This window comes from Pedobacter sp. GR22-6, assembly GCF_037402555.1.
Lineage (GTDB): Bacteria > Bacteroidota > Bacteroidia > Sphingobacteriales > Sphingobacteriaceae > Pedobacter.
Map to the genome: position 1 here is coordinate 1 of NZ_JBBEUC010000004.1, position 57,671 is coordinate 57,671.

General features: G+C 45.2%; 36 protein-coding genes, 1 tRNA gene and 1 pseudogene (1 of these 38 running past the window's edge). 19 read left to right on the plus strand and 19 right to left on the minus strand.

The features are described from left to right. Nucleotides 1-183 precede the first annotated feature (183 nt). Nucleotides 184-1,023: an Rpn family recombination-promoting nuclease/putative transposase gene (locus tag WAE59_RS18330; protein WP_337857431.1), complete on the plus strand. Its 840-nt coding sequence runs from the start codon at nucleotides 184-186 to the stop codon at nucleotides 1,021-1,023. Between the two features lie 255 nt (nucleotides 1,024-1,278). On the opposite strand, the gene WAE59_RS18335 is transcribed toward WAE59_RS18330, so the two are convergent. After that, nucleotides 1,279-1,653, minus strand: a complete 375-nt coding sequence (locus tag WAE59_RS18335; RefSeq protein WP_337857432.1) for a MerR family DNA-binding protein — start codon at nucleotides 1,651-1,653, stop codon at nucleotides 1,279-1,281. 111 nt (nucleotides 1,654-1,764) lie between these two features. Between WAE59_RS18335 and WAE59_RS18340 the strand changes: the two genes are divergently transcribed. After that, a complete protein-coding gene (locus tag WAE59_RS18340; protein ID WP_337857433.1) occupies nucleotides 1,765-2,646 on the plus strand; it encodes an alpha/beta fold hydrolase in 882 nt (293 codons plus the stop codon). A gap of 243 nt (nucleotides 2,647-2,889) precedes the next feature. After that, nucleotides 2,890-4,080 carry an ATP-binding protein gene (locus WAE59_RS18345; RefSeq protein ID WP_337857434.1) on the plus strand — a complete coding sequence of 397 codons (1,191 nt, stop codon included), beginning with the start codon at nucleotides 2,890-2,892 and terminating at the stop codon, nucleotides 4,078-4,080. 303 nt (nucleotides 4,081-4,383) lie between these two features. Here WAE59_RS18345 and WAE59_RS18350 read toward each other — a convergent pair whose 3' ends face one another. The 5 genes and pseudogenes from WAE59_RS18350 to WAE59_RS18365 all read right to left on the minus strand — a co-directional run bounded on the left by WAE59_RS18350 (nucleotide 4,384) and on the right by WAE59_RS18365 (nucleotide 7,503). Beyond that, complete coding sequence (locus WAE59_RS18350; RefSeq protein WP_337857435.1) at nucleotides 4,384-4,566, minus strand: hypothetical protein; 183 nt, start codon at nucleotides 4,564-4,566, stop codon at nucleotides 4,384-4,386. 41 nt (nucleotides 4,567-4,607) lie between these two features. Continuing rightward, nucleotides 4,608-5,093, minus strand: a pseudogene (locus tag WAE59_RS25890) (DUF6934 family protein); the annotation flags it as partial. A gap of 259 nt (nucleotides 5,094-5,352) precedes the next feature. Beyond that, the gene (locus tag WAE59_RS18355) at nucleotides 5,353-5,505 is read right to left on the minus strand and encodes a hypothetical protein (protein WP_337857436.1); all 153 of its coding nucleotides are present in this window, start codon (nucleotides 5,503-5,505) and stop codon (nucleotides 5,353-5,355) included. 577 nt (nucleotides 5,506-6,082) lie between these two features. Beyond that, nucleotides 6,083-6,874 carry an SDR family NAD(P)-dependent oxidoreductase gene (locus tag WAE59_RS18360; RefSeq protein ID WP_337857437.1) on the minus strand — a complete coding sequence of 264 codons (792 nt, stop codon included), beginning with the start codon at nucleotides 6,872-6,874 and terminating at the stop codon, nucleotides 6,083-6,085. Between the two features lie 47 nt (nucleotides 6,875-6,921). Continuing rightward, nucleotides 6,922-7,503, minus strand: a complete 582-nt coding sequence (locus tag WAE59_RS18365) for a TetR/AcrR family transcriptional regulator (RefSeq protein ID WP_337857438.1) — start codon at nucleotides 7,501-7,503, stop codon at nucleotides 6,922-6,924. Nucleotides 7,504-7,787: 284 nt separating this feature from the next. Between WAE59_RS18365 and WAE59_RS18370 the strand changes: the two genes are divergently transcribed. Then, nucleotides 7,788-8,084 carry a GIY-YIG nuclease family protein gene (locus tag WAE59_RS18370; RefSeq protein WP_337857439.1) on the plus strand — a complete coding sequence of 99 codons (297 nt, stop codon included), beginning with the start codon at nucleotides 7,788-7,790 and terminating at the stop codon, nucleotides 8,082-8,084. 265 nt (nucleotides 8,085-8,349) lie between these two features. Beyond that, complete coding sequence (locus tag WAE59_RS18375; RefSeq protein ID WP_337857440.1) at nucleotides 8,350-9,441, plus strand: acyltransferase family protein; 1,092 nt, start codon at nucleotides 8,350-8,352, stop codon at nucleotides 9,439-9,441. 2 nt (nucleotides 9,442-9,443) lie between these two features. On the opposite strand, the gene WAE59_RS18380 is transcribed toward WAE59_RS18375, so the two are convergent. After that, entirely contained in the window at nucleotides 9,444-9,770 is a 327-nt protein-coding gene (locus WAE59_RS18380; RefSeq protein ID WP_337857441.1) for a DUF6686 family protein, read from the minus strand. Nucleotides 9,771-10,055: 285 nt separating this feature from the next. On the opposite strand from WAE59_RS18380, the gene WAE59_RS18385 reads away from it, so the two are divergent. Next, nucleotides 10,056-10,523, plus strand: a complete 468-nt coding sequence (locus WAE59_RS18385) for a hypothetical protein (protein WP_337857442.1) — start codon at nucleotides 10,056-10,058, stop codon at nucleotides 10,521-10,523. A gap of 82 nt (nucleotides 10,524-10,605) precedes the next feature. On the opposite strand, the gene WAE59_RS18390 is transcribed toward WAE59_RS18385, so the two are convergent. After that, nucleotides 10,606-12,393 (minus strand): M61 family metallopeptidase, encoded by a 1,788-nt coding sequence (locus tag WAE59_RS18390; protein WP_337857443.1) that lies wholly within the window; start codon nucleotides 12,391-12,393, stop codon nucleotides 10,606-10,608. A gap of 163 nt (nucleotides 12,394-12,556) precedes the next feature. On the opposite strand from WAE59_RS18390, the gene WAE59_RS18395 reads away from it, so the two are divergent. Genes WAE59_RS18395 through WAE59_RS18410 form a run of 4 tightly spaced genes read left to right on the plus strand, consistent with a single transcriptional unit; the run spans nucleotide 12,557 to nucleotide 18,952 of the window. Then, nucleotides 12,557-13,651, plus strand: coding sequence for an efflux RND transporter periplasmic adaptor subunit (locus tag WAE59_RS18395; RefSeq protein WP_337857444.1), 1,095 nt, complete (start codon nucleotides 12,557-12,559; stop codon nucleotides 13,649-13,651). Then, nucleotides 13,648-16,761, plus strand: a complete 3,114-nt coding sequence (locus WAE59_RS18400; RefSeq protein ID WP_337857445.1) for an efflux RND transporter permease subunit — start codon at nucleotides 13,648-13,650, stop codon at nucleotides 16,759-16,761. Before WAE59_RS18395 ends, WAE59_RS18400 begins: the two co-directional genes overlap by 4 nt. Next, entirely contained in the window at nucleotides 16,745-18,079 is a 1,335-nt protein-coding gene (locus tag WAE59_RS18405; RefSeq protein ID WP_337857446.1) for a TolC family protein, read from the plus strand. Before WAE59_RS18400 ends, WAE59_RS18405 begins: the two co-directional genes overlap by 17 nt. A gap of 18 nt (nucleotides 18,080-18,097) precedes the next feature. Then, a complete protein-coding gene (locus tag WAE59_RS18410) occupies nucleotides 18,098-18,952 on the plus strand; it encodes an N-acetylglucosamine kinase (RefSeq protein WP_337857447.1) in 855 nt (284 codons plus the stop codon). On the opposite strand, the gene WAE59_RS18415 is transcribed toward WAE59_RS18410, so the two are convergent. After that, nucleotides 18,949-19,101 (minus strand): hypothetical protein, encoded by a 153-nt coding sequence (locus tag WAE59_RS18415; protein WP_337857448.1) that lies wholly within the window; start codon nucleotides 19,099-19,101, stop codon nucleotides 18,949-18,951. The two genes, WAE59_RS18410 and WAE59_RS18415, sit on opposite strands and share 4 nt — an antisense overlap. A 137-nt stretch (nucleotides 19,102-19,238) precedes the next feature. Here WAE59_RS18415 and WAE59_RS18420 point away from each other — a divergent pair, with 137 nt between their 5' ends. Then, on the plus strand, nucleotides 19,239-22,445 hold the full coding sequence (locus WAE59_RS18420; protein WP_337857449.1) for a LamG-like jellyroll fold domain-containing protein: 3,207 nt from the start codon (nucleotides 19,239-19,241) through the stop codon (nucleotides 22,443-22,445). A gap of 3 nt (nucleotides 22,446-22,448) precedes the next feature. Here WAE59_RS18420 and WAE59_RS18425 read toward each other — a convergent pair whose 3' ends face one another. The 5 genes from WAE59_RS18425 to WAE59_RS18445 form a co-directional block, all read right to left on the minus strand. Next, a complete protein-coding gene (locus WAE59_RS18425) occupies nucleotides 22,449-22,802 on the minus strand; it encodes a hypothetical protein (protein ID WP_337857450.1) in 354 nt (117 codons plus the stop codon). A 57-nt stretch (nucleotides 22,803-22,859) separates the two neighbouring features. Continuing rightward, entirely contained in the window at nucleotides 22,860-23,360 is a 501-nt protein-coding gene (locus tag WAE59_RS18430; RefSeq protein ID WP_337857451.1) for a GAF domain-containing protein, read from the minus strand. A gap of 378 nt (nucleotides 23,361-23,738) precedes the next feature. Beyond that, nucleotides 23,739-25,736, minus strand: a complete 1,998-nt coding sequence (locus WAE59_RS18435) for an OmpA family protein (protein WP_337857452.1) — start codon at nucleotides 25,734-25,736, stop codon at nucleotides 23,739-23,741. A gap of 31 nt (nucleotides 25,737-25,767) precedes the next feature. Next, entirely contained in the window at nucleotides 25,768-26,763 is a 996-nt protein-coding gene (locus WAE59_RS18440) for a PorP/SprF family type IX secretion system membrane protein (protein ID WP_337857453.1), read from the minus strand. Nucleotides 26,764-26,790: 27 nt separating this feature from the next. Next, the gene (locus WAE59_RS18445) at nucleotides 26,791-38,925 is read right to left on the minus strand and encodes an Ig-like domain-containing protein (RefSeq protein WP_337857454.1); all 12,135 of its coding nucleotides are present in this window, start codon (nucleotides 38,923-38,925) and stop codon (nucleotides 26,791-26,793) included. 302 nt (nucleotides 38,926-39,227) lie between these two features. On the opposite strand from WAE59_RS18445, the gene WAE59_RS18450 reads away from it, so the two are divergent. Beyond that, nucleotides 39,228-41,753, plus strand: a complete 2,526-nt coding sequence (locus WAE59_RS18450) for a hypothetical protein (protein ID WP_337857455.1) — start codon at nucleotides 39,228-39,230, stop codon at nucleotides 41,751-41,753. A 67-nt stretch (nucleotides 41,754-41,820) separates the two neighbouring features. Here the strand turns inward: WAE59_RS18450 and WAE59_RS18455 are convergent, their stop codons facing one another. The 3 genes from WAE59_RS18455 to WAE59_RS18465 are packed head-to-tail and all read right to left on the minus strand — an operon-like array spanning nucleotide 41,821 to nucleotide 44,404. Continuing rightward, nucleotides 41,821-43,365 carry a S8 family peptidase gene (locus tag WAE59_RS18455; protein ID WP_337857456.1) on the minus strand — a complete coding sequence of 515 codons (1,545 nt, stop codon included), beginning with the start codon at nucleotides 43,363-43,365 and terminating at the stop codon, nucleotides 41,821-41,823. Nucleotides 43,366-43,402: 37 nt separating this feature from the next. Further along, on the minus strand, nucleotides 43,403-43,840 hold the full coding sequence (locus tag WAE59_RS18460) for an RrF2 family transcriptional regulator (protein WP_337857457.1): 438 nt from the start codon (nucleotides 43,838-43,840) through the stop codon (nucleotides 43,403-43,405). 57 nt (nucleotides 43,841-43,897) lie between these two features. Further along, on the minus strand, nucleotides 43,898-44,404 hold the full coding sequence (locus WAE59_RS18465) for a GbsR/MarR family transcriptional regulator (protein WP_337857458.1): 507 nt from the start codon (nucleotides 44,402-44,404) through the stop codon (nucleotides 43,898-43,900). A gap of 133 nt (nucleotides 44,405-44,537) precedes the next feature. Here WAE59_RS18465 and WAE59_RS18470 point away from each other — a divergent pair, with 133 nt between their 5' ends. After that, nucleotides 44,538-45,869 carry a sigma-54-dependent transcriptional regulator gene (locus tag WAE59_RS18470; RefSeq protein WP_337857459.1) on the plus strand — a complete coding sequence of 444 codons (1,332 nt, stop codon included), beginning with the start codon at nucleotides 44,538-44,540 and terminating at the stop codon, nucleotides 45,867-45,869. Here the strand turns inward: WAE59_RS18470 and WAE59_RS18475 are convergent. Continuing rightward, on the minus strand, nucleotides 45,854-48,340 hold the full coding sequence (locus WAE59_RS18475) for an ATP-binding response regulator (RefSeq protein WP_337857460.1): 2,487 nt from the start codon (nucleotides 48,338-48,340) through the stop codon (nucleotides 45,854-45,856). The two genes, WAE59_RS18470 and WAE59_RS18475, sit on opposite strands and share 16 nt — an antisense overlap. Nucleotides 48,341-48,486: 146 nt before the next feature. Between WAE59_RS18475 and WAE59_RS18480 the strand changes: the two genes are divergently transcribed. Further along, nucleotides 48,487-48,559: transfer RNA gene (locus tag WAE59_RS18480), tRNA-Thr, on the plus strand. 17 nt (nucleotides 48,560-48,576) lie between these two features. On the opposite strand, the gene WAE59_RS18485 is transcribed toward WAE59_RS18480, so the two are convergent. Beyond that, nucleotides 48,577-49,062, minus strand: a complete 486-nt coding sequence (locus tag WAE59_RS18485) for a hypothetical protein (protein ID WP_337857461.1) — start codon at nucleotides 49,060-49,062, stop codon at nucleotides 48,577-48,579. Nucleotides 49,063-49,269: 207 nt separating this feature from the next. Here WAE59_RS18485 and WAE59_RS18490 point away from each other — a divergent pair, with 207 nt between their 5' ends. The 5 genes from WAE59_RS18490 to WAE59_RS18510 all read left to right on the plus strand — a co-directional run. Then, nucleotides 49,270-51,723 (plus strand): glutaminase family protein, encoded by a 2,454-nt coding sequence (locus WAE59_RS18490; protein ID WP_337857462.1) that lies wholly within the window; start codon nucleotides 49,270-49,272, stop codon nucleotides 51,721-51,723. A gap of 169 nt (nucleotides 51,724-51,892) precedes the next feature. Next, complete coding sequence (locus WAE59_RS18495) at nucleotides 51,893-52,297, plus strand: hypothetical protein (protein WP_337857463.1); 405 nt, start codon at nucleotides 51,893-51,895, stop codon at nucleotides 52,295-52,297. Nucleotides 52,298-52,464: 167 nt separating this feature from the next. Further along, on the plus strand, nucleotides 52,465-53,547 hold the full coding sequence (locus WAE59_RS18500) for an efflux RND transporter periplasmic adaptor subunit (protein ID WP_337857464.1): 1,083 nt from the start codon (nucleotides 52,465-52,467) through the stop codon (nucleotides 53,545-53,547). Nucleotides 53,548-53,578: 31 nt separating this feature from the next. Next, nucleotides 53,579-56,755: an efflux RND transporter permease subunit gene (locus tag WAE59_RS18505; protein WP_337857465.1), complete on the plus strand. Its 3,177-nt coding sequence runs from the start codon at nucleotides 53,579-53,581 to the stop codon at nucleotides 56,753-56,755. After that, nucleotides 56,736-57,671: the 5' portion of a TolC family protein gene (locus WAE59_RS18510; protein WP_337857466.1), read on the plus strand. The gene runs 495 nt beyond the window's last position; only the first 936 of its 1,431 coding nucleotides appear in the window; its start codon is at nucleotides 56,736-56,738; the stop codon falls past the right edge of the window. The genes WAE59_RS18505 and WAE59_RS18510 overlap by 20 nt, the downstream gene beginning before the upstream one ends.

Genomic DNA, 57,671 nt, shown 5'->3' on the forward strand with positions numbered 1-57,671 from the left:
TTGAGGGTATTGGTAATTATAAATATACGTTAAATTGAAGTTTATAATACTAGCGACAATACACTCTTACTTGGTATTGACCTCCAAGTTAAACTTAGTCGTCGAATCAACGGCTAAGTATATCTCATATTTAGTCAGTTTCCCCAAATCTGGCTCTATTCGCTATAACCAATTCAATTCTTTATGGAAATCAAACGTTACATCGACCCGCTCAATGACATCGCATTCAAAAAAATCTTCGGCTCAGACCCTAATAAAGACCTCCTTATCGACTTTCTCAACCAGGTACTACGAGGCAGAAAAAATATTGTCGACCTGATATACAACAAAAACGAACATCACGGCATGGCCAAAGATGAGGGGTCTGTAAGTTTCGACCTGCTCTGCACCGGAGACAAGGGCGAGCGCTTTCTTATCGAAGTGCAACGGGAACGGCATGCTAATTTTAAAGAGAGAAGTATCTACTACAGTTCCAGGCTTGTAACAGAACAGGCACCCAGAGGCAAAATGAAACAATGGAATTACGATCTCAAAGAAGTATATCTCATCGCCATACTGGAGGACTTCGATATCGACATATCAGATAAGGAATACCTTTTCGATGTCTGCTTTTACAGACCGGATACCGGGAAAATTTTCTATGACAAGCTAAGGCACACTTACATCCAATTGCGTAACTTTGTAAAGACAGGAAAAGATCTGGATTCGGATCTCGACAAATGGCTGCATGTCCTGAAATACATCACCCAAATGGATAAGATGCCAGCCTATTTGAGAAAACCGATATTCAAAAAAATGTTTGACATCGCTGAATACAGCAACCTAACAAAGGAGGAGCGCATGAAATATGATGCAAGTGTAAAACAAAAATGGGACAATTACTCGGCTTTGGAAACCGCAAAGCAGGACGGAAAAATTGAGGGAAAATTGGAAATTGCCCGCAAAATGAAACTTAAAGGTTTTCCTGTAGAAGAAATTATAGAGCTTAGTGGCCTAACTGCAGAAGAAATAGAAAAGCTTTAATCACAATATCTCAGCTTTCTGAGCGTATAATATGTTGAGAGCGTTAATTTAGATGGCGGTCAATGGTCGGAAGGACTGTTGACCGCTTTTTGTTTAACAAACTGTTCCTTATTATCATACTCTTTCACCTCCTCCCATGATAGCGGCTGGCTAATCGCCAAAGGGAGCTGACTGAAACCCATCAATGCCATATCATCAATCTCATTGAAGCCCTGTTAAACATAGCGATAACACGTGTCAAAATGCCTTTATTGTTTAACCCGGATTACCCCTTCGATTTGCAATATTGACTTTGCAAAGCTCAATTTGTTTCTTCATCGCCTTAAGCTCCGCCATCTTTTCATCGATCTGTTTCAAACGGCGATCCAGCACATTGATTTGTGCCTGTTGCGTGATTTCTTTTTTATACCAGAGATCAACCACATCCTTGATTTCTACCAGGGTGAAACCAACGGCTTTCGCCATTTGAATAAACCGGAGTTTCTCCATGACCTCCTCATCATAGTACACATAATTATTGGAGGTTACTTCTGTTTTTCGTTTGCCGCTGAAAAGTCCGCTTTTCTCGTAAAACCGCAAGGTGCCTATCGGTATTCCGGTTTCTTTGGACAATTGGTTGATGAGTTTCATAAGATCAAAAATAATTTAAAGTATGTAGTATACTGCATACTTGCAGGTTACAAAAGTAGTCTCTACTTTCGCCTTATACAAAGGAAAATCTTCAAAAAATAGCATTCAACTATGGAAAATCTGCATACCACACCTGAACTTTTAAAACGGCTGCCGGACTTTAAGAGCCATTTTGCCGAACTGAACGGAGTCCGTATCCACTATGTGGAAGGTGGCCATGGCCAGCCTTTAATCCTGATACCTGGTTATCCGCAAACCTGGTGGGCATACGAGAAAATAATGCCTGCGCTTGCTGCCCGGTTCCGGGTGATCGTTGTGGAGCTTAGGGGAATGGGAGATTCAGCTAAACCTGAAGCTGGTTATGACAAAAAGACGATGGCGAAAGATATTTATGAACTGACCCGGAAACTGGGACTGGATCAGGTGTCTATCGCGGGTCACGATATTGGTGCTCATGTCGCCTATAGCTTTGCCGCCAACTTTCCGGAGGCCACAGCAAAATTGATCATCCTGGATACACCCCATCCGGATGCCGGGATGTACCAGCTGCCCATGCTGCCCATCCCGGGTGCGGACTATGTTTATCCCTGGTGGCTCGCCCTGAACCAGGTGAAAGATTTGCCGGAACAATTGCTGGAAGGAAAAATGCACCTGGTGATCAACTGGATGTTTGAAAAATTGCTGGAGCAAACTGATGCCGTAAGCGAATTTGACAAGTCCGTTTTCAGTCTTGCGTACAGTAGTGTCGATGCCATCAGGGCGGCGGGTGGCTGGTACCGGGCTTTTGGCCAAGATATTGAGGATATGAAAACCTATCAAAAGCTATCCATGCCTGTTTTGGCTATCGGTGGAAGCGGGTATGAAATGCTGAAAAATGCCATCCCCCTGAGCGCAACAAATGCCCAGCTGGTTAAAATTGAACACTGTGGCCATTTTTTGTTGTCAGAAAAACCGGAGGAAACCGCAAAGCACATCATTGATTTTTTAGCATAGCAATCACTTAGTACATAATTGCGGAAAAAAGAGTCTCATTGGCCGAAATACCCACCTAATACAACAAGCCAAAAAAAGTACGCTACTTCTTGAAAGCAATTTTTAAATGGTGTAGAGAAGAGATTTTAATACCGTACCGTTAATCCTAATGACCAAAATTGCTCTTTACAAAAAGCAAAATCTCTAAATATTGCTTTTTACAAACAGCAATTTTTCGTATTTTTGCTTTATACAGAAAGCAAAATGGAAGATCTTTTTCAGAAGTCGTATCTCAAAATATCCAGAACACCCGTAAAATTCCAGCGTTACCTCGGCGAGCTCATAGATTGGAGTAGTCGACTCATCGGCATAAAAGGTGCCAGGGGCGCGGGAAAAACCACACTCATGCTGCAATATGCCAAACAAAACCTTCCTTTAAATCACGAAACCTTATATACCAGCCTCGACAGCTTATACTTCACCGCCAACACCTTGGTTGGGCTGGCAGAAAGATTTGCAGTTCAAGGGGGTAAATATCTACTGCTAGATGAAGTACATCGCTACCCAAACTGGTCTCAGGAGATCAAAAATATCTACGACGACCTTCCTGAACTCCAGATCATATTTACAGGCTCTTCTATCGTACACATCAATCAGGCTAAGGGAGATTTAAGCAGACGGGCGGTAATGTATGAACTCAATGGGCTTTCCTTCAGGGAGTACCTGAATTTTTCACAGGGGAGCAATTTCCAAAAAATTGGCTTTGAGGAATTACTCCACAACCATAGTCAGTTGGCCTTAGCATGGATTTCGGAAATGAAACCTATCCCTCATTTCTACAAGTACATGGAATTTGGGCACTATCCTTATTTTATAGAAAACGAGCAACTGTATCCTCAAAAGCTCGCCGAAACCATCGCATTGGCCATCACTGTAGATCTGCCTTCCTTTCACGAAATTAGTTACAGCAGTGTAGAGAAAATTCGCCTTTTGCTACACATCATTGCAGAATCTGTACCTTTTAAACCAAATATTTCCAAGTTGAGCGAAAGGATAGGGATCAGCAGGAACAGTCTTGTCCTGTTTTTAAGGTATCTGGAAGACATGAAGATCATCAGGGGCCTGTATCCTGATACCAAAGGAATTGGGATTTTACAAAAACCAGAGAAAATATACCTTCACCATCCGAATCTCCAATACGCTCTATCTAGCGAAAACAGCAATATAGGCAATGCCAGGGAAAGCTTTTTCATCAATCAATTGAGCACCCTATCGCCAGTCGCTTATGCAGCGGAGGGAGACTTTCTATTTAAAGGCTACACATTTGAAGTGGGAGGCAAAAATAAGTCCAGCAAACAGGTAAAACATCTCGAAAAATATTTCGTTGCTGCAGATGAGATTGAAGTGGGACATGCACATAAAATCCCATTGTGGATGTTTGGTATGCTGTACTAAAGCTCTAATCACAATATCTAAGCTTTCTGAGCGTATAATATATTGAGAGCGTTAATTTAGATGGCGGTCAATGGTCGGAAGGACTGTTGACCGCTTTTTTATGAGCCGGTATAATTCCGAAAGCTGTACTCAGTGACGCTTCGCTTAACACTGAGCCGAATTATGGCCGAATTATGGGACGCTTGATATGCATTAATTTCCATCGATCTCTTCACGACCACTTCAATCCTGACAATTAAGCTGACAACAAATAGAAAAGCCTCCTTGCGGTCACAAGAAGGCTCTAAAATATTATTATTTGGCTTACTTACTCAATTTTTCAAAAATCAAGCGCTTATTTTCTTGACCCCCTAATGCTGTATTGATCAGTTCTAGTTTATCTTTGCCAAAATTCTCATCAAATTTCCTGTTGAATTTCTTCGTCTCATTCGAAACATCGGTACGTTTACCGGATTTCTCTAAGAGGTTTTTAATCGTCTCTTTCATGATTTCAGATTTTAGTTATTACAAATATACTCACTTAGTATTCATTTATTCAAAGTGAAGGTCATAAAATTATACTTATTACAATTGTGTGGATCAAATTGTTCGTAATAGATATCACTCGGAATAATTTCTTGAGTAAGTTCTTTGAACCCTCTTTCGTCAAGTTGAACTTTGAAATTAGGAATAATTGCACCTTTAACAGTTATATATTCCTTGAGAGAATCCAAACATCCACACATACGCATACGATATAGCCGATGTTTTAACGGCGTGTTTCCGAAAAACACTACTGTGGCATCATCTATATTTGTAAGAAAGTCCATTGCGCATAAGAATGCAGTGCTAAGTATTTTATTTCCATCTGTTATATTGGCATTACGATTTTTGTCATCAACAAATTCCTCCCCATTATCATTTATTGTAATGTCACCAAAACCTAGATTATAATACTTAGGATAATCTAAGGAGATCTGTCCAATGTTTACCCTCTTCAGTACTTCCCTATCACCTTTACTGATAAAATCATATTTAAAACTCTTTGGCCTTTATCTACAAGTTTGTATTCGTAGGAGGTATTGATCAGTTCTTGCATTCAAAAATAAATTGGTATTTATCCGCATTTTATGATGCCAAAAATATATATTAAAATTCTATTCATCACCATGCGTCTGCCCAGTATTAAAGTACCTTCGGTGATGAAGCATTTGCTGCATACCATCATAATCATTCACTACCCACCCGTTACCCGTTCTATGAATCCTCCAGTGCACCGGCTATGTATGGGCTTTAAAACAGCCCCAACTGATCCGGTTCTGTCGGTGGCAAAGTTTTCTTAGGCTCTTCATCCGTATTGAGCGGGAGGGTTAGGTCTATCCCCTTGTTAGGGTTCTTCTTGGTCGAGACCTTATTCACTTTCTTGCCCACCCTATACCGGTGCATCTTTTCCTTCGGAAAAGGTACGCAAAGTGCAAGCAGTTTATCAACCGAACGCTTTTTATCCAGCCATAATATTCATCAGATTTGTGCAGGATTGGAGGATATTTCAAAATTGACCACAGATTACCTAGGTTGACCACCAAAAAAGCCTGATGTTGACCACTTGATTACGGATCAAAATGACCAATTGGCTTTGGAAGGTCAATTTGATCAATGGCTTCAATCCAAGCTGGAAAGATCTGTTAAAAGAAATAACGGAATAACTAGTGCAAGATTCTGAGATAAACTCAGAATGACGGCGCAAAATACAGCGAAAGCTATGAAGGCCGACAACTTTCCAATAGAGACAATCATTAAATACACCAAGCTAACCACCCAGGAAATAGAAAAGCTCTAAAAAAGCTCCTCTGTCACAATATCTCAGCTTTCTGAGCGTATAATATATTGAGAGCGTTAATTTAGATGGCGGTCAATGGTCGGAAGGACTGTTGACCGCTTTTTTTTGAGCCGGTTGTATCTTTCAACACAACCGTTAGACAGATGTGATGAAGAGATTTGATAACAACCAGCTGATGGTACCTTAAAGGTTTTTTAACACCCCTCCGTCCGCTCTTAAGCAAGAGCCATTTGTAGCTATAGAAAGTTCACTTGAAAGATAGGCCGCTAAATTTGCAATCTCTGTTGGATCTATAAAACGGCCTAACAAGGAATGCGGATTCGTTTGTTGCATAATTCCTTGCTTCAGTTGCTCCACAGTCAAATTCTGTTGCTCAGCAATATGTTCAATAGTTCTCGCTACACCCGCCGAATAGGTTGGTCCGCCCAAAATGGTATTCACCGTTACTTCAGTACCTTTGGTTAATTTGGACAAACCATTACTTACCGCCATCATTGCCGCCTTTGTCATTCCGTAATGGATCATGTTATCTGGGATATTAACCCCTGACTCACTACTAATGAAGATAATTCTGCCCGAATTCCTGGCCAGCATTTGCGGAAGTAGCCTCCTTGAAAGCCTTACGCCGCTCATCACATTCACTTCAAACATACTGTACCAGTCTTCATCTTTCGTAGCTTCAAGATCTTTAAGCTCGTAGATACCGACATTGTTGACCAGGATATCTACATCATGCAACTGTTCCAGTAATACATCAACCTCTTCTTTAACTGAAAAATCAGCGGGTATGCCGGTTACGGCAGCATTTGGAAATTGTTTTTTCAAAGCCCTAACAGCCCTGTTGGTTTTTCCCTCTTCCCGGCCATTTATAATAACTTCAGCCCCTTCGTCCAATAATTGCTGTGCGATCGCAAATCCGATCCCTTGTGTAGAACCGCTTATAAATGCGCGTCTTCCTTTCAATTTTAAATCCATTTTTATTTGTATTTTGTACTGATCGATACATAAATGTTCAAAAAAATTTAACCGATTACAGCAAGCTGCATTTCTATCTGCTCGGCCAGTATTTTTTGTTCAGGATACATTCTTCTAAGCGTATTTAAGCCACACCAGAAAGTAAGCAGATATTTGCCCAAAACCTTTGCAGGCATTGGATTTAGGAGACCTCCGCTATCTTTTTCCTTTTCAATGGCAGCTACGAACATCTGCTCCACGTCTTTCAGTATGCGGATCGCCTCTGCTTCCAGTTCTTCATCGACATAAGTCATCTCTACAACTGTATTGGCAATAATACATCCCCTAAGATGGTCTGCCCGCTCCGATTTTGCGATACTTCTAAAAAAATCTTTGATCAGTTCTAATGGAGATTCACTCCTTTCCAGTTCTTTTTTGAAATCCTCAAATGCTGTTCTTCGCTGTAAAATGGCGGCTCTAAAAATCTCCTTTTTTCCGCCCTTAAAAGTGTTGTAAAAACTTCCGGAACCTATCCCTGTAGCCGCCAGCAGGTCGCTAAGAGAAGTTGCAGTATATCCTTTTTCCCAAAAGAGGCCCTGGGCCTTGTTCACAAGCTCACTATTTTCAAATAATGTAGGTCTGCCTTTCATTTGATTTATTTTGTATCGATCAATACAAAAATAGAAAAGTTTAGTCACTATTCAAAAAATCACTGAAAAGATCAAATAAATGGTTATTAGCCTATCAGCTGAAGGCAGTTCAAAAACTATATTTTTCTACCTGCATTTAGTCAGTTTCCCCAAATCTGGCTCTATTCGCCATAACCAATTCAATTCTTTATGGAAATCAAACGTTACATCGACCCGCTCAATGACATCGCATTCAACGTCATTGCGAGGTACGAAGCAATCTCCGTTTCAATATCTAGATGGTAATGGAAAAAGGAGGATGGGTCTACTTAATGACCAACAAGTACAATACAGTAATATATGTTGGTGTCACCTCAGATTTGAGGCAGCGGGTCTTTGACCATCAAAACAGCCGATATCCTGGAAGTTTCACTTCCCGTTATCGGATAAATAAGCTTGTATATTTTCATTTCTTTGACTCGATTCAAGAAGCAATAGACGAAGAAAAACGAATTAAGGGAGGAACCAGACAAAGCAAGCTGAATATGATTAATCAAATGAATCCGGAATGGAAAGACTTAAGTAACGGTGTCGAAATTTGAGATTGCTTCGTGCCTCGCAATGACGGACTTGACAGGAAACAACCGAAATATCCGGTATGATTATGCAAAATTATACTCAGTGACGGGCAAATTCCACTCATCACCACAGCATCTTCGCTGCATTCCCACTCCATCCGCGCTAAAAGTACTTTTTAGCGAAGATCCTGCGAAGATGGTATGCAAAAGGAAATACCCGGACCTTAAGTGTAATGCAGGTAAGATTTTAAAAAAATAACTTTAGATTTATCCGAGAGCAACGAATTCAATGGATACCAGCAAAACCACCACTACAGTTTTACAAACAAAGCAGCATTTTGAAATCCTGGATGGACTGAGGGGTATTGCCGCCCTGGCGGTGGTCGTTTTTCATTTTATGGAATGGGCATATACCGACTTCAGCACCAATTTTATTGCACATGGCTTTTTGGCTGTAGATTTCTTCTTCTGCCTTTCGGGCTTTGTAATCGGCTATGCCTACGACGACAGGATCGCCAAAATAGGCATTCTCGAATTTTTAAAATCGAGGATCATCAGGCTACATCCCCTGGTCATCGCAGGATCGGTATTGGGACTGCTGGCATTTCTGTTCGATCCGTTTGGCGGCCATCCTGAACTGTACAGTGCAGCCAGGATCTTTCTCACCTTCATCTGTTCGGTATTGCTGATCCCTTTCCCTGTCATAGAAGATCGTGGCTTTAACCTGTTCAGTTTCAACGCGCCTTCATGGTCCTTGTTCTGGGAATACATCGCCAATATCGCTTATGCATTTGTGCTGTACAGGATCCGCCGCAGCATCCTGATCCTGCTCACGTTCATCGCTGCGCTGGCCCTTTGTTTCGTGGCTTATCGCTCCGGCAATTTACTGGGCGGCTGGAGCGGACCTACTTTTTGGGATGGCTGCGCACGCATTTCGTATTCTTTTTTAGCAGGTTTGCTCGTGTACCGCTCCAACTGGATCATCAAAAACAAACTCGGTTTCCCGGGCATAAGCATTTTACTGTTCCTGGCCTTCCTGATGCCTTTCGGGAAATGGAACTGGATATCTGAACCCATTCTGGTACTGTTCTATTTTCCATTACTGATCGCTTTGGGTGCTGGAGCAACCCTAACCCCTGGCTTAAAAAAGAGCTGTACATTTTCAGGAAAAATATCTTACCCATTGTACATGACGCATTATGCAGTCCTCTGGATGTTTGGCAATTATTACACCAGCCATAAACCCGGCAGCATGCAACTCAGCTTCATCATCATTGCCGGGCTCGTCCTGCTGGTCGGGGCTGCGTATTTGGTCATGGTGCTTTACGACATTCCTGTAAGGAAATACTTCAATGACAAAAGGAAGGCCAGGCTCTCTTAAAGTTAGCGTTCCTTGCTCATCAGGGTATACACTTCATTCATGTAAATGGCTTCATCAATAGCTGCGCGGAAAGCTTCAAATTCATCTTCGTCAAAAGCAAAACTGATGTCATCATTCGGTGTATGCAGGATCAGCCGTTCATTGCCATCAGGAAAGGGCAGACTATTGCTTTCAAAGCAGATGGAATTGACCACATCCCTAAAGGAATCAAAAGCAATAGTGGTAAAATTGAGCACCAGATTGTTGTGCCATATGTAGTACATCCCACATCCCATGCAGCTGCTGATTACCGTCTGCGCTCTTGTTGTTAATACCCTGGTCTGACACATACAAAATTCTTTATGGTTGTGCCTGTATTAGCCATATCCAGGATGATATGGCTAAACAGGGCTTATGTTAATTTAACCTTAAACTATTCAAAGGCACCCCTGTTGAAAGGAGATGAAGCAAATATACACTAACTAGAATCATTCTAAATAAAATAAATGTTAATGACATAAATATGACAAGGAGCTTTAATTTTGGGGACGCTACCTGCGAAAATCCACAAGTCTATTGACTACGGCACAATACTTGCTTAGTACATTTCATCTTGAAAAATTAAATTTTTACTTATGAAACGATTATTTTTTACTCTACTTGGATGTGCCGGACTACTGATCTTTACGACGAATATGGCGCAGGCTCAAAATTACAAAACTGCCCTGGGTATGCGTATTGAGCCAGGTGATGGATCTACCGGAGTAGGTTTTAACGCGAAACACTTTTTCACCAGCAACAGCGCAATTGACGCCAACCTGTTGTTCTATAACGGAGACGTGATTGGACTGGGTGCTGAATACCAGTGGAATGACCGCATTGCGGGTGCAAAAGGTCTGGACTGGTACCTGGGTTTAGGTCCTAACTTCCTTTTTGGTGACAACATCACTGTGGTACAGTTGAGACCAGTTGCTGGTTTGGATTACAAAATTCCTGCTGCACCAATTGACCTGGCCTTCGACTGGAGACCTGCATTCAATTTAAATCACGGCTCTGATTTTACCGCAGCACGCTTCGGTATTTCTTTGAGATATGCCTTTTAAAAACCCTACATCATCCCTATCTGAAAAACAAAAAATCCCGGCTTCCGCCGGGATTTTTTTTATGGAATCCATTTTTAAAAAACTACTGTAACCAGCCTTTTCGTACTGCCTTTTGTAATTCTGTTGCTTTTTCATCCAGCGTAACACTGAGCTTGATGTTTGGATTGGCCACAAGTTCAAAGCTGATGTCTTTTAAGATCCCATCCCTTCTTACAGTGAAAGTAATGGCGTCGCCAACTTTTTTACTGCTGAACACAGCCATCTTATCGATCACTGCCTCTGCCGGGTTTCCATCTACACTGATCACTTCGTCGTTTACATTCAAACCGGCAGTCCATGCACCCGAAATACGGGATACGGAAGTAACCATGACCCTTCCTTCCAGTTTCTTGGTCGCTACGCCCAGATAAGGGATCTTTTTGCCTTCGTTTTCATTGACCACTTTGATGCCTGCATATTTGAAATATTTTGCATAGTCAATGGGAGCAGTACTGTTTACATAGGTATTCCAGAAACTGGTAAAGCTCATGCCGCTGATCTTTTCTACCATCGACTTGAATTCGGCATCTGTATATCCCCTGCCCAGTTTTTTATAATATTGATCGTACATGGCCTTCATCACATCGTCCAGGTTTTTAGCTCCCTTGGTCGCATTGGAGATTTCTATGTCCATCAACATACCCAGCACTTCACCTTTACTGTAATAAGAGATGGTGGAATTGTTGGAGTTTTCGTTCGGACGGTAAGATTTGATCCAGGCATCGTAACTGGCTTCTGCCACGGTCTGTATTTTTGCTCCCGGTGTGTTGATGACATTCGCTGTTGCCGTAGCCAGGTTCTGCGCAGTTTCCTGCTCATCAAAGAAACCGGCGCGGTACATCAGTTTATTTTCGTAATAAGAGGTAAAGCCTTCTGCCACCCACAGACTGGTGGTATAATTTTCATTGTCGTAATCAAATGGACCCAATGCTGCCGGGCGCAGGCGCTTCACATTCCACAGGTGGTAATATTCGTGTGCCACCAGGTTCAGAAAGCCTTTATAGGTTTTGGGATCTGAATAACCATCGCGCGTAGCACCAAGTACGGTAGAATTCAGGTGCTCGAGTCCGCCGCCACCGGTAGAGAAGTTGTGTACAATGAAGGTATAGTGTTTATTGGGATTTTCGCCATAAATGGCAGTTGCCTGCTCTACTACTTTGGCCATATCGGTTTGCAGCCGCGCTTTGTCGTAATTACCTCCGCCAAACATGGCTACTTCGTGCTTTACCCCTGCCGCTGTAAATTCGAAGATGTCCTGGTTGCCCACTTCTATCGGGCTGTCAAACAGGATGTCGAAATTGGCGGCTGTAAAAGTATGGGCTTTGCCTACTATTGGCTCCAGGCCTGTAGACACTTTCTGCCAGTTTTTGAAAGGCTTGATGACTACTGTACTAGGCAGGTTGAGCATGCCATCGGGATACAGGAAAATCCCTGTACTGGAAAGGAATGCATGGGATTCGTCTACAAATGAGGTACGTACCGACACTTCAAAAGCGTAAACGCGGTATTTGATCTTCACATTGCCGGCTTTGGCATTGTGGATCCGCCAGGCATTTTTCCTGACTTTTTCGAACCGAACGGCTTTGCCGTTGGCAGTGGCACTGAAACCTTCGATGTTTTTTGCAAATTCCCTTACAAGGTAGGATCCCGGTGCCCATACCGGCATTTTTACATCGACAAACTCCTTGCTGAGCCCCGAAAGGTTCATTTCTACTTCTACATAATGTGCCTGAGGCTCTGTGAAACTGATTTCAAAGCCTACTTTTACCTGGGATTTGCTGGTCATGCTTATTGATAATAATACGATTAACGCGCTTAGTGTTGTCTTCATAAATATGGTGTGCTAAACTGTTTCAAACTTAGAGAAATTGTACGAAAAGCCAACCAAAGCATTTATAAGTAACGTAAAAAATAGCTGTAACATACTTAATACAAGCTTCATCGGGCATCATATTTGAATATTTTTGCACGTTAACATACAACACCGCCTGAATATGAAGCTGAAATACCTGATCTACGCCCTATTGGTTATGGGAATTGCCTACCTGGTTTATTACAGGATCTCTGCCAATAAAAAACTGGAAAACGAGGGCGGCGGAAGCGGCGGCCGGAATGCGAAAGGCGGAGCCGGTAAAGCCTTACAGGTGGAAGGGGTCGTGGTATCGGCATCTGCCTTCACCAATAACCTGGAGCTCAGCGGTACCCTGGAAGCCAACGAATCGGTCACCTTGCGCAGCGAAGTTTCCGGACTGGTTACCAGCATCAATTTCAAAGAGGGCGCTACGGTGAGCAAAGGCGCACTACTGGTCAAAATCAACGACAGGGACATACAGGCACAGCTGCAGGATGCCCTGACCAAACAGCAACTGGCGGCAAGCAATGAAAACCGCTCCAAACAACTGCTGGATAAAGGCGCGATCAGCCAGGAGGAATACGATACGGCTCTGGCCAACCTCCAATCGCTGAAAGCGCAGTCACAACTGATCCGGGCACAGCTTTCCAAAACGGCAATCTATGCCCCTTTTAGCGGCAAGATCGGACTGCGTTCCATCTCTGCCGGAGAATACCTGACCCCTGCTACCGTGATTGCCAACCTGGCTAGCATCAATCCGCTGAAGGTCAACTTTTCTGTTCCGGAACGCTACATGGCACAGATTAAAATGGGTTCCGAGATCGCTTTCAACACTGATGGCACCAATAAAACTTATACAGGCAAAATATTTGCCGTAGAACCGGGCATCAATGTGCAGACCAGAACTTTACAGATCAAGGCCCTGGTGCCCAATCCGGACAGCGAACTGCTCCCGGGCTCTTTTGCCAAAATCAAACTCTCCCTCGACATGGACAAGGATGCCCTGCTGATTCCCAATGAGGCCATTATCCCTGTGCTCGACGGGAAGACGGTGTTTGTGAGCAGGAACGGCAAAGCACAGCAAGTGAAAGTGGAAGCGGGCACGCGTACGGCAGAAAACATTGTGATCACTTCCGGACTGAAGGCAGGTGATACGGTATTGACGACCGGCGCCATGGCCCTGAAACCGGATGCCCCGGTAAAAGTGAGTGTGATCAAAATTAAGCAGCCGAAATGAGCATTTCAACCACCAGTATCAAACGCCCGGTTCTGGCGATTGTCATGAACCTGATGATCCTCCTCTTTGGAGTGATCGGATACAATTTCCTTGGTGTCAGGGAATTCCCGAATATAGACCCAACGGTTGTTTCAGTCCGCACTTCCTATCCGGGAGCAAATTCGGACATCATTGAATCACAGATCACTGAACCCCTGGAGAAATCTATCAACGGAATAGACGGGATCAGGAATATCTCTTCTTCCAGCAACCAGGGAACCAGCAACATCACCATCGAATTTAACCTGGATAAAAACATTGATGATGCAGCGAATGATGTGCGCGATAAGGTTTCTCAGGCAGCCAGAAGTTTACCTAAAGATATTGACGGCAATCCCGTCGTAAGCAAGGCTGATGCCAATTCCGATGCGGTGATCACCATGACGGTACAGAGTGATAAACGCAACGTCATGGAACTGAGCGATTATGCGGAAAATGTGATCGCAGAACGCCTGCAGACCATTTCGGGTGTGAGCAGCATCCAGATCCAGGGACAGCGTAAATATGCGATGCGCATCAGGATCTCCCCGGATAAACTGGCGGCCTATGGACTGACATCACAGGACATCGTAACTGCCCTCGACAAAGAAAACGTGGAACTGCCTTCGGGTAAAATCACGGGTGCAAATACTGAGCTGATTGTGAAAACACTGGGCAAACTGACCAACGAGGAACAGTTCAACAACCTGATCCTGAAAACGGATTCCAATAACCTTGTCCGGCTAAGGGATATCGGGTATGCGACCCTGGGCTCTGAAAATGAAGAAACGGTCCTGAGGGAATCTGGCAAGCCTATGGTGGCCGTTGGTCTGATCCCGCAACCGGGTGCGAATTACCTGGACATCTCCAGGGAGTTCGACAAGCGTTTTGAACAATTGCAGAAGGATATCCCCAAGGACATCAAGCTAAACATTTCCCTGGATACCACGAAATTCATCAAGTCATCGGTCACCGAAGTTGCGGAAACCATTATCCTCTCACTGATCCTGGTGATCCTGATCATCTACCTGTTCTTCCGGGACTGGGCCATTGCCATCCGGCCCCTGATAGACATTCCGGTGTCCCTGGTCTTTACCTTTTTCATCATGTACATTTTTGGTTTCTCCATCAATGTACTGTCGCTGCTGGCTATCGTACTGGCTACGGGACTGGTGGTGGATGACGGTATCGTGGTGACGGAAAACATTTTCAAAAAAATGGAAGAGGGTTACTCCCCTTTCGAAGCGGCGATCAAAGGCTCCAACGAGATTTTCTTTGCGGTGATCTCCATATCCATTACCCTGGCGGCGGTATTCCTTCCGGTCATCTTCCTGCAGGGTTTTGTAGGCCGGCTTTTCCGGGAGTTTGGGATAGTGATCGGCGCGGCAGTACTGATCTCGGCATTTGTGTCCCTCACACTGACCCCGATGCTGAATGCTTACCTGATGAAAAAAACAGGGCACAAAAAATCGAAGTTCTACGAACTGACGGAGCCGTATTTTGTGAAGCTGAATGACAGCTACGAAGCGAAACTCAATAAATTCCTGGATCGCCGCTGGCTGGCCATCCCGATCATCCTGGCCTGTGTGGGACTGATTGCTTTATTCTGGACTATACTTCCTAAGGAAACAGCGCCATATGACGACAGAAGTGCCATCAACATGAACGTGACAACCCCGGAGGGTTCTTCTTTTGCCTATACGGACCGTTTCATGATGAAAGTGCAGGAGCTCGTGACGGATTCGGTACCGGAGAAAAAAGTAAACATCACCATTACCTCTCCTGGCTTTGGTGGTGCCGGCTCTACCAATAGCGGTTTTGTGCGAATGGGCCTCACAGATCCTGGCGACAGGGAACGTAGCCAGGCAGAGATCGCTCAAAAACTGACCAGCATGACCCGCAAGTACAGCGAAGGAAAGGTCACAGTGACACAGCAGCCTACCATCTCGGTGGGAAGAAGGGGCGGCTTGCCGGTCAATTACATCATACAAGGGCAGAATTTTGAAAAGCTAAGGGAGAAAATCCCGGTGTTTATGGATGAGGTGTCCAAAGACCCCACCTTCACTACTTCTGATGTGAATCTGAAGTTCAACAAACCGGAGATAGACCTGGCTATAGACCGCGAGAAAGCTAAAAATCTAGGGGTATCTGCGGCCGACATTGGCGCTGCCCTGCAACTGGGACTGAGCGGTCAGCGCTTTTCTTATTTCTTCATGAACGGCAAACAGTACCAGGTCATTGGCCAGTTTGAGGTGGGCGACCGCAAGGACCCGCTGGACCTGAGTTCGGTCTATGTGAGGAACGACAAAAATCAACTGATCCAGCTGGACAACCTGGTGACTGCACGTGAGGAAAGCAGTCCGCCGCAGCTCTACCGCAACAACAGGTTTACAGCTGCAACGGTTTCTGCAGGCCTTGCCCCCGGCAAGAGTATCGGCGACGGTATTGAAGCCATGGACAGGATTTCTGAAAAAGTACTGGATGAAACTTTCTCTACCGATCTGGGCGGGGAATCCCGTGATTTTAAGGAGAGTGCATCGAATACGCTTTTTGCCTTCGGACTGGCGCTGTTGCTGGTCTACCTGATCCTTGCGGCACAGTTTGAAAGCTTTATAGACCCGATCATCATTATCCTGACCGTACCGATGGCTGTAGCGGGGGCCTTTTTGTCCCTATGGCTCTTTGGCCAGAGCTGGAACATCTTCAGCCAGATCGGAACGATCATGCTGATCGGTCTGGTGACCAAAAACGGGATCCTGATCGTAGAGTTTGCCAATCAGCTGAAGGAAAAAGGAGCCAATACACAGGATGCGATCCGGGAAGCGGCCGTGTCCAGGCTGAGGCCCATCCTGATGACCAGTCTGGCCATTGCCATCGGCGCATTGCCTATTGCGATGGCCCTGGGTGCAGCTGCCAAAAGCAGGATGGGTATGGGTATCGTGATTGTAGGCGGAACGACCTTCTCGCTGGTACTCACCTTATTTGTCATCCCTGCCATTTACTCTTACTGGTCAAAAGCCCACAAAGTCAATGAAGACCTGAAAGCATCCCTCGAAACTATAGACGCGGAACCCAATGAAAAAAATAAATAACCAGCAGATGAGGAAAGGATTGTTGCTGATGGTCACACTGATCGGCGGGATGGTTTACACCGGCAAAGCACAGGAAAAACTAACGCTCCAGCAAGCCCTAAGTACTGCCTTACAGAATAACTACGATATTAAACTCGTGAACAACGATGTGTTGATCGCAAAGAACAATGTCAATGCAGGCAATGCAGGCATACTGCCCCGCCTGGATGCGAGTTTCAGTGAAGGTGGCTCCAGGCAAAATACCACCAGGACCCAAAGCAACGGGAACGAACAGACCCTTACCGGTGTGAGGAACACCAATATGAGTTATGGCGTGGCACTGGGCTGGACGATCTTTGACGGTCTGCAGATGTTTACCAATTACGAACGCTTAAAAGAACTGCAGAAATCCGGCGAGGTGAATGCAAAAGCGACCATACTTTCCACCATCAGTGCAGTGGTAAATGCGTACTATACCGTAATGAAGGAACAGCAACTGGTAGTGGCCCGGGACAGTGCCCTGGATGTGTCGCAGCTCCGCCTGCGTATTGCCAATAACAAACTATCGATCGGCAGAGGTTCCAAACTGGATGTACTCACCGCAACGGTAGATTACAATACCGATACCTCCGCGTACCTACAGGAACTCAATCTGCTGAAGACCGCAAAAACGAGTCTGAACCAGGTAATGGCCCGCGACCTGAACCTCGACTTTAAGGTAGACACCAGCATTGTCATTGATGCAAAACTGGACTATACGGCACTTTCCGGACAAATGGAACAACTGAACCCTGAACTGCAGAATGCCTTCATCAGCAAAAAGATTGCAGAACTGAACCTGAAGCAGGTGAAAGGACAAAGGTATCCGGTGGTGGCAGTAAACAGTGGCTATGAATTCCAGAGGAGTTCCAGCCCTACCGGCTTCAATACACAGCAGCGGGCGAACGGGCTTACCTACGGACTTACAGCGAGCCTGAACATTTTCAACGGCTTTTTACAACGCCAGAACGAAAGGAACGCAAAAATCCAGATCAATTCCGCGGAGCTGAGCCTGGACAAAACCAGGCAGGACATCAGTGCACAATTGATCTCCGCTTATCAGAATTACCTGACCAGTCTGGAGCTCCTGAATGTGGAGCAGCGCAATGTGGAACTGGCGAAACAGAGCCTGGACATCACCCTGGAAAAATACAGGTTGGGCAGCATAGCCCCTCTTGAACTCAGGGAAGCACAACGCAACTCGATAGATGCAGTCAGCAGGTATGTGGAAGCACAATATCAGGCAAAACTGACGGAGATCAGCTTAAAAGAGATCAGCGGCACTTTAAATATTCAATAAGATTAGTATTTTTATCGGATGATTCTAGTAGCAGACAGTGGTTCTTCTAAGACCGATTGGATGGGTTACAGCCCAAATGAACAGATCAGCTTCAGCACACAGGGTATCAATCCGTATTTTTTAAATGCACACGATATCTTTAAGCTGTTTTCCAAAAAAAAGGAGATCGCTGAATACGCAGATAAAGTAAAGGAAATCTACTTTTTTGGCGCAGGCTGCTCTTCTCCAGACAAAATAGAAGTGATCTCTAACGGAATTTCTTCTTTCTTTACCAAAGCCTATGTTTCTGTGGAACATGACCTGCTGGGATCGGCATATGCGACATGCGGCGATAAAGAAGGCCTGACCTGTATCCTTGGCACCGGTTCCAATATCTCTTACTATGATGGTAAGGATGTACATGCAGGTGCACATGGTCTGGGTTATGTACTGGGCGATGAAGGTGCCGGTACCCAATTTGGAAGAAAACTGATCACCGCTTACCTATACGGCCAAATGCCTGCCGACCTGGCTACTGAATTTTCTGCCAGTTACGAGGTCGATAAAGAAACAGTCATCACCAACATCTATCAAAAACCATTTCCCAATACTTACCTGGCTTCCATCAGCCGTTTTATGGCCAGCCACAGGGAGCATCCCTGGATCATTCAGATCCTACGTGAAGGTTTCCAGGAATTTGTAGACACGAACATCAAAGACTATCCGAAGTACAGGACATTGGACTGTCATTTCGTAGGTTCCATCGCCTTTTATTATCAGGATATCCTGAAGGCTGTCTGCCAGGAAAACCAGGTGCGTGTAGGACGGATACTCCAAAAACCCATTGAAGGAATCTATAACTATATCTTAAGAAAAGAAGGAATCCTGGTCTAACCGTATTTCATGGACCTGATTTTCCTTAAACCGTAAATTGCCCCGGCGATCATCAGGATCAACAAAAGTGCTCCATCCAATGGTACATCGGGATCGCCGCCCGGAAGACCCGGATCGGGCTGGACTGTGCTCAGCGTAGTGTGTTTCATGTGCTTCAATGTCATTTGATTCGCCAATTTTATGCATTCTTAGACTCATCCGGTAATTTTTTTAAACTTAAGCGTAGATTCGACGACTAATGGCTTACCGCCTCCTCATATTTGCGCCGAACTAACAGCCGTCGACGATGAGACATGCCTTTTTTAACAGCCTGCTGCTGGCAACACTACTACTGACTTACAGCCATCCGCTCCCTGCACAGCCCTGGATGAGCAACTACAGCTATAGAAAACTGATCACTATAGATAAAAACAAAGTATCCCCTACTGTGATCTCCATTGGGGCCAGTAAGTCTTACCTGGACCTGGTTGATTTCCCGGTACTGATAGACCTTCAGGATGAGGACCTCATGCACCATCCCGGTGCCTGCGGCAACAAATTGAGCGATGGCCTTGGCCGCGACATCTCCTTCGCCCTCCGTACAGCGCCACAGAACCCGCTGCGTTTTCAATTGGAAAGTTACCATGCTGCTTCGGGGCGGCTCCGCTGCTGGGTAAGCATCCCCTCTTTATCTGCACAAATGAGTCCTTCGGCCCCTACAGCAATCTACCTCTACTACGGTGCTACAAACCTGCATGATCCCGAAGGGACTGCGACACAACAAACCTGGCCTGCCGATCACCTGGGCCTCTGGCACATGAACCTCGACGGCCTGCCACCCTGGTGCAGGAATGCAAAAAACAACCTTCCGGAGCAGCGCCTGATTGCCAGCGATGGGATGGACAAGGCAAATTTTCAACCCTCCCCCCTGGGTACGGCCATAGACTTAAACGGATTTTCGGAATCCCTGCGGTTGAATGCCACAACGGGGACCAGCTTCACTTTGTCGGCATGGATCAAACTGCGGACAGTTGGGAGGGAACAGGTGATCTTCTCCAATGACAGCCTCCATCAAAATGGCGCTACGGAAGGTTTTACCGTCAAAATGAATGCTGCAGGCCGGCTGGTTGTAGAACTGCGCAAAGCAGGTTTTGCACTTTATTCCCAGGTCTCGCAAACTGCAATAGAGCCCGGACGCTGGCATTACCTCTGCGTAACGACTACGGGCCTAGACATTTTTTTCTCCCTCAATGCTGAAAAAATGCAAGGGAAATCCGGGACTTCATTGCGGCTCGGACAAGGTGGAAGCTGGAGGATCGGCGCAACAAAACAAGGTACTTCCTTCTTTGATGGAATGATCGATGAACTCCGGATCCGCCAGGGCGTAACGAGTATGGAATGGATCCAGACCGAGTATGCAAACCAAAAAGCTGCTGCTGCTTTCTACAGCCTCTCTCCCGAAGAACATGCTTCAGGTGTTTATAAACGCTTCAACGGAACGATCGATCAGCTTTGGGAAAGGGCTGGCAACTGGGACAATGGAATTTTGCCCTCGGACAATGACAATGTGTTGGTTTCTGCAGGAAAAACCCTGCGCATTCAGGGGCTGGTGAAACCAAGGATAAATAAACTCAGCCTGGAATCCAATGCCACGTTCTCCCTTGGCAGCGACCTGAGCTTAACCTGCAAGACAGAACTTGCGGCCCAGGCAAGCATACGTCTGGACCAGGGGGTAAAATTGACTTTCAGGGCCGATGTCCGTAACAATGGACGTATTCTGTCGGACCAACCTGGAGCTCAGTTGGAATTTGCTGGTACAAATACTGTTCAGCAATATTATGGGGCCGGCACTGCGGAAGCCTACTCCCTGCTGAATGAACAGTTGAATGCTGCTGATACATTGAGGCTTGAAGCACCTGTTTCAGTCAGCGGATATTTGAGTCTGAATAAGGGCATCCTGAATGCGAATGGCATGCTCAGGCTTAGCACCGGACCTCAGGCAACTGCAGCCTTGCTCCCTATAAAGGACCTCAATCTGGCGGGAATCCTGGGCCCGGTGCGGGTAGAGCAATACATCGCCGGAAATTATCCTGCTCCTTCCACTGCCAGGGGATGGAAGCTATTGGCCTCACCAGTCTACCATAAGGAAAACAATGGAACACCCAGCTATAATTTCAGTGCATATCAATCGGCAATGTTTATCACCGGCCCGGGGGGAACTGCAAATGGCTTCGACAGTTCGCCTTTAAATGGCGGGAGCATTTATACACACAACCAGTCTTTGCCGGGCAATCTGTCTCAGAAATACCAGGTCATTCCAAACCTACAAAGCACTGTGGCGCAAGGAAAAGGGGTCTATGTGTTTTCGAGGGGTTCCAGGTTTGCACCAGGGGCCGAACAGCAACAATTGCTAAATGCCCCCTTTTCCAACCCGGATGGCTATACCATCACGCATATCGGGAATCTCTACACCGGAAACCTGGAATGCGACTTGTTCAGCAATAACCGCAATCAGGAGGGAGATGGATTTAACCTGCTTGGGAACCCCTATGCCTCGGCTATTGTCTGGTCCAGGCTCAGCAAATCAAACCTGAGCCCCTTCGTCTGGATGTTCGACCCGCTCAACAATGCTTATACCGTAACAGACTTGTCTGAAACAATTATACCAGCAGGTACCGGCTTCTTCGTACGTGTTGTTAATGGTAGTGCAGGGGGCAGCCTCAGCTTTACCGAATATGCCAAATACAATCCTGAAACTGATCGTGTAATAGCTGCAGTACCTGCGACCAGGGAAAGAATGAGCCAGGCGCTTAGGGACGATGCAGGGTCATCAGCCCGAATATCGGTCAGGCTCTCCAGAGGACCCTTTCAGCAGGAACTTGTCATCAAGTTAAATCCCCAGGGCAGAGACAGCTTAGACGATCAGGATGCATTGAAAATAGGAGAAGGCCATGTGAGCATTGCCAGCATCTGTGGGGGACAAAAACTGTCCATTGAAGAAAAAGCACTGACAGATAGCGGTGCAAATGTAAAACTCTACATCAAGGGCTGGGGGCCGGGCAAATACCAGATCAGCATGCGGAACCAGGGCCTTAAACCTAAACTGACTATGCAACTGCGGGACAACTACCTGCAAGTGGTTAAAAAATCACTGGATACCAATTTCCTGTACGAATTCGACATCAATCCGGAGATTCCTGAAACACAAGGAGAGGACCGGTTTATCCTGAACTTTAAACCTGGTTCGCAGGAATTTAACAGTGAAGACCCCGGTATTGGAATCTACCCCAACCCATTTAAAGACCGCCTGTACGTTAGCAGAAAAAACCAGGGCGCTTTGCGGATATTGATCTGTAATCTTTACGGACAGACCATTAAAACTACAATAACTAAACCGGGTGAAAACCTGCTGCAGAACACGGGAAAAGAACTGCAAAGCGGCCTTTACCTGATCCGGATTTACGATGGGGAAAGCGGCAGGTACCTCAAAACCTTAAAGGCAGTGAGAAACTGAAACTCATAGGATGATCTGAACCTGATCTTTATTTAGCAGATAACCAATGTCGTAGCAAAAGAATTGATGTTGGTGTGTCGGGCTGCTTTCTGCACGGGTATAATAACTGAAGTCAAAGCCCATGGTCAATAAGGTGCGCTTCGGTACCCGGGAGCCCCCTTCCAGATAAGCCCGCTCAAGAATCGTGCGGTTGCGCTTCAGTATGCTGTTGGTCATCCGTACGAAATTCGGGTTAGTCGCCTGTTGGATGGTTTTTAAGTAATGGTAATGGCTCCTGCATTTGTCGCCACAGAACTTTTTATCGGCCCGTCCTTTCATTGGCAGGTTACAGGATAAACAAGGTTTCAAAGCTTCCATAAATAATTTCTGAGAAGCTAGGCACATTCCAGGAAAAGAAAAAATCCGGGAATAAATTTATGCGCAGATATTCAGGGTACTGCGTTTGTTCATCTCCAGTTGTACCATAGAAGCTACCCATTCCAGCTTTTGCTGCTCTTCAGCGCCGAAACTTCTTGGATGACGGTCTACAATGCACACCGTGCCTACATGGAATCCTTCTGTAGTCTTAATGGGTGCAGCGGCATAAAATTTAAGGCCATACTCTCCCGCGATCAGTGGATTGGAAATGAGGAACAACTCATCCGTTGCCTGTTGAAACTCACTTTCGTGTCCCTTCAAAACCGCAAGCGAACACATACTGGTACTGACTTCAGTATTCGTCTCATTGGCCTTCTGGTCGGCTGTACCCCATACAGAAATCCTGTCTATAAAATTGATCATAGCCAGTGGAGCATTCAGCATAGTGGCGGCGATAGCAGCAAGCTGATCAAATATGGGTTCAGGTTTAGTGAACACCACTTTATAATTTTTCAAATTTTCTTCACGCTCGCGCTCATCAGGCGTAATGATGTCCATTCCGATCATATTAGATTCCTTTAACAAAAAAATGTATATATCCCATCCTGCCAGCAGGGGATGTTTACTGGCAACAAAGTATCCTATTGTTGATTAAACAATTACCATACCCTAATTTTCAGATCGGCGTTAAGCAACAAGCCTTTAGCGGAAGAAGGACGAAAATATGCCCATAAAAACCTCCTCAGCGCAGAAAGTGGTTCTCAATATAAATGAAAGTTCAGCAGTGACACACCCAACACAAACATTATCAATACCTTAATTAGGGAAAAAGATTACTCAAACTGGTGAAAAAGCACACTATTGCAAGCATAAAAAAAATAAAAAGCAAAAAAAAAGAGGCTGTCAGACAGCCCCTCCTTACCTATTTGAGATCAATCATTTTTTTGTCACTTTGAATTCTGTCCTCCTGTTGAGCGCCCTGCCTTCAGGATTGTCTTTCCCATTTGGAAACTCATTCGCAGCAATAGGCATGGTCTCTCCATATCCTTTACTGGTCATTCTCTCTGCTGCAATACCTTTGGACACCAGGTAATCTACACAGGATTTAGCCCTTCTATTGGACAGATCGAGGTTGTAGATCTCTACTCCCTTACTGTCTGTATGCGCACTCAGTTCGATCTCTATTTTCGGATTATCGACCATAATCGTATACAGGTAATCCAACTTGACTTTGGAATCTTCGGTTAACGTTGCTTTGTCAAATTCGTAGAGGATGTCCTTGAGTACGATGGGCTTGTCCATTTCAAAAGGAATCAGGCAGATATCCGGGCTAAACAAGGTATCTTTTTTGGCCAGTTGCTCGTAGCCAAAATGAATGACCTTGCTGAAGTATTTTTCTTTTTCTGCTGTGACCTTTATTTTACGGTTGCTGCTGATCCTTAAATTGTACCTTCCAGATTCGTCAGTGGTGACCTTGATTTCGGACAGAGAATCTGTCACGACCACGGTAGCATTGGACAGGGGCTGAAGGGTATTGCAGTCAAACACAGTTCCCCTGATATTCAGGTATTCTTTTTTCACATGAAAAACTTCGAGGCAGCACAACGATTCGCGGTCGGAACTGATGTAGCCTTCGTCTTCTGAGTTCAGTGAAGGCGTAAAATACAGATCATCTTTTGAAGAGTTAAAAGGATACCCGAGGTTACGGGGTTCAGACCAGTTACTAAAATCTCCCTGGCTTTCGAAAAAATCAAATCCTCCCATTCCTACCCGACCATTGCTACTAAACAACAGCCGGTTTGTCAAATAGTTAAAATACGGCGCCTGCTCATCCTCAGGGGTATTGATGTCGCCCCCCATATTGATGGCTTGTCCTACACTACCGTCTGCACGGACCGAGCAGTACCAGAGGTCATATTTGCCCAATCCTCCAGGTCTGTTGGAAGAAAAGATGAGGTACCTGCCATCTTTGGTGACAAAAGGCTGCATGGAATTAAAACCCTTGACATTGACTTCCGAACCGAGTTCCTTCGTTTCTGACCAATCAGATCCTGTACCACCTGATTTCAGCTGGTAAATCTTTTTATCGCCGTTGGCTGTCCAGCTGGTAATGTACATGATCTTCCCATTGGGATGAAAAGCCGGGGCAGCCGATTCTCTGTCCCTGGTATTTACAGGTACTTTTTTAATCGAAATATTTTGTGCCAATGGGTTACCGGAAACTTCGTACACCGCATTGATGAAGGGCGTTTCTTTTCTTGTTACTTTATCGTTATTGGCATCCGTCAGTACTTCCTTTTTTCCTGTGGTGCTGACAGGGCGTGAGGAAGTAAAATAGAAGTTACCCCCCTTCAGTGCAGGCGTGTAATTAGAACCTTTATCGTTGATGTTGTTCTGAAGTTTGGTGAGTTTGAACAACCTGGGATAACGCAGGTCATACAAGGCAAACTGACAGGAAGCAATTTCAGATTTGGCTTTGACAGCGTAACTGTCGTTCACCTTATATTTCGAAAGAAAAAGATTAAATGCAGCAATGGCTTCTGTATATTTCTGATTGGCGCGCAACGTTTCTGCGTACCAAAAATTACTCAGGATATACTTCGGACTTACAAAATCCTTTGCCAGGGCATACCATTTTTCTGCATCCGTAAAATTCTTATAGAGCCTTAGCGATTCGGCAAGCTGAAATACACAATACTCATAGTCATCCTTCTTAGGGCTGTCCTGCTTGAGCTTATTCTCAAAACCATAAGGAATCACAAAACCCGCACTGTCAGGTGACAGCTGCAGGGCTTTTTTATAGTATTCCGCAGCTGCATAATATTCTTTATTCTGAAAATATACATCAGCTACCCTTTTGCTGTTGCTCACAAATTGTGCTTTTGCTGCCGATGTTAAGATACAAAGGGTCAGTAATGTTTTAAGCAGTTTCATCTTTAAATGATTTAGTAATATTTCGCTTTAATTATAACCTTGGACAAAAGAAATTGGGCCCCAGAATACCTTTGCGCCCGGTGAAGGAAACGGAAAGTTCCAAACCTCCCTGACTACGTGTAGCCCTGCTGAGGCTGGAAGTATTGAAGTCGTAGCTCAGGCCAAATACCATGTTCTTCAGGTGTAATCCAAAAAAAGCAATGGCAGCATCATCTACCCGGTAGTTGGTACCGAACATGAGATCTGCCTCCTGGTTCAGCATCAGCTGGGCGTAAGCGCCAACGGCGATTTCCCTTGCATTGCCCTGCTTCATATACAGGCCATTTGGTGTAATATTTATTGCCTCGCTTAACCTTACCCTCGTTCCGCCGTGTACGGCATATCTGATGGGCATCCTTACTGTACTCCCCAGGAATTTATCTACGGGCCTGGTAATGTGTCCGGCCATCACTCCGCCAAAGGCATTCAGCAACTGGTCCGGATTGCCATCAAAATACATGACACCTGCATTTACATCAGGCACCAGGGTATTGGATGAAGCAAAAGATTCATTGATGCCAAAGTTTGGATCGTAACCAGTTACCGGATTGAACTGCGAGCCAAGGGTGATCTTGGACGGGTCAAAGCTCTTATTCAAAATACCGGCCTGAAGTCCGAAATTGATCATGTTTAAGCCCGCGCTGCCAAAATGGATGCGGTAGGCACCTGAAACCAGTGCACTGAGGTGGTTGTAACTGATGTCACCTGAGTTTTGGTTTAACACCATGGCGCCGAAAGCAAGGTTTTTAACTGGTGCCATGTCAAAAGATGCACCTCCTGTGAGGAAGGAGTTGGATACGGAGCCCCATTGCTGCTTGGCATTCAGTGAAACCCTGTATTCCCCGTCAGTGACCCCGGTAAGGGCAGGATTCAGCCACAAAGGATGCGCATAATATTGAGAGAAGTGAGGGTCGATCTGGGCCTGCACTTTTGCAGTGCCCAGACTTAAAAATATTCCTAAAGCCAGTATTCTTGTGAAGTTCTTCATAGCAGTTTTGTTTTTCAGGTTCATCTTCTATCTTAATAAAGTGATCGTGCCTTTTTTCATCGACTTGGTACCATCATTGAATTCTACATCCAGGTAGTAGACATAGACTCCGTTAGGCTGCATCTCACCTTTATAAGTTCCGTCCCATCCATTCTGGATGCTCACTGACTCATAGAGGAACTGACCCCATTGATTGTACACACGCAGTTTCATTTTGGCAATGGTGGTTCCATAAACATAGAAGACGTCATTCTTGCCATCATTATTCGGCGTGAAGGTATTCGGCACGAAGACAGCATTACCCAAAGGATTTTCGCTCTGTCCTGTAAAGGTAGTGGCGTCGCTCAGCTGGCAGGCCAGTTGTCCTACCGCACGCACCCTGATGGTGACTTTTTGGCCGGGCTGTAAACCTGCAGCAAGATAAGTGGTACCTGTACTGCCACCAGTAGGTGAAATCCAGGTCATTCCATTATCCAGAGATACTTCATAACCACTCGCTCCGGTTACCGCAGCCCATTGGAAAGTGATGCTCGTTGCGGTTACAGACTGTATGGCAACAACGGGAACATCCAGTTTCGACAGTACAGTTACGGCTACAGCTGTACGGGTAGCACTGGTACAAGAGGTCGTTGTATTGGATGTTTCTACGTAGTAAGTCGCATTTGCACTGAGTGCCGGTGTCGTGAAACTGCTTCCGGTAGCAATTGCGGTTCCTCCAACTGCCATTGTATACCAGCGATAGGTCAGCGTAGCATCCGGATTGTCGACAGACAACACAACACCAGATCCCGAGCACAACGGTGCTGCTGCACCTGAAACTGAAGCCGGAGGCAGCGGAAGTGCTGTAGGTGTAACGGTTACTGCCGTACGGCCATTGCTGCTGCAGGTCTCTGTGGAAGCACCTACATAGTAAATGGTAGTTGCGGTAATTGGCTGTGTTGCAAAATTGGTACCCGTACCAACCGCTGTGCCGCCAGCAGCAGTGGTATACCAGCTATAGGTAACTCCGACCTGCGGATTGGTCACACTTAGAATGGTTGCACTTCCATTACAGATGCTCAGGGCGGTTGAGTTAACTGTAGGCACCAATGGTTTAGGTGAAACGGTTACTCTTACCCTTACCCTTCCTGTTGGATTTCCACATCCCGAAGCACTTACTGCCATCACATAGAAGTCTGTAGTGGCATTCAGTACGCCTGTGGTAAACTGGGTACCTGTAGCCAGTGCTACTCCACCGATTGCAGCATCGTACCATTGATAAATCACGCCGTTTTGTGCATTCTGAACGGTCAGCACTGTAGCCTCTCCGCTACAGATATTGGTACCTGTTGATGACACAACAGGTGAATCTGGCAATGGATTAACTGTGATGGTTACGACTCTGGCGGTTGCAGCAGTGTTTGGACATTTATTGGCTCCTCTGACGGTAACATAGTAAGTAGTTGTAGTACTCAGCAGCGGTGTGGTATAAGCTGGTCCTGTAAAGACTGCATTGGTTAATGCCGCATCTGTGTACCAGGTAAATACCGGACTGGTTACTGTAGTACTGCTCGCGTTCAGGGTCACACTGGCCCCGGCACATACCGGATCTGCACCTGCGATCACAATATCAGAAGCAATAGCGGGAGGATTGACCACCAGGGTAACCACTTTTGCTGTTGCCATACTGTTCTCGCACTTATTCGCACCTCGTACAGTCACATAATAATTGGTGGTGGCCGTAATCGGAGGGGTATTGAATACTGATCCTGTAAATACCGGTGTGGTCAGCGCAGCATCGCTGTACCAGGTAAATATAGGATTGACGACGGTAGTGCTGCTTGCTGTTAAGCTAGCTGCAGAACCAGCGCATAAAGGTGCGTCTGCCCCTGCGACATCAATATCTGTTGCCAATGCCGGCGGGTTTACCGTAACGACAACCACCCTTGCATTCGCTGCAGTATTCTCACACCTGTTGGCACCACGGACAGTGACATAGAAGGTCGCGGTACTGCTTAGTATTCCGGTGTTGAAATTAGGGCCGCTGGCGATTGCATTGGTCAGGCCTGCATCACTGTACCAGGTGAATACCGGATTGATCACATTGACACTGCTGGCAGTCAAATTGGCTGCAGTGCCTGCACAGATCGGCGTATTGGCACCCTCCACATTGATGTCTGATGGCAAGGCCGGCGGGTTCACGGTCACGGTAACCGCTTTTGCCGTAGCTGCGGTATTTTCGCATTTGTTCAGTCCGCGCACAGTGACGTAATAAGTAGTGGTGACGCTCAGCGGAGGCGTGATAAAGGTCGCCGAACTGGACACAGGAGTAGTGAGTGCAGCATCGCTGTACCAGGTGAATACCGGATTTACAACAGTACTGCTGCTGGCTACAAGTGTGGCCGTATTACTGGCACACAATGGCAATTCTGCTCCTGTAACATTGATGTCGGCCGCCAGTGCAGGAGGATTCACGAGGATGGAAACCACCTCTGCATCTCCGGCAAGGTTCTCACATTTATTATCTCCTTTAACCGTCACATAATAAGTTGTACTACCTGTGAGTGCCGGAGTGGTATAAGTATCACCCTGGAATACGGCATTGGTCAGTGCTGCATCGGTGTACCAGGTAAATACCGGATTGATCACCGTAGTTGTAATTGCTTTCAGCACCGCAGATGTCCCAGCACACACCGGATTTTCTGCTCCGGTTACATTCAGGTCTGCCGCCGTAGCCGGTGGATTTACGCTCAGGCTTACCACTTTTGCATCAGCCGGAAGGTTTGCACATTTGCCCAATCCGCTCACCGTCACGTAATAGGTTTTCGTACCGGTCAACGCTGGCGTCACAAACTGATCGCCGGTAAAGGCCACGCTGGTCAGGGCAGCATCGTTGTACCAGGTAAATACCGGATTAGTGATGGTTGTACTGGTTGCGGTAAGTGTAACAGTACTTCCGATACACAATGGCCCGGTTCCGCCTGCCACCGTAATATCAGATGCTACGGCGGTTGGGTTTACGGTGATGGTAATTTTAGTACGTGCTGCTGTGCTCAGACATGCATTGCCATTGCTGGCTTCTACATAGAAATCATGGTCGCCCACACCAAGGTTGGCCGGTGTGGTGTAGCTGCTTGTATTTACGGCAATCGGATTGCCGCCAACAGCCACATCGTACCAGTTGAAGTTTACACCTGCAACTGCATTGACCCTTAGGGTGACAGGTACATTAGGACAAGTCGCCGCAGGATTAGCAGCGTCAGCAACAGGAGCTTGAGGAGCAGCAAGTACTGTAAGCACCACTTTAGTTCTTACGCTTTCACAACCGTTGCGGTTGGCCGATACAAAGTAATCGTAACTGCCTGCTGCCAGATTGGTAGCTGTAGCGATGGTTGGTCCATCAGCCAGATAAGTGGTACCTCTATACCATTTGTAGGTGATACCGGATGCGATCGGGTTCTGTACAGCAAGGGTCACTGATGAACCTTCACATACGCTGGCATTAGCAGCCGACACTGAAGGCGGAGCGATAATGCGCTGTGCATAATTGAAATTGATCGATGTCAGTGCACCCAGTAAACCCGAGTTTAACCTTACTTCGACCCTGTCGAATACTGCGGTTGGTGTAAATTCAAGGATAGCCTCAGTTCCTGCACTCAGGAGCTGAAGGTTCAGTAATGGGTTGTTCAGTACCCGCGTGTCTCCATTGCTTGTCGCTCCATTATAAGTGGTTACTTCTACACTTTGAAGTAATGCCAATGAAAGCAGTTTGCCTGGAGAAACCAGTCTCAGTTTCACCTTATCTCCTGCAGTCGATGGCCCGTTAAAGATGGCACGCTGATACACATAGGAACCAATTCCTACAGGAATTCTCAAGGTAGAACCTGAATTGATGTTGTTGTCATATACGTTAGCTGCATTATCCACACCTGCAAACAGGGAGATACCGCTCACCGCATTTTCTTCAGCGGTCGCCGCCTCACAAGGAACATCTTCAGGTGTACCGGCTGGGTTTACCGTTACAGTAACTGGTGCAGCTGCTGAAGTACATGCACCTGCTGTACTCGTTACATAATACGTAGTAGTCGCAATTAACACAGGGCTCAGGAAGCTGCCGTTCTCTCCATTTGAGGCAGAAGAAACGATGTTTGCCCCGCCCAGAGCCGGATCACTGTCGTACCAGGTAAAGGTGGCTCCTAGAGTAGTGGATGTAGCAGTCAGCATAGCGCGCTCACCAGCATTGATCGTGGTCGCAGCTGGCGTAATCACCGGAGGCGTAGGTGCGCCCACTTCCACAGTTGCAATTGCATCGCCTGAGGTGGCACCACATGAATTTTGTGCACTTACAGTATATTGAGTAGAAGCACCTACCGAAGCTACAGTATAAGTAGACAGCGGTCCGCTTTGCAGTATCGTTGCTCCGGATTTAAAGGTATAAGTAAGACCTGGTTGTGGGTTTCCTACAGTAAGTACTACACTGGTTCCGGCACAGGCTTTAATGTCTGTAGCCAATAATTGAGGAACAGCTGGTATTGGTGTTACCGTTACATTTACTGCTGTCCTGTAGCTGGAGCAGCCGGAAGCAGTATTCGCCTCTACAAAATACCTTGTATTGCTGGTTAATGGAGGCGTGGTAAAGTTAACGCCATCAGCGAGGAAGTTGCCTGTGGCATCGTACCATTTGTAAGTAATACCTGAAGTCAGGTTTGGATTCAGAACGCTGAGCGTTGGCGTTGCTGTTTCGCAGGCGGTAATATTTGCCGATGCAACCTGAGGTGCCACAGCCACACGCTGTACGTAGTTGATGTCTACAGTTTTCAGTAAGCCGGCTAAACCGTCGTTCAGGCTTACCTGCACCTGATCAAATGCACTTGTTGGCACAAATGAGATGAGTGCCTGTGTATCGCCACTCAACAATTCAAGGCGGACTGCGGTGTTGTTGATGGCGGATCCATCATTATTTGCGGTAGCTCCATTATAGGTGCTTACGCGGATTTCAGACAATAAACCAAGTGAAAGCAGTTTTCCCGGAGAGGTCAATAGTACACGAACGGTATCACCGACAGTAGATAGGGTACTGAATCCGACGCGCTGGTATACAGAAGCACCCAATAAGCCTATCGGCATCACCAGTGATGAGCCTGTCTGCGTATCATTATCAATAGCAAGCTGCGGATTAAATACACCTGCCAAAACTGCAAGTCCGGTCACTCCATTGGTTTCTGATGTGGCTGCTTCACAAGGGACTGGATTTGGACTACCGCCCCCATTGACATTGATGGTTACCTGCACACGGCTGGCTGAAGCACAGCCGGTAGCATTTGAAGTTACTGAGAGGTAATAGGTAGTGGTTGCGGTTAGCGGCGGCGTTACGTAAGTTGGGCCGGTATAAACCGGAATATTAGATGTTGCAGAAGTATACCAGTTGAAGGTAACATTCGTTTCTGTTGAAGTTCCGGTCAGGATCACAGTCTGCCCCGCATTTACGGTAGTGGCAGATGCCTGAACCTGTGGCAATACCGGCAATGGGTTCACGGTTACAGGAACAGCAGTACGGCTTCCATTTGAACAAGCACCATTCGCTGCTTCAACATAATAAGTTGTATTGGCAGTCAGGGCCGGTGTAGTAAATACCGGACCGGAGAACAATGGTGTTCCTCCAACAGCAGCAGCATACCAGGTGTAAGTAGCTGAAGGATCAGGGTTGCTTACCGGAATGGCTGCAGAAGAGCCGGAGCATACTGGCGGTACCGCTGCGACCACAGGTGCAGCTGGTGCTGTAGTAACCGTTACGGTCACTGGTACACGCAATTGATTTGCACAGCTGCCTTTGCTTACTTCAATATAATAAGTAGTAGTCGCGGTCAGGACCGGAGTGGTAAAGTTTTCACCTGTAGCTAAAGGTGCGCCCCCTGTGGCTGCTGCGTACCACCTCAGTGTAGTCCCGCCCATTGCTGCCGCAGAAAGATTAGCCGCAGAACCCGAACAAATGGTTTGTCCGGCAGTTGCTACCGTTGGATTTGGATAGATAACCTCCGCGCCATAGATGCGCAGATTGACCAGCGCAGAGACCAGTCCCAGAGCCCTTACTTCTACCCTGTCGTATACTCCACCTGCTACGAAGGTCGCCGCAAATTGATTGCCGCTCAGTAACCTGAGGTTGAGCAATGAAGAATTTAGGGTATAGGTACTTACAACGGTATTTCCATTCATGATCCTCACCTGGATACCGCCCAGCACCGCTACATCAGCAAGACCTGTTGGGGTTTCCAGGTTCAAACGAACGCTGTCGGTGGCGGTACCGGCTGCATTGAAGATCAACCTTTGATAGCCTGATCCCCCTACCCCAACCGGGATAGAAATAGTGGTATAATTGGTTAGATTGTCGTCTACAGAATTACCTGCATCCTGAACACTGCACAAAAGGCAGATGCCTTCTACTCCGCTCTGTTGTCCGGTAGCGGCATTACAGTTTGGATTTACCGGTCCTCCGATCACCACAACGGTAACCGGTACTCGGGTTGCACTGGGACAACCTGAGGCATTTACAGCTTCTACATAATAGGTAGTAGTCGCGGTAAGCACGGGAGTCGTAAAGTTTGCACCGCTGGCCAGTATTGTGCCTCCAGCAGGGGCAGCGTACCAGTTTAGCGTTGCGCCATCAACAGAACTGGCCGATAAAGTAGCTGTTTGTCCTGAACTGATGGTTTCATTGGTTGTGCTCACTACTGCATTTGCAGGCAATGGTGATACGTTAACCGCTACCGCCGTACGTGAAGCACTCAGGCAAGTACCTGCAGCCGCCTCTACGTAATAAGTAGTATTGGCAGTAAGGGCCGGAGTGATAAAATTGATGCCGGTTGCCAATGGTGTTCCACCCGTCGCATCAGCATACCAGTTGTACACCAGCCCAGTTTGTGGATTGTTGACGCTGAGCGTAGTGGTGGAACCTGCACACACAGGAGCTACCGCAGCTGCAACCGGACTGGCAGGTGTAGTGGTCACTGTAACGGTGACCGGTACGCGCTGTGCATTGCTGCAGTTACCTTTACTGACTTCAATGTAATAAGTTGTAGTTGTGGTCAGTGTACCTGTTGTAAAGGTTTCACCGGATGCCAGTACGGTTCCGCTTGTAGGCGAAGCGTACCACCTTAAAGTAGTACCGCCATTAGCCACTGCATTTAAGGTAGTGCTGCTACCGGAACAGATCGACTGTCCTGTAGCGGCTATAGTGGGATTGGGATAGATGATTTCAGCACCGTAAATATTCAAATTGCTGATTGCTGAGACCAGCGCGCCGAAACGGATTTCCACCCGGTCGTACGCACCGCCAGCAGGCACTGTTGCTTTAAACCTGTTGCCACTGAGCAATTTCAAATCCAGCAATGGAGAATTTAACGGATAAGTGGCGACAACAGTATTGCCGTTCATTACCGTAACGGTAACATTAGCCAATACTCCCAGATCTGCCAGGCCAACTGGTGTAGCCAGATCCAGGCGGATACTGTCTGTTCCGGCCCCTGCATTGGCGAATATCAGCCGCTGATAACCTGTAGACCCAACACCTACAGCGAGATTAATCCTGGTAAAGGTATTTGGATCGCTGTCTGTTGAACCTCCTGGAGTTTGTACACTACAAAGTACACATAATCCATCGATACCGCTTTGCTGCGCTACCGCGACATTACAGTTTGGATTGGCAGGTACTGTGGTAACGGTTACCGTTACAGGCACCCTGCTTGAGCTAATGCAGCCGTTTGTATTTTGTGTTTCCACATAGTAAGTAGTGTTTGCATTTAAGGCAGGCGTAGTGAAGCTCGGGCCTGTGGCCAAAGCCGCGCCCCCTGTAGCAGCTGCATACCACCTTATTGTATTTCCAGCATCTGCGCTGGCCTGAAGTGTTGCAGTCTGACCGGCACTGATGGTTTCGTTATTGGTAACGATGGTTGCTAAAGTCGCCGGTGCATTGATGGTTACATTCACAGCTGTTCTGCTGCTCACCGCAGTTCCCGATACTGCTTCCACATAATAGGTTGTATTGGCAGTCAATACCGGCGTAGTATATGCACTTCCTGTGAAAATCACAGTGTTGCCAGAAGTAGCATACCAGTTGTAAGTAACTCCCGGCAGCGTATTGCTTACCTGTAAGACCACAGAAGTTCCGCTACAGGTGGTAGCATTGGCAACGACTGGTGCTGCGACATTGACCACTAAAGCATAATCAGTACTGGTACTCAACCCGGCATTGTCGGTAGCTTTTAAAGTAATGTTGTAGGTTCCGCCGGTGGTTGGTGTTCCACTGATCTGTCTGCTTGCCGGGTCAAAGCTCAGTCCCGGAGGCAGCCCCGTAGCCACATAAGTATAAGGTGCTGTTCCGCCGGAAACGGCAGGTAATGTCTGGGCAGGGTAAGTTGTTCCTACCAGTCCGTTTGGCAAGGTGGCCATAGGCAATGACAATACCCCATTTACTTTTAAAGCATAATTCTGGGTAATCGACGCGCCTACAGCATCAGTAGCTTTTACGCTGACGTTGAAAGTACCGGATTGTGTAGGTGTGCCAGTGATCTGACGCGTTGTTGCATTAAAGGTCAGTCCGGGAGGGAGATTGCTGCCTGCATAGGTATAAGGACCTGTCCCTCCTGTCGCGGCAGGAATTGTTTCTGTCGGATATACGGTACCTACTGTACCATCTGCAAGGACTTTGGCTGCAAGCACCAATGGATCACTTACCTTGATGCTGTAGTTTGTAGTCACCGTATTGCCATCGGCATCAGTTACCCTGATCGGGAAGGAGAATGTTCCTACCTGTGTAGGTGTTCCTGTAATTTCATGGGTAGCTGGGTTAAAACTTAAACCCGGAGGCAATGTACCTGTGGAAGCGTATAAATATGGTCCATTTCCTCCTGTAGCTGAAGGAATAGTTTGCGTTTGATAAACTGTGCCTACTGTACCGTCCGCCAGCGTAGCAGCAGGTAGCACCAGTGGGTCTCTTACGATAATCGTATAGTCTCTGGAAATCGTGTTGCCATTGGCATCAGTGGCTGTTACCGGAATTACATAAGTACCGATTTGTGTTGGTGTACCGGTAATTTCACGTGTTGCCGGGTTGAAGGTCAGCCCTGGAGGCAAATTGCTGGCCACGTAAGTATAGGGTGTGGTTCCCCCCGTAGCTGCAGGTATGGTTTGCACCGGATAAGGAGTTCCAACCACACCGTTTGGAAGTGTAGCGCTGGGAAGACCTAATGCAGGTGTTACGTTTAAGGTGAATGAAGCAGGGACCGAGCAACCTTTGCTATCTGTAGCAATCACAGAAAATGTTGCATTTTGAACACTTGTCGGTGTTCCTCCGATTACTCCTGCCGGAGACAGGCTCAGTCCTGCAGGCAGGGTGCTTCCCGGTGCCAGTGCGTAAGTAAAGCCTGGTGTTCCGCCTGTAGCTGGTCCAAGTTGTTTGGAATACGCTGCAGCAACGGTAGCATTACTCAACGGAGCACTTGCAAATACAATAGCAGGATTCACAGTGACAGTTACCGGAACACGTGTCACATTTGCACAACCGCCTTTGCTTACCTGAATGTAGTAAGTAGTTGTACTGGTCAGTGCCCCTGTGGTGTAAGTTTCTCCTGTAGCCAATGCAGTTCCTCCTGTTGGATTGGCAAACCATTGCAAAGTGGTGCCCCCATTGGCAGTCGCACTTAAGGTGCTGGCAGAACCAGAACAGGCTTCCAGGCCAGTTGAAGCAATGGTAGGGTTTGGATAAATGATCTCTGCACCATAGATATTGAGACTGCTCAATGCGGTGGCTGTTCCGCCGAAGCGAACTTCCACGCGATCGTAAACACCCCCCGCAGGTAATGTCACCCGAAACCGGTTTCCACTTAACAGTCCCAATTGAAGCAGGGATGAGTTCAGGGGATAAGAAGCTACCTGGTTGGTCCCATTGAGCACACGAACTGTGATGCCTCCGAGCACACCTAAATCGGCAAGGCCGGTAGGCGTTTCCAGATCGAGACGAATGCTGTCAGTCGATGAGCCCGGACTGGCAAATATCAGTCTTTGGTAGCCAACAGCACCAACACCCACTGCCAGATTAATCCGGGTAAAATTGTTGGCATTGGCATCCGTTGAATTGCCGGCATCTTGTATGCTACAAGCAACACACAACAATCCGGTGATCCCACTTTGTTGTGCTACAGCAGCGTTACACGCGGGATTCACGGGAGTACTGGTCACCGTAACTGTCACCGGCACTCTGGTTGCACTTACACAGCCGGATGCATTTCTTGTTTCTATATAATAAGTAGTGGTACTGGTCAGTGCAGGAGTGGTAAAAGTAGTCCCTGTTGCCAGTGGAGTACCCCCTGTTGCGGTCGAATACCAGCTAATGGTATTGCCTGCATCTGTGCTGGCCGCAAGTGTAGCGCTTTGCCCGGAACTGATTGTTTCATTGTTGGTGCTGCTCACTGCCAGATTGGGCAGTGGGTTGACAATGACAGATACTGGAGTCCGGGTTGTACTGACGCAGGTGCCAGTGGCACTTTCTACGTAAAACGTAGTATTTGCGGTCAATGCCCCGGTAGTATAGGTTGTTCCCGTGAATAGTGGTATTCCACCTACCGCATCAGCATACCAGCGATAAGTATTACCCGACACTGCTGCACTAACGGAAAGGACTGCAGCAGAACCGGAACAAACCGGCGCGGGGGCAGCCAATGTCGGTGCTGAAGGAATTGGGGTAACAACCACATTGACAGGAACGCGTAAAGATTCTTCTGTACATCCAATAGTTCTGGCAGCTACGTAGTAAGTCTTATTGGCTGTCAGCGCAGGCGTAGTGAAAACACCAGTTGCAGGAACAGTGGCCAGCACAGTTCCTCCCGTAGCAACATCATACCAACGCAATTCGTTGGCAGGTAGCGTCGTAGCACTCAGGGCAGCAGTGGCACCCGAACAAATAGGTACAGTGTTGGAGGCCGGTGCTGTAAAAGTTGGCCTGCCAGCGGAGCGTGCAATTGCATACAGGTTGAAGGTTTGAGTTAAACTTGCATTCAGCAGAGAAGAAAGTGTAATCTTTACCCTGTCAAAAGGCTGGCCAGGGGAAAAAGGGAGTGCCGCCGGTTGTCCGGAACTCAGCAAACCCAAAAGATCTGCGTTAAGCAGATTAGATACTTGCTCTGTGTAAACCAGCGTGGCACCATTATAGGCCCGTAGCGTAATATTATTAAGCAGGCTTGCGTTCAGTAAAGCAGGACTCGTAAGTATTTTGACATTAAATTCATCCCCTGGCCTGGATAAGGTTTCAAAATAAACCTCCTGGCTGATGGTACCGGCGACACCCAATGCGCCAAGACTAATCTGCGAAAAATTATTTGGGTCGGAATCAATCACCCTCTCCATATCTGTGACACCAGCTTTGCCCAGTCCCAATAAATCTACGGTGAGCCCCGTACCTTCATAAGAAGTAGCAAATGCCTGTGCACATGGATCTGTGCCTGATCCATAAAAAGCATAGTAAACATCAGTATAGCTATTAGCACCCAATCCAAGTACAGCATTGGTAAAATCTTTCAGATATACCCTATCATAGGCCGCGGTTGGGGTAATTGCCACATAGAAGTATCCATTGGCATCTTTAATGACCTTAATCACTTCAGTTGCGAAAGGATTGGAACTGTTTCCGCTGGTGACGTTATTCACACTGCCAGCCCCCATCCTCGCACCTACTTCGAAATAGCGGTTACCTAGTGCAACAGAGCCTACTACATTGGTAAGTACATTTCCAAGATTACCACCGAGCAAGGTATTCAGCAGATCTGGATTACTACTATTAATCCTGATATAGGAGGTAGTACCTGCTGTGAGTGTACTGCCAAATCTCAGTTCAATCTCACCCTGATAAGAACCGAGACCGGCCGCAAGACCAGCCCTTGATTTTACCCTGGCGAAGGTATTATCGGAACTGGTTGCATTCGCCGCATTATCGACAGTTGCCTCGTTGCAGCCGCCGAGTCCGAGAAGACCGCAACCAGTGGCAGACACGTAGTTTCCGGTACTTGTTTGTTGTGTTGCATAAATTCTGTTCTGCGCATACGATTTTATACTTAACAACGTTATAGCTATAAGCGTAGCAAAAATTGTAATAGACCTTTTAGTACGTCCAGGTAGGGTAGATGTCCATTTCATAGGTGAAGGATTGAGGTTATCTAGTTTACTGGTACAATTTTAGTCATAGATTATATCGTTCCAACCGTTCGAATTGTTCATTCAAAACGCGCTCTAAAGTCACTTTTATTCATTTTGTTCATTTTTGAGCGCCGAAATGGACCACCAGTCATCGCAATGCTCATAAACAACTATGAATTAGACATTTACAGCAAATACTCACATCTTGTTCATTTTTTAGGCCTGTTGTGCAGGACAGTTCTTGCCTTTTAAAGCATTATATTCGTTATGATCAAGAATGTATCACTCAACTATAAATGATAATGGATGAAGCATTTATCTTAAACGAACTAAGGAGCTTAATTTTATCAAAGACAGGCATCCGTACAATCACACCTGCTGATTGCAAACGGATTTCTATCGAGATCAGCAAGACGCTAAACAAGAATGTGAGCGAGACAACTATAAAAAGGCTGTTTGGTTTTGCTAAGGTGAAACACAATTTTTCAAAATTCACATTAACTACCCTTTCGGAGTATGTGAACGAACCTCATCCTGAAAAAACTTCAGTTCCCGTAAATGTAAGCATACAGACTCCGGTGCGTACCTGGAGAGAAATTCATGAGAAGGCTGTTAAGATTACCGACTTCACCCTGAAGAGCATTAAGAACCGATCGGGCATGCCTTATGAAATGACGATAAGCAGAAAATTCGCTGAACATGATTTCGAAGAGTTCTTTAAAAGCAAATACAGCTTTACCTGCTTCATTTCACAACCTGGTTATGGCCGTACTATTTTGCTCAGTCACCTAGCTGATTTTTTTCATAACAACAAACAAGCACTATATAAAGACTCTACATTATTTTTCATTACAGCAAACAGCTTTTTCAACAGGGAAAACATTGCCTTACACTTTGAAGAACACCTCAAATTACAGCTGGGCATCCATCCGAAGGATACACTTATCAACTACGCAAATAAAAATTACAACCAAACAGGAGGTAAACTGGTTATATTTCTCGATGGCTTTTCAGAGCTGGTATTAAAAAGAGATTTAAAAAAGCAACTTTTTGAAAGCATCATTAATTTTATATGTAGTATTGAGGATAACAATAGTATAAAACTGGTGATGAGTATGAGATCTACAACATGGATCAGATTTCACGATTGTATAAGACATTCAGCTTACCTAAAAACCAAATGGTTTCATGGCAACTATTTTGATATGAATGACATATCAAATGTACCACCCCTTACAGAAAAAGAGGTCGACCTGATCCTTTCCAAAATCCACCATATAAAACTTGAGGAAATCAACCCCAAACTGAAGACGCAATTGAAATTTCCATTGCATATTCAGCTTTATTACCAGCTTAAGGAAGAAGATCCCTATTTCAATTATGCGACAAACATCACTTTTTATGAGTTGATATCCCGGTTTATCCAGGATAAAATATACCGTTCGAATTACTACACGGAGAAAATTCTTTTTCTTAAAAAAATCATTCAACTGACTGACTTCGGCAATAAAGGGAACTCCGTCATGAAGGATGAACTGATCAGTGAACTTTCCGCATTCAAAAATGCCTACATGGAACTGCTTTCAGATGGCATCCTAATGGAAGAGAAAAGCTTACAGGAATACCATCCGAGAGAGTCTGTTCGTTTCATTCACCCACATGTATTCGAGTATTTCCTGTTCATTGAATTGCTGGAGAGATTTCACCTCCGGATAGAAGAGCCATTTTTTCAATATGTAAAAAATGAATTTGCGAGCAACCATTCTAAATTTCAATTGCTCCAATGGGCGATCCGTTTTATTGTCAGGACCGGAGACCTCAGCACACTCGCTTATATTTTCGATTTGGATTTGAATAGTTATGAGCGGTCCTATCTTGTACTGTTCATCGCAGAAAACCTGGATTACAGGACTAAATATAGTCCTGAAACAATTGAATCGCTCAAAAAACACCATCTACATGAACTGATTATCAAAGAACTTCTCAATTTTGATTTCATTGATACTTGCTACAGAGAATCGATCACAGTACTGATGAAAGTTGCTGACAGTGAAAAACACCTGCTGACTTACAACGTTTTGCTTGCCTGCTTTGACATTTTGAGTTTGAATCCCCAGCAAATCAAGACGAGGATGGACATCATTGCCAAATTTCGGACCGATGACTGGAGTATTTCTCCACACGAACTGATCTCTCTAATCTACTCCAAGATTCAAAATAAGGAATTTAAACAGTTACCGGCCGACCATTTCAAAGAACTGATTGACACGAAATCCGGGGAAGCAGTTGAACCAGAACAGGCCCTATCTTACGTTTTGCTTTCCTTACTCAACCTCTTTTATGGCAACCAGGCAAATACTTTAAAAAGAATTTCTGAAATCCCGGACGAACATCCGGATGTACTTTCTAAGAAATCAGCATTCTCAATTTTTACACTGAGTATTTTAGGTCAGGGAAGTATTATGGCCAGTACAACTCAAAAAACTGCCCAACTGGAAAGTATTCTTAAAAAACTGGAAAACCAGCCTGCCAGTTTCGAAATTACCGGATATACAGAATCTCTGATCAGATTGATGCAGGCGGAAAAACTGAAAGAAAACAAAGAGTTTGATCTGGCGCTGCAATATGCTTTTGAAGCCTTGAAATTGTTCAAAAAACACCATCTTCATATCAATGTGCTTTTTGCCTACAACCTGATCATCGACCTGTACCTGGACTCAAGAGAGTTGATCAAAGCCAATGAATACAAATATGAACGCCTATGTTTCATAGAAGAACATCAGATCCCTAACCATCTCTTCATCAATTCAGGAGAGCCGAGACGCTAACAAAAAAAAGCCAGCAGAAACAATGATCTATCATTTCTGCCAGCTTCCCAATCTGCTCAAATGAGTACTATTTTTTATAAGTCTCAGCGAGTTTCAATGCTTCATATGCATTCACTACACCTCCGGTAACACATAGATCCGAAAGTCGATCTACCTTCTGCACAGATTTCATAATAATTTCTTTTACCTGAACGGCCTTCAGTTTAGGATAATATGAACGGATTAATGCCGCTAAGCCCGCAACGACCGGCGCTGCCATGCTTGTTCCATTCAATTTTTGATATTTTGATCCGGGTATTGTAGAGTTAATGTTTACACCTGGTGCAAAAACATCTACTTTGGTTTTTCCAAAATTCGAAAAACTTGCTTTGATAGATTCATTATTCTCCCATCCGGAAGCGCCAACGGTAATCCAGGCTGCAGCTGTTCCGCCTGTAGCATAGTCAGGATTAGGGAAATTAGCTTCTACCTCCAGATTTTTATTGTCATTTCCAGCGGCATGAATGAGCAGGACATCTTTTGACACCGCATATTTCACCGCTTCGTCTACGACCGCTTTATCCCAGGAATAAGCTTTTCCAAAGCTCATGTTAATTACCTTTGCACCATTGTCTACCGCATAGCGAATAGAATTTGCAACATCTTTATCGCGTTCATCTCCATTTGGAGTACTACGTACACCCATAATCAGCACATTATCTGCAACGCCATTGATTCCCAAATCATTATTGCGCTGTGCTCCGATGATACCAGCAACATGTGAACCGTGCATCGCATCAGGTCCGGCAACATCGTTATTGCCGTAAAAACGCTCTTTACTGTTGTTGGGATCATCTCCAACGAGCGGTCTTGGGTCATACTCAAGGTTCAGGTTATAGTCGATCTGCGATTTATAATGATCGTAACCGGGAGCAATCTGCGCATCGTAGAACTCTTTGAAAGTAATTCCTTTCAGTTGCTGTACCATGATCCGCTGAACATTAGCTTCCATCTGATCACCAGGTTTAAAAGCCGAGAAATCATCCGCTGTGGGTTCTGCTTTACCTATTTTCTTCACTACGTTATCTATACCTGCTTTAATAGCTGCGAAACGCTCCAGACCAGTTTTTGCTTCCTGTAGTTCTTTATCGAATTCCGCCTTGTTCTTTTGATAAGCCTGGAATGCTGGTAGATCTGCTGGGGCTACGGAAGTTACATCTGCATTGGCAAATCTCACCTGGTCTCTACGGATCAGACGTGTGAGTTCCAGGGTTTCATGGTTGATGGATCCTTTTGCCGAGCCCAGGAAATTCCAGCCATTGATGTCATCGATGTAACCATTTTTGTCATCGTCCTTACCATTCCCGGCCTTTTCTTTTTTATTGATCCAGATCAGGGATTTTAAATCTTCATGATTGATGTCTACACCACCATCCAATACTGCAACCACTACCTGGGTTGATTTTTTACTTTTCAGAAGTTCTTTATACGCCTTTTCAGTACTGATACCAAAAGTAGAGTCTGTTTTCAGATCCAGATTTTGCCAGTTGGGCTTTTGCGCAAAAGACATAAAGGGCATTACCGCGAGCAGAGAAATACCGAACACACGGCTGCAAAGCATGTTTATTTTCATTTCTATAGAGTTGTTTTAAAGGCGATGAAGTATAAAATTAGTAGATCATTCGCCCATCAGTTTCACGGGCGATGACATCTGCAATAGAGGTTTGTGCAAGTACGTCTAAAGTTGCGTTCCTTACATCGATAAAAGTTTTTCTGATGCCACAAGTGATCTCGTCGTGACATTCATCACATTTGCGATAAAATTTCAGACTGGCACAAGGCACCATTGCAATAGGACCATCAGTGATCCGCAGTATATCTGCCAAAAAAATATCCTTCGGATCCTTATTTAAGCTATACCCTCCCCCAGCACCTTTTTTGCTGTATAAATAACCCGCATTGCGCATGTCCAGAAGGATTTGCTCCAGAAACTTACGGGGAATCATTTCCTGCTCAGCCAATCTCACGATCTGCATCGGCGGATTTTCTCTATTCTTACCAAGCGCAACCAGTGCCTTGATTGCATATTTTGTTTTCTTAGACAGCATATAACAAAGCTAATAAAAAAGATTTATCTAATTATCAAAAGGAACGGTACCAGGGAGCTACTTAAATACCTTCACAATAGCACCCCAAAACCAGCTTTCCTCGGCCTTAAGCATTGTTTCCAATGTCTTATTCACGTTTTTAGCCAGTTTATTGATATCAGTTACGGAAGTTTTAAAAGTCTTGTAAGCGGGGTCGCTTTCTTTTCCTTCTACTTCTGAAAGTTCATTCAACAACTTGATGATCGGATCAAGTTCCCGCTTTTTGCGTTCCTGGGCGACTTGCCGGGCAATATTCCAGGTGTCTTTATCCGCGAAGAAATACTCTTTGCGTTCGCCCGGCCTGTGTTGCTTTTCAATGAGGCCCCAACCAATCAGGTCTCGTAGCGTCATATTGGCATTTCCACGGGAAATACTCAGCTCCTGCATGATGTCTTCAGTAGTCAGTGCCTCTGGAGAGATCAGCAATAATGCATGCACCTGTGCCATAGTTCTGTTGATTCCCCATTCAGAACCGAGTTTACCCCAAGCTTCTATAAATTTCAGTTTTGCCTGTACCAATTCCATTTACAAAGATAACCATACTACTTCACTTTCAAAAACTACTGAAAGTTATTGCAGTCTAAAGGTTATCAATGGCTTTTTAATTTTTTTAGCAATGCTTTTCGTATTTTTGCGTTTCTACTGAAGCGAAATCCCTATGGCAAAAATACTCATCATCGAAGACGACTTAACTTTTTCTCAAATACTAGAAGGTTTCTTAACCAAGCACGGATTTGAGCCGCATGTCGTACACGAGTTAAAAAAGAGTATTGATCTATTGGATCAGCAACGGTTTGACCTGCTTCTTGTCGATTACAGGCTGCCCGATGGTACAGGTCTGGATGTCCTCTCCCACCTGAGGGAACACGGCAATTTGGTGCCGGCAATCATCATGACCAGCTTCAATGATGTACGTACCGCAGTAAAATCGATCCAGCTGGGTGCTCATGACTACATCACGAAACCTGTAAATCCTGATGAACTGCTCATGATCATCAAAAATGCTCTGGGTAAAAAGGAAATTCCCACTCCGTCCGGCAATACGATTGAACATGCTGATGCGATCAAGGGGAAAAGTGCCAATGCAGATAAACTTTATGAACACATCAATCTCGTAGCGCCTACTGACATGTCAGTCATCATTCAGGGAGAGAGCGGCACCGGTAAAGAATATGCAGCCCGTGCATTACATATGCAAAGCAAACGCAATGCAAAACCCTTCGTCGCTATAGACTGTGGTGCTTTGTCCAAAGATCTGGCAGCAAGCGAACTGTTCGGACATGTGAAAGGTGCGTTTACCGGAGCTCTGACTGACAAGAAAGGACAGTTTGAAGCCGCAAACGGTGGCACCTTATTCCTTGATGAGGTAGGAAACCTCAGTTATGAAGTACAGGTCAAGCTACTGAGGGCATTGCAGGAAAGGGTGATCCAGCCATTGGGCAGTACCAAAACCGTAAAGGTGGATGTACGCATCATTACGGCTACCAATGACGATCTCCGTACAAGTGTAGGCAACGGAAGTTTCAGGGAAGACCTATACCATCGCCTGAATGAATTTAAGATCCAGTTACCAGCACTGCGGGAGCGTGGAAAAGATCTGGAGCTCTTTATAAATCATTTTATCACACTATCCAATAAAGAACTGGAGCGCGATGTTAAATACATCTCAGCTGAAGCAAAGGAATTATTACTTCAGTACGACTGGCCCGGAAACTTACGCGAACTGAAGAACGTGATCAAGCGAATGGTTTTACTGACTCCCTCAGATACTGCGGCACTCGACTCACTTCCCGACGAAATGATCATCGCTATAAATCAGGCGCCTAAACCATCAGGATCCGATCTGAAGGCCATCAATGAGGTTAATGAAAAAGCATTGATCATGGAAACCCTGCTCAAAGTAAAATACAATAAATCCAAAGCTGCAAAATTACTCAATATTGACCGCAAAACGCTGTATAGCAAAATGGAACGTTACGAAATAGAGTAAAGTAATTTATCTAATTGCCCCAGTAAGCGCAATAAGTTTTCTTTTTGACTGCTGATGCTGGAAGTCCCCCTTAGTTCCAATTCTAAAGCCCTGAAAGCGGCCGCCAATGCTTTCGCCCCCATCTGCGCGATTCGTCCCGCGAGCCGGTGTGACAATAAACTGAGTACTTCCCGGTCATCACGTTCGAGGGCAGACTTGAGCTCGGCCATATCGTTAACGCAGTCTTCCTTAAAACGCTTCAAAATCTTCTGCAATTGCAGCTCATCTCCAAAAGTCATTTTACGCAAAACACCCAGATCCATCTTTAACTCGTCATCCTCCGGTTCTATAGTGACTGTGCTAAATTCTTCTTCATTAAACTCCAGGGCATTCAGCAGTTCCGCTTCCCGGAAAGGTTTCATAACCAGTCCATCGAAGCCGTTGTTTAAGAGGTACTCCCGTTCATCTGGCAATACCTGTGCAGTAATTGCATAAATTTTCACCTGCTGGCCGACCTTATCCCTAAGCAACCTGCACAGTTCCAATCCGTTCATTTCCGGCATCCGCATATCCATTAATACATAATCTACCTCTGGATCCCAATCTGCATAGAGTAATTGTGCAGGTGAACTGAAACTACGGTACCTGATGTGGTGTCTTTCGAAAATCAGCGCACACAAATCAAGGATTAACTGGTCGTCATCAACCACCCAAACCCTGCGCTCGGAGAGCCTGGTATAATCAGCAACCTGAAGATGTTGGATATCCGGCGCTGTCGCCGACGACAGGCTGAGGTAAACCGTAAATATACTGCCCTGGCCGGGCTTGCTTTTCACATAGATTCTTCCACCCTGCTGCTCTATGAGCGATTTGATAATGGCCAGTCCAAGTCCCGTTCCTTTTGCATTCAATGTCTCGACTTCGTAAACATTTCCTTGTTCGAATTCATTAAAAATCCTTTTGACTTCCTCCTCAGAAAGACCTATTCCTGTATCCTTTACTGCAAACGTAAAATGTAACTGCTCAGCTTGCCGTTTAAAGAAAACGCTGAGACGAACCTCCCCTTCATGGGTAAATTTCACTGCATTTCCAAGCAAGTTATACAGGATCTGCTTTAGCCTGAATGGATCACCATCTACATATCTGGCATCTTCCAGGTCAAATTCAGTGACCATCTTCAGTGACTTCAGTTCGGCTTGTGGCCGCATCACTGAGACGACTTCTTCCAGCAGCTTTTCCATATCGAAAGTAAGCCTGGAAAAAGTAAATTTTCCGGAGATAATGCGGTTGTAGTCCAATACCTCGTTTACGATTTGCAATAAATGTTCAGAAGAATTATAGATAGCCTCTATATCTTTTTTATGAGGATGCTCCTGATGCCTGATCAGCTCTGCGTAACCGATGATAGACTGTAATGGCGTCCGGATTTCATGACTCATATTGGATAAGAAACGCTGTTTCGCCTGCCCGTGATATTCTGCTTCGTCCCTGGCCAACTCAAGTTCATTCCGGTACCGGCCACTTCTGGTAATATCTGTTAAGATCAGGTAAAGCAGTACCCCCGTCAGTGCGACGAATACCAGCATGATGATACTCATGGTATCTATACTTGTACTGACGACCCGTTTCGCCTGCTGCCCGTTTTCTTCGATCTGGCTAACCACTTCTGCCTCCACTTTTCGCAGCACATCCAACATCTGACTGACCAATGTGGCGTTGATATTGGCCAGACTGGCTTCCCTGTTTAGGAAACTTACATTTTTCTTACGCTGTTCTTTCTCTATCGTCCGTATAGATTCTTCCAGGCTTTTCGTCAATTTGTCTTCAGCAGAAAGTGCAATGGTATCCCGCTTAACTTTTTCTTCACTGACAATCTTAAAAGAATTGTCATCAGCCGCCTTACGCTTACCAAAGAGCTTGCTGAAAAACCCCCTGGGTTTTTCTTCTGTTGGATAGATGGTTGTAGTGGAAGTTTTCTCTTCAGTGGCCAGAATGGTGCTGTCGCCCTGTTCAGAGCTCCTGGAAACGATATTATTCAGATCCTGCACCTGCTTCGAGAAAGATTTATTGTTGACCAAGCGCTCCCTTACAGTAAGGTAATTCACAAACTGTTTGTCTCGTGCACTGAGTAATTTTTTGATGCGTTTGATGCGATCCAATTGTAAGGAATCACCATTATAAAGCATGGCAAGCGTATCCAATACCATTCGCAGTTCCCTGCTTTCCTTAAACAACTTCGTGTAATTGCTGGGGTCATTAAAAGCCTGACGCTTTTGGAGCTGGTCGAGGCTGCCTATTTTCCTTGAGATTACGTTTACCACCCGCAGACGTTCGCTTGGTGCAGAGATGTTGTCAACCGTAGTAAGCATCTCTTTAAAAGCTACACGGCTCACTGCCCAGGCCATAAACAGGGCAAAGCAGGCGAGCAATAGCGCGATGATCACTTTTCCTTTAATGGCTTTTATAAAACTCTTCCTTGGAACGGTACTCATTAGGTTGATTTAAACTATAACGGGCAATTTGTCCAAATGTTTGACATACCCGCTTAACTCAGCGAAAAGCGATGTGTTTCCTGACTTAAAAATAAAATAATTTGCACAGAACTAATAAATTTCTAATTTTGCGGCCATAGAAAAAAGCCTCCTTAGCTCAGCTGGTAGAGCAACTGACTTGTAATCAGTAGGTCATTGGTTCGATTCCGATAGGAGGCTCTTTTTTCACTCCCTTATCACTGCTCACATGGAACCGGAGCGAAGGTAAATCTGCCTTTTTCAAAATTGATCGGCTTTCCTTTTACAAAATAAGAACGTCCCAGACTGGTTTCTATCTGTCCAACACCCAATATCAATTTTCCGTCCTTTTTCAGTAAAGCCAATGGATTTTTATATACTGTTTCATTCGTAGTACCGATCTTAAAAGTATAGTCTACAAACAGGGTATCGCCCTTATATACTCCTTCAATTTCACCATCATTCTTACCTTTTTCCTGAAAGTTGATCAGCAATCTGCCCTTAACTTTACCGTCACCCAAAGTATTGACCGACAAACTGGCGGTATCCTGTTGATCAACTGCTTTAAAACATCCGGTGCTAATGACTGTGTCTGCAAGCTTAGCCAGACTATCTGTTTTTTCTGAACCAGATTGACTACTTTGTCCACAGCCAAACAAAAACAGAGCAGCAGCGGTCGCGAAATAAGGGAATGGATTTTTCATAGTGATTTCTTTATTAATTAATGATTCAATATAGCCATTATTACTGGAATAGCTCAAACATCCGGATCTTCCGGTTTCAAAACAACATACAAAAACATTTGATGGTTTGTGTCAAAAGCTCATCAATTCGTCTCAATCTCTGTTTAAATCACCTTTCAATGCTTTTTTTCAGTTAAACTTGTTCTGTTAAAAAACACCGTTAACCAAATGAAATCAAAAAAATTGACCACACTTGCCTTTGCGGCAATGTTAGCTTTTCAGGCCATTGGCCAGGAACGGAAAGCCCCATCCTATCCGCTGATTACACACAATCCCAATTTCAGCATCTGGTCCAATACCGATCAGCTCAATACCTCTACGACCACTCACTGGACAGGTGCAGATCACTCTCTTCTGGGTCTGATCAACGTAGACGGTAATGTGTACCGGTTCCTTGGAAAAGAAGAAGCTAACTATAAAACGATCGTGCCAAGTTCAGAAGAGCATGCTTATACCGTAAAATACACAGAAGCAAAACCTAATGGAGAATGGACCGCTGCAACCTATGCTGCTGCAGACTGGAAATCAGGTGAAGCACCCATTGGCGACAGTAAAGATTCGAAGACCAAATGGAGATCCAATGACATCTGGGTACGTCGTGCATTTAACATTAGCAACCCGGCTGGCATTAATGAACTTTTCTTGAAAATGAATCATGATGACAATATCGAGGTTTACCTGAACGGCAAAAAAGTATATGAAAAAACAGGCTGGACCAATACCTTCCAGTATTTTCCGATCAACAAATCTCAACTCAAAGCAGGACAGAATGTAATCGCGATCCACCTCGCCAATAGTGCAGGCGGTCGCTACCTGGACTTTGGTCTGGTAGACAGACAAAAAGACAATGGCGCAAAGATCCAGTTGGCCAAACAAAAGGAAGTAGAAGTAACAGCCACACAGACGATCTATAATTTCAGTTGCGGAAAAGTAGATCTAAAACTGACCTTCACCTCTCCCCTGCTCATGAATGACCTGGGTTTACTGGCTCGCCCGGTTTCCTACATTACTTATAACGTGCAGTCGAATGATAGTAAAACGCATGCGGTAAAAGTATTTTTGAGTGCTTCATCTGACATTGCAGTCTACCGTCCTGCACAGGAAGTAACTGCAAAAAAATACAACACATCAAAGCTCAGCATCCTGAAAACAGGTACTGTAGAACAACCTATCCTGCAAAAAGGTGCTGACGATATGCGTATCGACTGGGGTTATTTTTATGTCGCGGCGCCTAAAAGCAATGATGTACAGCAGTTTGTTTCCAATGCAAGCAACGCAGCAGATGCATTCAGAAACAATACCTACAATTACAACGTATCAAAGGGTAAAAAACTAGCGTTGAATACGGTAACATCTATGGGTACTGTCGGTAAAACGCCGGTAGAAAGATTTGTGACGCTGGCTTATGACGAGATCTATTCCATTCAATACTTCAAAAAGAACCTAAGACCCTGGTGGAATACTTCTGGTAAAGAAACCATTGAAGGTCAGATCACAGATGCTGTAAATGAATACAAGTCAGTGATGCAGAAATGTGAGAACTTCAACAAAGCAGTTTATGCAGATGCACTTCAATCGGGTGGCAAAGAATACGCACATTTATGTATTCTTGGTTACCGTCAGAGCATCGCAGCACATACTTTGGTAAAAAGCCCGGAGCGCGAAATACTTTGGCTATCTAAAGAAAACAACAGTGGTGGTTTTATCAACACAGTTGACGTAACCTACCCTTCTGCCCCATTATACCTGATCTACAACCCGTCATTGCTACAGGGCATGCTGAATGGTATTTTCTATTTTAGCGAAAGTGGAAAGTACCCACACCCATGGGCAGCACACGATTTGGGAACTTATCCATTGGCCAATGGACAGACTTATGGCGAACCAATGCCTGTTGAGGAATCTGGCAATATGATCATACTGACAGCTGCCATTACCAAAGCACAGGGTAATGCTGACTATGCTAAAAAACATTGGAAAACATTGACTACCTGGGTAGACTACCTGACTAAAGAAGGTTTGGATCCAAAAACACAATTGTGTACCGATGATTTCGCCGGACACCTTGCCAGAAACGCGAACTTATCTGTAAAAGCGATTGTAGGTATAGCCTGTTATGCACAGATGGCAGAGACATTGGGATATACGGAGACTGCCAGCAAATACAGGGCGATAGCCGAAAGTATGGTTCCAAAATGGATGGAAATGGCTGATGCAGGTGACCACTACGCCCTGACTTTCGACAATAAAAATACCTGGAGCCAGAAGTACAATCTGGTTTGGGACAAAGTCTTGAGCCTAAATTTGTTTCCTCAGAAAATCTACGATATGGAAACCAAATATTACCTGACAAAACAGAATAAATTTGGTATTCCCCTGGATAGCAGAAAAGCTTATACTAAAAATGACTGGATCCTTTGGACTGCAACTTTCGCACCAACGCAAAAAGAGTTTGAAGCTTTGGTAGCCCCAGTATACAGACATGCGATAGAGACAGAATCCAGAGTACCACTGAACGATTTTTATGATTCCAATACCGGGATCCGCGACAATTTTAAAGCCAGAAGCGTAGTTGGCGGTTTCTATATGAAACTCTTTGCTGATAAGCTAAAGGCGAAATAATCATCCCCATTTTATGATTGAAAGCCCCGCAAAATTGCGGGGCTTTTTTGCTACAGAAATCTTTTTTTCTGTAGCTGATATACCCCAAAAGCAATAATTGACAAAATTTTGACCGTTAAAAAGTGTTAACCCGACACTAACTGTCGTAACCAATGTTATTTTTGCGGCCATGATTAGGGCTATAGTTGTATTCTTCTTCTTTTTATTCTCTCTATTGACAGGGAGCTTTGAGAAAAGCTATGCAATTCATGCGAGCGGCCATAGTGATACCCCTAAATATCATATAGAAAAACTGCAGCAAAGCAAAATTGGGCTTTTCAGCCATGATTTTGCAGTCTATAAGAACGGTAACCTGGCTGATAAAAGAGAAGATTTTGTCAGTATCAGTGACGAAGATGAAGATCTGGTTTGCAGTCGCAAACAAATAGTAACCAGCAAATCCATCGTTGCCCTAGCCTGCAGTTTCACACTCCATCATTTTTACAATTATCCTAAAAACCGCCTGCCTTTCTGCAGTCATTTATCTTACACATCTTCCTACAAGTACATTCTCCAAAGAGTCCTGAGGATTTGATACCCATTCTACTTTAGGCAACCTAACATTCAAAGTACCATTTGTTGAGGTCTTCGTACTTCAATCACATTGATGTACTGTGCGTTTGCTATGGAAAGCCTGTATCCAAAAACGGGGAATTCTGATCCCTGAAAATCAAATTGCTTAACCACCATTTTTATAACACCATGAAGAGAATTGCAATACTCGTGTGCTTATGCACATTATTGTGCCATGCCGGCTGTACATCAAAAAAAGAAGAAAAAGAAGAAGCAGAACAATATACAGTGACCAATCCTGTAAAAATTGATACTTCTTTTACCAAAGAATATGTTTCTCAGATTAAATCTGTTCGAAACATCGAAATCCGTGCCCAGGAAAAAGGTTTTTTACAAAATATTTATGTGGATGAAGGTCAGTTTGTAAAAGCTGGTCAGGTATTGTTCAGGATTATGCCAAAGGTGTATGAAGCCGAATTGCTGAAAGCTCAGGCAGAAGAAAAATCCGCAGAAATAGAATTACAGAATACAAGCCTGCTTTCCGAGAAGAACGTAGTGTCAAAAAATGAACAGGCAGTTGCCCAGGCTAAACTTCAGGCCGCAAGGGCAGAAGTCGCCTTGGCCAAACTCCATTTAGGCTTTACTGAAATCAGGGCGCCATTTGACGGCACCATCGACCGCATTCCTTTAAAACTAGGCAGTCTTATAGATGAGGGAGAACTGCTAACCAGTCTGTCAGACAATAGCCAGATGTTTGCTTATTTCAATGTTTCTGAACCAGAGTACCTTCAATATCAGACAGACCAAAAAGACCGTGCCGGAACTCACGTAAATCTGCTTCTGGCAAACGGAGAAGCCTTTAAATACAAGGGGAATGTAGAAGTTATTGAGAGTGAGTTCAACAATGAAACTGGCGCCATTGCTTTTAGGGCAAGGTTCGAGAATCCGGGCAAATTACTTAGAAACGGTGAAACCGGAAAAGTTCAGATGTTGGTTCCCCTGAAAAATGCCATCGTAATTCCGCAAAAATCGACCTACGAAATTCAGGACAAGAAATATGTCTTTATCGTAGATAAAAACAATAAAGTGAACGCGCGGGAAATCACAATTACAGGCGAAATCCCGGATTTATATGTAGTAAGCACCGGACTTACAGAAAGTGATAAAATTTTATTGGAAGGCGTTCAGAAAGTCAAAGAAAATGACAAAATCAAATTTGAATATGAATCACCCAATACGGTTTTGAGTCATTTGCGCTTAAAAGCGGAATAGGTCTTTTGGTTTAATCATTAATAATTATAAAATGTTTAATAAATTCATTAAAAGACCTGTACTGTCGATAGTCATATCGCTGGTGATCGTCTTTCTAGGGGTACTTTCGGTAATGAATTTGCCGATTACCCAATTTCCGTCCATATCTCCTCCAATGGTCAATGTAACGGCAGATTATCCTGGGTCAAACGGTGAGCTGATGATCAAATCAGTCGTTATTCCTTTAGAAAGGGCATTAAATGGCGTTCCCGGAATGAAATACATGACTTCTGATGCCGGAAATGATGGCGAAGCAAGTATCCAGATTGTATTTAACTTAGGTACCGATCCCAATCAGGCAGCCATCAACGTCCAAAATCGTGTCGCTTCTGTGACCAATAAATTACCGCCATTGGTGGTGCGGGAAGGAGTAAAAATCACCCGTGAGGTACCAAGTATGTTGATGTATGTGAACCTCTACAGCACGGATAAAAATACCGACATGAAGTTTTTATACAACTACGCAGACATCAACGTGCTGTCAGAACTGAAGCGGGTAAATGGTGTTGGATCCGGCGATATCCTGGGTACGCGTGAATATGCAATGCGGATTTGGCTAAAGCCTGACCGCATGCTGGCTTATAAAATATCTGCCGATGAGGTTATGGAGGCCCTGTCAAGTCAAAGTTTGGAAGCTTCGCCTGGAAAGACTGGGGAGAGCTCCGGTAAGCGCTCCCAGGCATTTGAATATGTATTGAAGTATTCAGGCCGTTTTACCACCAAAGAACAATATGAAAACATTGTGGTAAGATCAAATAGCAATGGCGAGCTCCTGCGCTTAAAAGACATCGCAAAAGTTGAATTTGGCAGTTCGATGTATGACATCTACTCCAACTTAAACAGCAGACCATCTGCGGCCATTGTCTTGAAACAATCTTTTGGAAGTAATGCCAATCAGGTGATTGAAGACGTTAAAGCAAAACTGGAGAAAATAAAGCGTTCCTTTCCAAAGGGGATGGATTATGAAATTTCTTATGATGTTTCCAAGTTTCTGGATGCCTCTATAGAAAAAGTAATTCACACCTTGATCGAAGCATTTATCTTAGTTGGTCTCGTGGTGTTTCTTTTTCTGGGCGACTGGCGTTCTACAGTCATCCCTGCGATTGCAGTACCTGTTTCATTGGTCGGGACTTTTGTGTTCATGCAATTTTTCGATATATCACTGAATCTGATCACCCTGTTTGCCCTGGTTCTGGCTATAGGTGTGGTAGTGGATGATGCCATTGTGGTGATTGAAGCCGTTCATGCCAAGATGGAGGAAGAGCATCTTTCGCCATACAAGGCTACCAAAAAAGCAATGCATGAAATTGCCGGCGCCATCATAGCCATTACTTTCCTGATGGCTGCAGTATTCATTCCGGTTGCTTTTATGTCTGGCCCTGTTGGGGTCTTTTACAGGCAGTTTTCGATCACAATGGCAACAGCCATTATCTTATCAGGTATCGTAGCCCTGACTTTGACGCCGGCACTCTGCGCCATGATGCTAAAAAACAACCATGGTAAACCAAGGAAGAAAACGCCGGTAAATAGATTTATTGATGGTTTCAATAACAAGTTTAACCTAGCGCAAGGTAAATACCAGGATGTACTGGGCAAAATTGTAAACAGAAGAGCGGTTACTATAGTGGTGCTGCTGGTTTTTTGCGCAGGAACATGGCTCATCAGCAGCACAGTTCCTTCCGGATTTATTCCAAATGAAGACCAGGGAATGTTTTACGCGATTATCCAAACGCCTCCAGGCTCATCATTGGAAAGAACGAATGACATTTCGGAGCAATTGCAGAAGATGGCCGAAAAAATAGATGGGGTGAAATCTGTCTCCTCATTAGCAGGTTACGAAATTCTGACCGAAGGTACCGGCTCCAATGCAGGTACCTGTCTGATCAACTTAAAAGACTGGAGTGATAGAAAGGAATCAGTACAGGAGATCATGACAGAACTGGAAGAAAAATCAAAAGATATCCCCGGAGCCAACATTGAGTTCTTCCAACCACCGGCAGTGCCCGGATATGGAGCAGCAGGGGGATTTGAACTTCGTTTGCTGGATAAAACAGGGACAACTGACTTCAAAAAGCTAGAGGCAGTAAACAAAGATTTTGTAGAAGAACTGCAGAAACGTCCTGAACTATCTAATGTTTTCAGCTTCTTTAGTGCCAGCTTTCCTCAGTATATGATGAAAGTAGATAATGATTTGGCGCAACAAAAAGGCGTTTCTATTGAAAATGCGATGAATACCTTATCGACCCTTGTAGGCAGTAACTACGAAATCAGCTTCATCAAATACGGGATCAATTATAAAGTTATCGTTCAGGCAGCTCCGGAATACCGCGCACAACCCGACGATATCCTAAAGCTCTATGTCAAGAACAATCATGATGAAATGGTGCCTTACTCTGCTTTTATGAAACTGGAAAAGGTATATGGTCTGTCAGAAATTACCCGGCACAACATGTATACCTCTACTGAAATCAGCGGTGCTGCCGCTCCCGGATATAGTAGCGGAACAGCCATTAAGGTCATTCAGGAAGTTGCTGCCAAAAAACTGCCCCGGGGATACGACATTGACTGGGCCGGTATTTCTGCAGATGAAGTCGCACAGGGCAATCAGGCAATTTGGGTATTCCTGATCTGTTTGGGTTTCGTTTACCTGGTACTGGCAGCTCAGTATGAAAGTTTTATTCTGCCACTATCTGTGGTGCTTTCTTTGCCGGCAGGGATTTTCGGTGCATTCCTTCTGCTCAAACTCACGGGATTAGAAAATAACATTTATGCCCAGGTGGCGATGGTCATGCTCATCGGCCTATTGGGTAAAAATGCCGTATTGATCGTAGAGTTTGCCATCCAGCGACATGCAGCGGGCAGATCCGTTCTTGAAGCCGCAATGGAGGGAGCTAAAGCCAGATTCCGGCCTATTTTAATGACTTCATTTGCTTTTATAGCAGGCTTGATCCCACTCGCCTTGGCAACTGGCCCTGGTAAAATCGGGAATAGGACAATAGGCACCGCAGCCGCAGGTGGTATGCTCATAGGAACCATTTGTGGTGTCTTTGTGATTCCAGGTCTGTATTACATTTTCGGAAGAATTGCAGAGCGCTATAAACTGGTAAAACATGAAGAAGAAAATCCATTAACTGAAGAAATTGACCACAATGAAATACAGCACATATAAATACCTGGGCTTGCTTTGCATTTGCCTGGGCATAGCAAGTTGTAAAATCCCGGAGATCGTACAGCAAACTGAAAATACCCATACGCCAGGGGCCTATCTGGACGGCAAAGACAGCACCAATATGGCAAGCCTGGATTGGAAGCATTTTTTTAAAGACCAAAATCTGGTGAACCTGATCGATACCGCCGTCATGCGCAATCAGGAGTTGATGATCACCCTACAGGAGATCGAAATGGCGAAAAACGACGTGAAGCTGAGGCAGGGACAAATCCTGCCCAGCGTAGGCGCTAAGCTTGGTCTCGGTGTAGAAAAGGTGGGAAGATATACCAGTCAGGGAGCTGGCGATGCCTCTACAGAAATTGCTCCCGGAAAGGAAACACCAGATCCGTTAATGGATTATGGTGCAGCTTTGTATGCCAACTGGGAAGTAGATATCTGGAAGAAATTACACAACTCCAAGAAGGCCGCTGTGAGCAGGTACCTGGCTACTGTGGAGGGCAAGAATTTCGTAATTACCAACCTGATCGCCGAAGTAGCCAATTCCTACTACGAACTGCTCGCGCTGGATAACCAGTTTGAGATTGTAAAACAAAGTATTCAACTGCAGAAGAATGGTTTTGAAATTGTTAAAATTCAGAAAGAAGCCAGTAGGGCTACGGAACTGGCTGTTCAGAAATTTAGGGCCGAGGTACTCAACTCCCAGAGTCTGGAGTTTGAGATCAGACAAAAGATCAAAGAGACAGAAAACAGGATCAATTTCTTACTTGGCCGTTATCCTCAGGAGATTCCAAGGGATAAAAGCAATTTTCTGGACCTTGTTCCTGCAGAAGTACGCTCAGGTGTTCCTTCGCAGCTGCTCGCCAACCGGCCAGATATCAGAAAGGCCGAACTGGAACTGGCTGCCGCCAAATTGGAT

Coding starts and splice junctions, on each gene's coding strand:
- WAE59_RS18380 (WP_337857441.1), bottom strand. CDS start 9,770: ATGTGTCAGACCAGGGTATTAACAACAAGAGCGCAGACGGTAATCAGC.
- WAE59_RS18420 (WP_337857449.1), top strand. CDS start 19,239: ATGAGACATGCCTTTTTTAACAGCCTGCTGCTGGCAACACTACTACTG.
- WAE59_RS18465 (WP_337857458.1), bottom strand. CDS start 44,404: ATGGAATTGGTACAGGCAAAACTGAAATTTATAGAAGCTTGGGGTAAA.
- WAE59_RS18350 (WP_337857435.1), bottom strand. CDS start 4,566: ATGAAAGAGACGATTAAAAACCTCTTAGAGAAATCCGGTAAACGTACC.
- WAE59_RS18410 (WP_337857447.1), top strand. CDS start 18,098: ATGATTCTAGTAGCAGACAGTGGTTCTTCTAAGACCGATTGGATGGGT.
- WAE59_RS18365 (WP_337857438.1), bottom strand. CDS start 7,503: ATGAAAGGCAGACCTACATTATTTGAAAATAGTGAGCTTGTGAACAAG.
- WAE59_RS18400 (WP_337857445.1), top strand. CDS start 13,648: ATGAGCATTTCAACCACCAGTATCAAACGCCCGGTTCTGGCGATTGTC.
- WAE59_RS18490 (WP_337857462.1), top strand. CDS start 49,270: ATGAAATCAAAAAAATTGACCACACTTGCCTTTGCGGCAATGTTAGCT.
- WAE59_RS18470 (WP_337857459.1), top strand. CDS start 44,538: ATGGCAAAAATACTCATCATCGAAGACGACTTAACTTTTTCTCAAATA.
- WAE59_RS18445 (WP_337857454.1), bottom strand. CDS start 38,925: ATGAAATGGACATCTACCCTACCTGGACGTACTAAAAGGTCTATTACA.
- WAE59_RS18430 (WP_337857451.1), bottom strand. CDS start 23,360: ATGGACATCATTACGCCTGATGAGCGCGAGCGTGAAGAAAATTTGAAA.
- WAE59_RS18360 (WP_337857437.1), bottom strand. CDS start 6,874: ATGGATTTAAAATTGAAAGGAAGACGCGCATTTATAAGCGGTTCTACA.
- WAE59_RS18425 (WP_337857450.1), bottom strand. CDS start 22,802: ATGGAAGCTTTGAAACCTTGTTTATCCTGTAACCTGCCAATGAAAGGA.
- WAE59_RS18415 (WP_337857448.1), bottom strand. CDS start 19,101: ATGAAACACACTACGCTGAGCACAGTCCAGCCCGATCCGGGTCTTCCG.
- WAE59_RS18435 (WP_337857452.1), bottom strand. CDS start 25,736: ATGAAACTGCTTAAAACATTACTGACCCTTTGTATCTTAACATCGGCA.
- WAE59_RS18370 (WP_337857439.1), top strand. CDS start 7,788: ATGGAAAAAGGAGGATGGGTCTACTTAATGACCAACAAGTACAATACA.
- WAE59_RS18345 (WP_337857434.1), top strand. CDS start 2,890: ATGGAAGATCTTTTTCAGAAGTCGTATCTCAAAATATCCAGAACACCC.
- WAE59_RS18405 (WP_337857446.1), top strand. CDS start 16,745: ATGAAAAAAATAAATAACCAGCAGATGAGGAAAGGATTGTTGCTGATG.
- WAE59_RS18500 (WP_337857464.1), top strand. CDS start 52,465: ATGAAGAGAATTGCAATACTCGTGTGCTTATGCACATTATTGTGCCAT.
- WAE59_RS18390 (WP_337857443.1), bottom strand. CDS start 12,393: ATGAAGACAACACTAAGCGCGTTAATCGTATTATTATCAATAAGCATG.
- WAE59_RS18460 (WP_337857457.1), bottom strand. CDS start 43,840: ATGCTGTCTAAGAAAACAAAATATGCAATCAAGGCACTGGTTGCGCTT.
- WAE59_RS18385 (WP_337857442.1), top strand. CDS start 10,056: ATGAAACGATTATTTTTTACTCTACTTGGATGTGCCGGACTACTGATC.
- WAE59_RS18340 (WP_337857433.1), top strand. CDS start 1,765: ATGGAAAATCTGCATACCACACCTGAACTTTTAAAACGGCTGCCGGAC.
- WAE59_RS18495 (WP_337857463.1), top strand. CDS start 51,893: ATGATTAGGGCTATAGTTGTATTCTTCTTCTTTTTATTCTCTCTATTG.
- WAE59_RS18375 (WP_337857440.1), top strand. CDS start 8,350: ATGGATACCAGCAAAACCACCACTACAGTTTTACAAACAAAGCAGCAT.
- WAE59_RS18355 (WP_337857436.1), bottom strand. CDS start 5,505: ATGCACCGGTATAGGGTGGGCAAGAAAGTGAATAAGGTCTCGACCAAG.
- WAE59_RS18330 (WP_337857431.1), top strand. CDS start 184: ATGGAAATCAAACGTTACATCGACCCGCTCAATGACATCGCATTCAAA.
- WAE59_RS18395 (WP_337857444.1), top strand. CDS start 12,557: ATGAAGCTGAAATACCTGATCTACGCCCTATTGGTTATGGGAATTGCC.
- WAE59_RS18440 (WP_337857453.1), bottom strand. CDS start 26,763: ATGAAGAACTTCACAAGAATACTGGCTTTAGGAATATTTTTAAGTCTG.
- WAE59_RS18335 (WP_337857432.1), bottom strand. CDS start 1,653: ATGAAACTCATCAACCAATTGTCCAAAGAAACCGGAATACCGATAGGC.
- WAE59_RS18485 (WP_337857461.1), bottom strand. CDS start 49,062: ATGAAAAATCCATTCCCTTATTTCGCGACCGCTGCTGCTCTGTTTTTG.
- WAE59_RS18450 (WP_337857455.1), top strand. CDS start 39,228: ATGGATGAAGCATTTATCTTAAACGAACTAAGGAGCTTAATTTTATCA.
- WAE59_RS18455 (WP_337857456.1), bottom strand. CDS start 43,365: ATGAAAATAAACATGCTTTGCAGCCGTGTGTTCGGTATTTCTCTGCTC.
- WAE59_RS18505 (WP_337857465.1), top strand. CDS start 53,579: ATGTTTAATAAATTCATTAAAAGACCTGTACTGTCGATAGTCATATCG.
- WAE59_RS18475 (WP_337857460.1), bottom strand. CDS start 48,340: ATGAGTACCGTTCCAAGGAAGAGTTTTATAAAAGCCATTAAAGGAAAA.